Annotated in this window: 55 protein-coding genes, 4 tRNA genes and 2 pseudogenes (1 of these 61 running past the window's edge); 43 read left to right on the plus strand and 18 right to left on the minus strand. The window is 43.8% G+C overall.

What is annotated here, in order from left to right:
- The 16 genes from rplE to FTT73_RS10160 form a co-directional block, all read left to right on the plus strand.
- Positions 1–346, plus strand: partial view of a 50S ribosomal protein L5 gene (gene rplE, locus FTT73_RS10085; RefSeq protein WP_005094146.1) — the 3' portion only. It extends 191 nt beyond the left edge of the window; the window shows 346 of its 537 coding nt (coding positions 192–537); its start codon lies beyond the left edge, outside the window; it ends in the stop codon at positions 344–346.
- Between the two features lie 9 nt (positions 347–355).
- Entirely contained in the window at positions 356–661 is a 306-nt protein-coding gene (rpsN, locus tag FTT73_RS10090) for a 30S ribosomal protein S14 (RefSeq protein ID WP_004732275.1), read from the plus strand.
- Between the two features lie 12 nt (positions 662–673).
- Positions 674–1,069, plus strand: coding sequence for a 30S ribosomal protein S8 (rpsH, locus tag FTT73_RS10095; protein WP_005094144.1), 396 nt, complete (start codon positions 674–676; stop codon positions 1,067–1,069).
- 13 nt (positions 1,070–1,082) lie between these two features.
- The gene (gene rplF, locus FTT73_RS10100) at positions 1,083–1,616 is read left to right on the plus strand and encodes a 50S ribosomal protein L6 (RefSeq protein ID WP_005094142.1); all 534 of its coding nucleotides are present in this window, start codon (positions 1,083–1,085) and stop codon (positions 1,614–1,616) included.
- Between the two features lie 14 nt (positions 1,617–1,630).
- Positions 1,631–1,981, plus strand: coding sequence for a 50S ribosomal protein L18 (gene rplR / locus FTT73_RS10105; protein WP_004281497.1), 351 nt, complete (start codon positions 1,631–1,633; stop codon positions 1,979–1,981).
- Between the two features lie 2 nt (positions 1,982–1,983).
- Entirely contained in the window at positions 1,984–2,481 is a 498-nt protein-coding gene (rpsE, locus tag FTT73_RS10110; RefSeq protein ID WP_004281496.1) for a 30S ribosomal protein S5, read from the plus strand.
- A 6-nt stretch (positions 2,482–2,487) separates the two neighbouring features.
- Positions 2,488–2,664 carry a 50S ribosomal protein L30 gene (gene rpmD, locus FTT73_RS10115; protein WP_005094139.1) on the plus strand — a complete coding sequence of 59 codons (177 nt, stop codon included), beginning with the start codon at positions 2,488–2,490 and terminating at the stop codon, positions 2,662–2,664.
- A gap of 3 nt (positions 2,665–2,667) precedes the next feature.
- Positions 2,668–3,108, plus strand: a complete 441-nt coding sequence (gene rplO, locus FTT73_RS10120) for a 50S ribosomal protein L15 (RefSeq protein WP_005094137.1) — start codon at positions 2,668–2,670, stop codon at positions 3,106–3,108.
- A 45-nt stretch (positions 3,109–3,153) separates the two neighbouring features.
- A complete protein-coding gene (gene secY / locus FTT73_RS10125) occupies positions 3,154–4,473 on the plus strand; it encodes a preprotein translocase subunit SecY (RefSeq protein ID WP_171063316.1) in 1,320 nt (439 codons plus the stop codon).
- A gap of 20 nt (positions 4,474–4,493) precedes the next feature.
- Positions 4,494–4,610, plus strand: coding sequence for a 50S ribosomal protein L36 (gene rpmJ / locus FTT73_RS10130; protein ID WP_000867907.1), 117 nt, complete (start codon positions 4,494–4,496; stop codon positions 4,608–4,610).
- A gap of 105 nt (positions 4,611–4,715) precedes the next feature.
- A complete protein-coding gene (rpsM, locus tag FTT73_RS10135; protein ID WP_004281492.1) occupies positions 4,716–5,072 on the plus strand; it encodes a 30S ribosomal protein S13 in 357 nt (118 codons plus the stop codon).
- A 19-nt stretch (positions 5,073–5,091) separates the two neighbouring features.
- On the plus strand, positions 5,092–5,478 hold the full coding sequence (gene rpsK, locus FTT73_RS10140) for a 30S ribosomal protein S11 (protein WP_004281491.1): 387 nt from the start codon (positions 5,092–5,094) through the stop codon (positions 5,476–5,478).
- A gap of 12 nt (positions 5,479–5,490) precedes the next feature.
- Positions 5,491–6,117 (plus strand): 30S ribosomal protein S4, encoded by a 627-nt coding sequence (gene rpsD, locus FTT73_RS10145; RefSeq protein WP_005094132.1) that lies wholly within the window; start codon positions 5,491–5,493, stop codon positions 6,115–6,117.
- 16 nt (positions 6,118–6,133) lie between these two features.
- On the plus strand, positions 6,134–7,141 hold the full coding sequence (locus tag FTT73_RS10150; protein ID WP_005094131.1) for a DNA-directed RNA polymerase subunit alpha: 1,008 nt from the start codon (positions 6,134–6,136) through the stop codon (positions 7,139–7,141).
- Between the two features lie 18 nt (positions 7,142–7,159).
- A complete protein-coding gene (rplQ, locus tag FTT73_RS10155) occupies positions 7,160–7,525 on the plus strand; it encodes a 50S ribosomal protein L17 (protein WP_004281488.1) in 366 nt (121 codons plus the stop codon).
- A gap of 221 nt (positions 7,526–7,746) precedes the next feature.
- On the plus strand, positions 7,747–9,237 hold the full coding sequence (locus FTT73_RS10160) for an NAD(P)/FAD-dependent oxidoreductase (RefSeq protein WP_180077506.1): 1,491 nt from the start codon (positions 7,747–7,749) through the stop codon (positions 9,235–9,237).
- Positions 9,238–9,297: 60 nt separating this feature from the next.
- On the opposite strand, the gene FTT73_RS10165 is transcribed toward FTT73_RS10160, so the two are convergent.
- On the minus strand, positions 9,298–10,470 hold the full coding sequence (locus FTT73_RS10165; protein ID WP_180077504.1) for an acyl-CoA dehydrogenase family protein: 1,173 nt from the start codon (positions 10,468–10,470) through the stop codon (positions 9,298–9,300).
- A gap of 183 nt (positions 10,471–10,653) precedes the next feature.
- On the opposite strand from FTT73_RS10165, the gene FTT73_RS10170 reads away from it, so the two are divergent.
- From FTT73_RS10170 to FTT73_RS10190, 5 genes are all read left to right on the plus strand, one after another.
- On the plus strand, positions 10,654–10,911 hold the full coding sequence (locus FTT73_RS10170) for a succinate dehydrogenase assembly factor 2 (protein WP_005094125.1): 258 nt from the start codon (positions 10,654–10,656) through the stop codon (positions 10,909–10,911).
- A complete protein-coding gene (locus FTT73_RS10175) occupies positions 10,904–11,290 on the plus strand; it encodes a hypothetical protein (RefSeq protein ID WP_180077502.1) in 387 nt (128 codons plus the stop codon). The genes FTT73_RS10170 and FTT73_RS10175 overlap by 8 nt, the downstream gene beginning before the upstream one ends.
- A gap of 536 nt (positions 11,291–11,826) precedes the next feature.
- Positions 11,827–12,867 (plus strand): hypothetical protein, encoded by a 1,041-nt coding sequence (locus FTT73_RS10180; RefSeq protein ID WP_180077500.1) that lies wholly within the window; start codon positions 11,827–11,829, stop codon positions 12,865–12,867.
- A gap of 67 nt (positions 12,868–12,934) precedes the next feature.
- Positions 12,935–13,507, plus strand: a complete 573-nt coding sequence (gene rrtA, locus FTT73_RS10185; RefSeq protein ID WP_005094122.1) for a rhombosortase — start codon at positions 12,935–12,937, stop codon at positions 13,505–13,507.
- Between the two features lie 197 nt (positions 13,508–13,704).
- Positions 13,705–15,987 carry a TRAP transporter large permease subunit gene (locus FTT73_RS10190; protein ID WP_159516279.1) on the plus strand — a complete coding sequence of 761 codons (2,283 nt, stop codon included), beginning with the start codon at positions 13,705–13,707 and terminating at the stop codon, positions 15,985–15,987.
- Positions 15,988–16,048: 61 nt separating this feature from the next.
- On the opposite strand, the pseudogene FTT73_RS10195 reads toward FTT73_RS10190, so the two are convergent.
- From FTT73_RS10195 to rnr, 6 genes and pseudogenes are all read right to left on the minus strand, one after another.
- Positions 16,049–16,694 (minus strand): annotated as a pseudogene (locus FTT73_RS10195) (DMT family transporter).
- Positions 16,695–16,749: 55 nt separating this feature from the next.
- Complete coding sequence (locus FTT73_RS10200) at positions 16,750–17,184, minus strand: hypothetical protein (RefSeq protein WP_005168705.1); 435 nt, start codon at positions 17,182–17,184, stop codon at positions 16,750–16,752.
- 17 nt (positions 17,185–17,201) lie between these two features.
- The gene (locus FTT73_RS10205; RefSeq protein WP_171054337.1) at positions 17,202–17,411 is read right to left on the minus strand and encodes a YheV family putative zinc ribbon protein; all 210 of its coding nucleotides are present in this window, start codon (positions 17,409–17,411) and stop codon (positions 17,202–17,204) included.
- A 40-nt stretch (positions 17,412–17,451) separates the two neighbouring features.
- On the minus strand, positions 17,452–19,506 hold the full coding sequence (locus tag FTT73_RS10210) for a M3 family metallopeptidase (RefSeq protein WP_171255758.1): 2,055 nt from the start codon (positions 19,504–19,506) through the stop codon (positions 17,452–17,454).
- A 55-nt stretch (positions 19,507–19,561) separates the two neighbouring features.
- A complete protein-coding gene (locus FTT73_RS10215; protein ID WP_180077495.1) occupies positions 19,562–20,116 on the minus strand; it encodes a hypothetical protein in 555 nt (184 codons plus the stop codon).
- Between the two features lie 79 nt (positions 20,117–20,195).
- Entirely contained in the window at positions 20,196–22,643 is a 2,448-nt protein-coding gene (gene rnr, locus FTT73_RS10220) for a ribonuclease R (protein ID WP_005168700.1), read from the minus strand.
- Positions 22,644–22,906: 263 nt separating this feature from the next.
- Between rnr and FTT73_RS10225 the strand changes: the two genes are divergently transcribed.
- From FTT73_RS10225 to FTT73_RS10240, 4 genes are all read left to right on the plus strand, one after another.
- Positions 22,907–22,996 (plus strand) — tRNA-Ser (locus FTT73_RS10225).
- A gap of 16 nt (positions 22,997–23,012) precedes the next feature.
- Positions 23,013–23,089, plus strand: a tRNA-Arg gene (locus FTT73_RS10230).
- Positions 23,090–23,137: 48 nt separating this feature from the next.
- A tRNA-Arg gene (locus tag FTT73_RS10235) sits at positions 23,138–23,214 on the plus strand.
- A gap of 295 nt (positions 23,215–23,509) precedes the next feature.
- Positions 23,510–23,586 (plus strand) — tRNA-Arg (locus FTT73_RS10240).
- A gap of 105 nt (positions 23,587–23,691) precedes the next feature.
- On the opposite strand, the pseudogene FTT73_RS10245 reads toward FTT73_RS10240, so the two are convergent.
- Positions 23,692–24,990, minus strand: a pseudogene (locus tag FTT73_RS10245) (SRPBCC family protein).
- A gap of 160 nt (positions 24,991–25,150) precedes the next feature.
- Here FTT73_RS10245 and FTT73_RS10250 point away from each other — a divergent pair.
- From FTT73_RS10250 to yddG, 4 genes are all read left to right on the plus strand, one after another.
- The gene (locus FTT73_RS10250) at positions 25,151–25,648 is read left to right on the plus strand and encodes a YcxB family protein (protein WP_005168696.1); all 498 of its coding nucleotides are present in this window, start codon (positions 25,151–25,153) and stop codon (positions 25,646–25,648) included.
- 42 nt (positions 25,649–25,690) lie between these two features.
- Complete coding sequence (locus FTT73_RS10255) at positions 25,691–26,332, plus strand: fumarylacetoacetate hydrolase family protein (RefSeq protein ID WP_074383570.1); 642 nt, start codon at positions 25,691–25,693, stop codon at positions 26,330–26,332.
- A gap of 155 nt (positions 26,333–26,487) precedes the next feature.
- A complete protein-coding gene (locus FTT73_RS10260; protein ID WP_180077493.1) occupies positions 26,488–27,426 on the plus strand; it encodes a DMT family transporter in 939 nt (312 codons plus the stop codon).
- 30 nt (positions 27,427–27,456) lie between these two features.
- Positions 27,457–28,320: an aromatic amino acid DMT transporter YddG gene (gene yddG / locus FTT73_RS10265; protein WP_180191375.1), complete on the plus strand. Its 864-nt coding sequence runs from the start codon at positions 27,457–27,459 to the stop codon at positions 28,318–28,320.
- 30 nt (positions 28,321–28,350) lie between these two features.
- On the opposite strand, the gene FTT73_RS10270 is transcribed toward yddG, so the two are convergent.
- Complete coding sequence (locus FTT73_RS10270) at positions 28,351–29,598, minus strand: YihY family inner membrane protein (protein WP_005168686.1); 1,248 nt, start codon at positions 29,596–29,598, stop codon at positions 28,351–28,353.
- Positions 29,599–29,712: 114 nt separating this feature from the next.
- On the opposite strand from FTT73_RS10270, the gene wrbA reads away from it, so the two are divergent.
- Positions 29,713–30,309: an NAD(P)H:quinone oxidoreductase gene (gene wrbA, locus FTT73_RS10275; RefSeq protein ID WP_180191376.1), complete on the plus strand. Its 597-nt coding sequence runs from the start codon at positions 29,713–29,715 to the stop codon at positions 30,307–30,309.
- A 53-nt stretch (positions 30,310–30,362) separates the two neighbouring features.
- Here wrbA and FTT73_RS10280 read toward each other — a convergent pair whose 3' ends face one another.
- A complete protein-coding gene (locus FTT73_RS10280) occupies positions 30,363–30,740 on the minus strand; it encodes a hypothetical protein (RefSeq protein WP_180191377.1) in 378 nt (125 codons plus the stop codon).
- Positions 30,741–31,605: 865 nt separating this feature from the next.
- Here FTT73_RS10280 and FTT73_RS10285 point away from each other — a divergent pair.
- The 3 genes from FTT73_RS10285 (at position 31,606) to FTT73_RS10295 (ending at position 33,928) form a co-directional block, all read left to right on the plus strand.
- Positions 31,606–31,983, plus strand: a complete 378-nt coding sequence (locus tag FTT73_RS10285) for a hypothetical protein (protein WP_005094089.1) — start codon at positions 31,606–31,608, stop codon at positions 31,981–31,983.
- The gene (locus FTT73_RS10290) at positions 31,977–33,182 is read left to right on the plus strand and encodes a CsgG/HfaB family protein (RefSeq protein ID WP_180077484.1); all 1,206 of its coding nucleotides are present in this window, start codon (positions 31,977–31,979) and stop codon (positions 33,180–33,182) included. Before FTT73_RS10285 ends, FTT73_RS10290 begins: the two co-directional genes overlap by 7 nt.
- An 83-nt stretch (positions 33,183–33,265) precedes the next feature.
- Positions 33,266–33,928: a hypothetical protein gene (locus FTT73_RS10295; RefSeq protein ID WP_034608358.1), complete on the plus strand. Its 663-nt coding sequence runs from the start codon at positions 33,266–33,268 to the stop codon at positions 33,926–33,928.
- A 310-nt stretch (positions 33,929–34,238) separates the two neighbouring features.
- Here FTT73_RS10295 and FTT73_RS10300 read toward each other — a convergent pair whose 3' ends face one another.
- The 3 genes from FTT73_RS10300 to FTT73_RS10310 all read right to left on the minus strand — a co-directional run bounded on the left by FTT73_RS10300 (position 34,239) and on the right by FTT73_RS10310 (position 36,463).
- Positions 34,239–34,814, minus strand: coding sequence for a xanthine phosphoribosyltransferase (locus tag FTT73_RS10300; protein WP_005094083.1), 576 nt, complete (start codon positions 34,812–34,814; stop codon positions 34,239–34,241).
- A gap of 88 nt (positions 34,815–34,902) precedes the next feature.
- Positions 34,903–35,586, minus strand: a complete 684-nt coding sequence (locus FTT73_RS10305) for a DUF3108 domain-containing protein (protein WP_373686443.1) — start codon at positions 35,584–35,586, stop codon at positions 34,903–34,905.
- A 190-nt stretch (positions 35,587–35,776) separates the two neighbouring features.
- Positions 35,777–36,463: a hypothetical protein gene (locus FTT73_RS10310; RefSeq protein WP_005094079.1), complete on the minus strand. Its 687-nt coding sequence runs from the start codon at positions 36,461–36,463 to the stop codon at positions 35,777–35,779.
- 261 nt (positions 36,464–36,724) lie between these two features.
- Between FTT73_RS10310 and FTT73_RS10315 the strand changes: the two genes are divergently transcribed.
- Entirely contained in the window at positions 36,725–37,582 is an 858-nt protein-coding gene (locus tag FTT73_RS10315; RefSeq protein WP_005094077.1) for an energy transducer TonB, read from the plus strand.
- 180 nt (positions 37,583–37,762) lie between these two features.
- On the opposite strand, the gene ybeY is transcribed toward FTT73_RS10315, so the two are convergent.
- The 3 genes from ybeY to miaB are packed head-to-tail and all read right to left on the minus strand — an operon-like array spanning position 37,763 to position 40,840.
- Positions 37,763–38,245, minus strand: coding sequence for an rRNA maturation RNase YbeY (gene ybeY, locus FTT73_RS10320; RefSeq protein ID WP_005094076.1), 483 nt, complete (start codon positions 38,243–38,245; stop codon positions 37,763–37,765).
- Positions 38,246–38,267: 22 nt separating this feature from the next.
- Entirely contained in the window at positions 38,268–39,344 is a 1,077-nt protein-coding gene (locus FTT73_RS10325; protein WP_005094064.1) for a PhoH family protein, read from the minus strand.
- A 38-nt stretch (positions 39,345–39,382) separates the two neighbouring features.
- Positions 39,383–40,840: a tRNA (N6-isopentenyl adenosine(37)-C2)-methylthiotransferase MiaB gene (gene miaB, locus FTT73_RS10330; protein WP_005094063.1), complete on the minus strand. Its 1,458-nt coding sequence runs from the start codon at positions 40,838–40,840 to the stop codon at positions 39,383–39,385.
- 334 nt (positions 40,841–41,174) lie between these two features.
- Here miaB and FTT73_RS10335 point away from each other — a divergent pair, with 334 nt between their 5' ends.
- From FTT73_RS10335 to FTT73_RS10360, 6 genes are all read left to right on the plus strand, one after another.
- Positions 41,175–43,109: a lytic transglycosylase domain-containing protein gene (locus tag FTT73_RS10335; RefSeq protein ID WP_180191380.1), complete on the plus strand. Its 1,935-nt coding sequence runs from the start codon at positions 41,175–41,177 to the stop codon at positions 43,107–43,109.
- Between the two features lie 32 nt (positions 43,110–43,141).
- A complete protein-coding gene (locus FTT73_RS10340) occupies positions 43,142–43,780 on the plus strand; it encodes a ribonuclease I (protein WP_035337455.1) in 639 nt (212 codons plus the stop codon).
- Positions 43,781–43,947: 167 nt separating this feature from the next.
- Positions 43,948–44,934, plus strand: coding sequence for a malate dehydrogenase (locus FTT73_RS10345; protein WP_005168672.1), 987 nt, complete (start codon positions 43,948–43,950; stop codon positions 44,932–44,934).
- A gap of 174 nt (positions 44,935–45,108) precedes the next feature.
- Positions 45,109–45,369: a DUF2789 family protein gene (locus tag FTT73_RS10350; RefSeq protein WP_005094053.1), complete on the plus strand. Its 261-nt coding sequence runs from the start codon at positions 45,109–45,111 to the stop codon at positions 45,367–45,369.
- A gap of 88 nt (positions 45,370–45,457) precedes the next feature.
- Complete coding sequence (locus tag FTT73_RS10355) at positions 45,458–45,712, plus strand: DUF2789 family protein (RefSeq protein WP_034608346.1); 255 nt, start codon at positions 45,458–45,460, stop codon at positions 45,710–45,712.
- Between the two features lie 115 nt (positions 45,713–45,827).
- Entirely contained in the window at positions 45,828–46,085 is a 258-nt protein-coding gene (locus tag FTT73_RS10360; RefSeq protein WP_005094049.1) for a DUF2789 family protein, read from the plus strand.
- Between the two features lie 90 nt (positions 46,086–46,175).
- Here the strand turns inward: FTT73_RS10360 and FTT73_RS10365 are convergent, their stop codons facing one another.
- Both FTT73_RS10365 and FTT73_RS10370 read right to left on the minus strand, forming a co-directional pair.
- Positions 46,176–46,703 carry a hypothetical protein gene (locus FTT73_RS10365; protein WP_180040637.1) on the minus strand — a complete coding sequence of 176 codons (528 nt, stop codon included), beginning with the start codon at positions 46,701–46,703 and terminating at the stop codon, positions 46,176–46,178.
- 70 nt (positions 46,704–46,773) lie between these two features.
- Positions 46,774–47,376, minus strand: a complete 603-nt coding sequence (locus FTT73_RS10370) for a 2OG-Fe(II) oxygenase (protein WP_180001736.1) — start codon at positions 47,374–47,376, stop codon at positions 46,774–46,776.
- A 117-nt stretch (positions 47,377–47,493) separates the two neighbouring features.
- Between FTT73_RS10370 and FTT73_RS10375 the strand changes: the two genes are divergently transcribed.
- The 3 genes from FTT73_RS10375 to FTT73_RS10385 are packed head-to-tail and all read left to right on the plus strand — an operon-like array spanning position 47,494 to position 50,306.
- On the plus strand, positions 47,494–48,351 hold the full coding sequence (locus FTT73_RS10375) for a 23S rRNA (adenine(2030)-N(6))-methyltransferase RlmJ (protein ID WP_005094045.1): 858 nt from the start codon (positions 47,494–47,496) through the stop codon (positions 48,349–48,351).
- Between the two features lie 38 nt (positions 48,352–48,389).
- The gene (gene pssA, locus FTT73_RS10380; RefSeq protein WP_005094042.1) at positions 48,390–49,211 is read left to right on the plus strand and encodes a CDP-diacylglycerol--serine O-phosphatidyltransferase; all 822 of its coding nucleotides are present in this window, start codon (positions 48,390–48,392) and stop codon (positions 49,209–49,211) included.
- Between the two features lie 18 nt (positions 49,212–49,229).
- Entirely contained in the window at positions 49,230–50,306 is a 1,077-nt protein-coding gene (locus FTT73_RS10385) for a DUF6670 family protein (protein WP_180191378.1), read from the plus strand.
- Positions 50,307–50,720: the final 414 nt, after the last annotated feature.

A 50,720-nucleotide genomic window follows, 5' to 3' on the forward strand; every position in this document is an offset into this window, starting at 1 on the left:
ACCAGTACTTACGTTAGCTCGTAAATCAATCGCTGGTTTTAAAATCCGTGATGGTTGGCCGATCGGTTGTAAAGTTACTTTACGCGGCGAACGTATGTACGAATTCTTAGACCGTTTGATCTCGATTGCGATCCCTCGTATCCGTGACTTCCGTGGTTTCTCTGCGAAATCATTCGACGGTCGTGGTAACTACTCAATGGGTCTTAAGGAACAGATCATGTTCCCTGAAATCGATTTTGACAAGATTGATCGTATTCGTGGTATGGACATTACCATTACTACGACTGCTCGCACCGATGACGAAGGCCGTGCGCTTATGCGTGCATTCGGCTTCCCGTTCAAATAAGAGGTCGATATGGCTAAGAAAGGTATGATTAATCGCGAATTGAAACGCGAAGCTACTGTTGCTAAATACGCTGCAAAACGTGCTGAATTAAAAGCTGTTATTGCAAACGTAAATGCATCAGACGAAGAACGTTTCGAAGCGATGATGAAATTGCAAGCATTACCACGTAATGCATCTCCAGTACGTCTACGTAACCGTTGTGGTTTAACTGGTCGTCCGCATGGCTATTTCCGTAAGTTCGGCTTAAGCCGTAACAAATTACGTGAAACAGTAATGCAAGGTGATGTACCTGGCGTTGTTAAGGCAAGCTGGTAAGGAGCACTATAAATGAGTATGCAAGATACCGTTGCCGACATGCTAACACGTGTTCGTAACGCACAAATGGCGAAGAAACAAACTGTTTCTATGCCTAATTCTAAGTTGAAAGTTGCAATTGCTAACTTACTTCAACAAGAAGGTTACATTTCTAACGTAGAAGTTGCAGAAGCTGAAGGCAAACCAACTTTAACAATTACGTTAAAATATTTTGAAGGCAAGCCAGTGATTGACACTGTGAAACGCGTAAGCCGTCCAGGTCTACGTCAGTATCGCGGTAAAGATGCACTTCCAAGCGTTAAGCAAGGTTTAGGTATTGCAATTGTTTCTACAAGCAAAGGCATCATGACTGATCGCGCTGCACGTGCTGCAGGCGTTGGTGGTGAAGTTATTGCTTTTGTTTCTTAATAGGTGATTCCTCATGTCTCGTGTGGCTAAAGCCCCAGTAACTGTACCGAATGGTGTAACAGTTACTCAGAACGGCCGGCAGGTCGAAGTGAAAGGCACTAAAGGTACATTGTCTTTCAACCTGCATGCGCTGGTCGAGCTTAAACAGGAAGACGGTACTCTGGCTATTGCTCCAGTACAAGAGTCGAAAGACGCTTGGATGCAAGCTGGTACTGCTCGCGCTGTGCTTAACAACCTTGTAAAAGGTGTTAGCGAAGGTTTCGAACGTAAGTTACAGCTTATCGGTGTTGGTTATAAAGCTGCGGTTAAAGGTGATGTTGTTCATCTTAACCTTGGTTTCTCTCACCCGATCGATTATGCACTTCCTGCAGGTGTAACTGCTGAAACTCCAACTGCAACTGAAATCGTACTTAAATCTGCTGACAAAGCAGCTTTAGGTCAGGTTGCTGCAGATATCCGTGGTTACCGTCCACCAGAGCCGTATAAAGGCAAAGGTGTTCGTTATTCTGACGAAGTTGTACTTCGTAAAGAAGCTAAGAAGAAATAAGGCGCGAGGTTCTTATGAACGAAAAGAAACAATCCCGTTTGCGTCGTGCGAAAAGCACACGCTTGCACATCCGTGCATTGGGTGCGACTCGTTTGTGTGTAAACCGCACTCCGCGTCACATCTATGCTCAAGTTATCTCTGCAGATGGTGGCAAAGTATTAGCGCAAGCTTCTACTTTAGACGCTACTCTACGTGCAGGTACAACTGGTAACGTTGAAGCAGCTCAAAAAGTAGGTGCTTTAATCGCAGAACGCGCTAAAGCAGCTGGTGTTACTAAAGTTGCATTTGACCGTTCTGGTTTTAAATATCATGGTCGTATCAAAGCCTTGGCTGATGCTGCTCGTGAAAACGGCTTGGAGTTCTAATCATGGCTAAAGTTGAACAAAACGAAGGTCTTGTTGAAAAGCTGGTTGCCGTTGATCGTGTAGCCAAAGTTGTTAAGGGTGGTCGTATCTTCTCTTTCACAGCATTAACTGTTGTGGGTGATGGTAATGGTCGCGTAGGTTTTGGTCGTGGTAAAGCACGTGAAGTTCCAGCTGCTATCTCTAAAGCACTTGAAGCTGCTCGTCGCAACATGATTACTGTTGACCTTGTTGATGGTACGTTACAGCACCCAATTCATGCACGTCATGGCGCTAGTCGCGTATTCATGCAGCCTGCCTCTGAAGGTACAGGCGTAATTGCTGGTGGCGCTATGCGTGCAGTTCTAGAAGCTGTAGGTGTACGTAACGTTTTGACTAAATGCCGTGGTTCTACTAACGCTGCTAACGTAGTTAACGCAACTTTCAACGGTTTGCGTGATATGACTACTCCTGAGAAGGTTGCTGCGAAACGTGGTCTTTCAGTAGAACAAATTCAAGGGTAATCAATCATGAAAACGATTAAAGTTACCCAGACTAAATCTGCATCGCACCGCTTGAAAAATCATAAGCTGAGCCTGCAAGGTTTAGGTCTGCGTCGTATTGGTCATACTGTAGAAGTGCAAGATACGCCTTCTAACCGTGGTATGATCAACCAAGTCTACTATATGGTTAGTGTAGAGGAATAAGCCATGACTCTGCGTTTAAATACAATTGCACCTGCAGAAGGTGCTAAACGTGACAACCTTCGTGTAGGCCGTGGTATCGGTTCTGGCGTTGGTAAGACCGGTGGCCGTGGTGTCAAGGGTCAAAACTCACGTAAGAGCGGTGGTACTCGTCCAGGTTTCGAAGGCGGTCAAACAGCACTTTATCGTCGTTTGCCTAAATTCGGCTTCACTAGCCAATTGGCTTTGAAAACTGCTGAAGTACGTTTATCTGAGCTTGCTAAAGTGGAAGGCGACATCGTGTCTCTAGAAACTTTAAAAGCGGCGAACGTTGTACGTAAAGACATGATCCGTGCTCGTATCGTACTTTCTGGTGAAATTACTCGTGCATTCACTGTTCAAGGTGTTGCATTGACTAAAGGCGCTAAAGCTGCTGTTGAAGCTGCTGGCGGCAAAGTCGAGGAGTAATCCCCAGTGTCTATGACTCCTAGTTCTTCAGGTCATGTCAACATGATGAAAGGCCAACCATTTCATGTGAAATACCGTGAAATTATTCGTCGAATGATGTTTCTCATTGGTGCGTTGTTGGTGTTTCGGCTAGGAGCGCATATTCCAGTACCGGGCATCAATAATGCGGCCCTAGAAAACCTGTTTAATGCAAACCAAGGTACTATCCTTGGTTTGTTTAACATGTTTTCCGGTGGTGCATTAGAACGAATGTCTATTCTTGCTCTTGGGATCATGCCCTACATTTCTGCATCGATTATCGTGCAGCTGATGTCGACAGTGGTTCCTTCGCTGGAAGCTTTGAAAAAAGAAGGCGAGCAAGGCAAACGTAAAATAAATCAATACACACGACAAGGCACATTATTTCTGGCGCTTGTACAAGCGATCGGGATGTGTGCAGGCTTGATCAGTCAGGGGATTACCCTGAATACTGGTTTGGCTTTTTATATTCCTGCAGTAACCTCATTGGTTGCGGGAACCATGTTCTTGATGTGGTTGGGTGAGCAGATTACCGAACGTGGGGTGGGGAATGGTATTTCCATGATCATCTTCGCGGGTATTGTTGCCGGATTGCCTAATTTAATTATGCAATCTTTGTCATCTGTAGATAATGGCCAGACCAGCCTGATTGGCTTGGTAATTTTTGGTCTGTTGTCTCTGGGTGTTTTGGCAGCCATCGTGTTTATCGAGAAAGCGCAGCGTCGTATTCCGGTCAACTATGCTCAAAAACAACAAGGTCGTCGTGTATTTACTGCACAGCAGACACATTTGCCATTGAAAATTAATATGGCGGGTGTGATTCCGGCAATTTTTGCCAGCTCATTGCTGTTGTTCCCTGCGAGCTTAGGCCAGTGGGTGGGTAGTGCAGATCCGAATGCCGGATTTATTCAGCGTAGCCTGCAAGATGTAGCATTGGTATTGTCGCCTGGTCAGCCGTTGTATTTGGTGCTCTTTGGTGCGTTAATTATCTTTTTCTGTTACTTCTATACAGCACTGGTATTTAGTCCTAAAGAAGTGTCAGAGAACTTGAAACGCAGCGGAGCTTATGTGCCTGGTATACGTCCAGGTGAGCAAACTGCTCGTTACTTAGATCATATTCTCAGTCGTTTGACATTTATTGGCGCGATTTACATCACCGTCATTTGTTTGATGCCGATGGTGTTGCAAAGTTCATTTGGTATTCCATTCTATTTGGGTGGTACTTCTTTGCTGATTGTTGTGGTAGTAGTGATGGACTTTATGGCTCAGCTGCAGTCACACCTCACCTCGCACCAGTACGATAATCAAACGTTAATGAGAAAAACGACAGCTCATCCTAAGGGATAAGCGCACTTAGAGGTTTCATCATGAAAGTACAAGCTTCTGTTAAGAAAATTTGTGGTAGCTGTAAAGTTATCCGTCGTAATGGGGTTATCCGCGTAATTTGTAGCGCAGAACCTCGTCATAAGCAGCGTCAAGGTTAATCTGATTAAGACCTGTTGATTTCTGTAGGCGAATTGGGTTATTATCCGCCCCTCAAGATTTTTGTGGGGCGGTTGATTATCTACTGCCTTTTTGGAGAAAATTGAATGGCTCGTATTGCCGGTGTAAACATTCCGGATAACAAGCACGCTGTTATCTCTCTAACGTATATCTTTGGTATTGGTCGCCATACTTCAAAAGCTATTTTAGCTGCTGCGGGTATTGCTCCAACGACTAAGATCCGTGAATTAGATGACGCTCAGCTTGATGCGATTCGTGCAGAAGTTGCTAAGGTTCCGACCGAAGGTGATTTACGTCGCGAAATTTCCATGAACATTAAACGTTTAATGGATTTAGGCTGCTATCGCGGTCTTCGTCATCGTCGCAGCTTGCCTGTCCGCGGTCAACGCACCAAAACTAACGCTCGTACCCGTAAAGGTCCGCGCAAACCTATTAAGAAATAAGATTTCTGGAAGCTAAAAGATGGCTAAAGATACTCGCGCACGCAAGAAGGTCACTCGTACCGTCTCTGAAGGTGTCGCACACATTCACGCTTCTTTTAATAACACCATTGTGACTATTACCGATCGTCAAGGTAATGCACTGGCTTGGGCCACTTCAGGTGGACAAGGCTTCCGTGGATCACGTAAATCAACTCCGTTCGCTGCTCAGGTAGCTGCTGAAGTTGCTGGTAAAGCTGCTTTAGACTACGGTTTGAAAAACTTGGACGTCCTTGTAAAAGGTCCTGGTCCTGGTCGTGAATCTGCGGTTCGTGCTTTAGGTGCAGTGGGTTATAAAATTAACAGCATTACCGATGTGACGCCAATCCCGCACAACGGTTGCCGTCCACCTAAAAAACGTCGCGTGTAAGGAGAAACATTCATGGCTCGTTATATTGGTCCAAAATGCAAACTCTCTCGCCGCGAAGGGACAGACCTGCAACTTAAATCAGGCGTTAAACCGTTTGATGTAAAAACTAAAAAACACGCTAAAGCTCCTGGCCAACATGGTGGAGCTCGTGGCGGTAAACAGTCTGAGTACTCACTACAATTACGTGAAAAACAAAAAGTACGTCGTATGTACGGTGTTTTAGAGCGTCAATTTAGTAACTACTACAAAGAAGCTGCTCGTGTTAAAGGCGCAACTGGTGAAAACTTGTTGAAGCTACTTGAAAGCCGTCTTGATAACGTTGTTTATCGTATGGGTTTCGGTTCTACTCGCGCAGAAGCTCGTCAGTTAGTATCTCACCGCAGCATCACTTTGAATGGCCGTCGTGTTAACATTGCGTCTATCCAAGTTAAAGCGGGTGATGTGATCGCAGTTCACGAAGGCGCTAAACAACAATTACGTATCAAAAACGCAATTGAATTAGCAACTCAACGTGGCATGCCTTCTTGGATGGAAATCGACCATTCTAAATTAGAAGGTACGTTCAAAGCTGCACCGGATCGTTCTGATTTACCTGCTGAAATCAACGAAAGCTTGATTGTAGAATTGTATTCTAAATAATCCTTGAGGAAGCAATATGACGCGTACTGCAAATGAGTTTCTAACTCCGCAAGCGATCAAGGTCGAAGCGGCAAGCGGGACCTCGGCAAAAGTTATTCTAGAACCTTTAGAGCGTGGCTTTGGTCATACTCTGGGTAATGCTTTACGTCGCATCCTTCTTTCTTCTCTACCTGGCGCAGCTGTGGTAGAAGTTGAGATTGAAGGGGTCGAGCACGAGTACAGTACTTTGGAAGGCTTGCAGCAGGACATCGTCGAGCTCTTGCTGAACCTAAAAGGATTGTCGATTAAGCTGTTCGATCAAAATGAAGCATACTTAACATTAGAGAAACAAGGTGCAGGCGACGTAACTGCGGCTGACCTTCGTTTACCTCATAATGTTGAAGTGGTTAACCCTGAACATTTGATCGGTACTTTAAGTGCCTCAGGCTCATTGAAAATGCGTCTGAAAGTTGCTCAAGGTCGTGGCTACGAGACTTCTGATTCACGCTTCCCAGAAGGCGAAACTCGCCCAGTGGGTCGCTTGCAGTTAGATGCTTCTTATAGCCCAATCAAACGTGTGTCTTATACAGTGGAAAACGCTCGTGTAGAACAACGTACTGACCTTGACAAATTGGTCATTGATCTTGAAACCAATGGTACTGTAGATCCTGAAGAAGCAATCCGTAAAGCGGCAACAATCTTGCAACAACAAATTGCAATCTTTGTTGACCTTCAGAAAGATCAAGCACCTGTGGCTCAAGAGCCGCGTGAAGAAGTTGACCCAATCTTGCTTCGCCCAGTAGATGATCTAGAGCTAACTGTTCGTTCTGCTAACTGTTTGAAAGCAGAAAACATTTACTACATTGGTGATCTTGTACAGCGTACTGAAGTTGAGTTGCTTAAAACTCCTAACTTGGGTAAAAAATCGCTTACTGAGATCAAAGATGTTCTGGCTTCTAAAGGCTTACAACTCGGCATGCGTTTAGAGAACTGGCCACCGGCTAGTCTCCGTATGGACGATCGTTTCGCCTATCGTAGCCGTTAATTAAGTAGGACTATCACCATGCGTCATCGTAATAGTGGTGTGAAATTAGGCCGTACAAGCAGCCATCGTAAAGCGATGTTCCAAAACATGGCTAACTCTTTGTTCGAGCACGAGTTGATCAAAACAACTGTGCCTAAAGCGAAAGAGTTACGTCGTGTAGCTGAGCCTTTAATCACTTTAGCTAAAAACGATACAGTAGCAAACCGTCGTTTGGCGTTTGCTCGTACTCGTTCAGCAGCAACTGTTGGTAAATTATTTACCGTTCTTGGCCCTCGTTACAAAGAGCGTAACGGCGGTTATCTACGTGTTCTTAAAGCGGGCTTCCGTGCAGGTGATGCTGCACCGATGGCTTACGTTGAGCTAGTAGATCGCGAAGTTAACTAATTTCGTGAAGAATAACGCGAGTTGTTCGAAAAGGTCGGTTGAATAAACCGGCCTTTTTTAATGTCTGAAATTTATTTTCAGGTATTTGCATCATGCAGAACTAATCTGAATCTGGCCTGAAAAGATAAAAAAATAATGGCTTTTTATCAAACTTGACATTGTGTATTGTCAATTTTGTGATTTAATAAAAACAGATAGTATCGCTTAGGTAAAAGAACAATATGGAAAAGCAAATCGATATTTTAATTGTGGGTGCGGGGATCTCGGGAATTGGTCTGGCAGCGCATCTTTCTAAACATTGTCCGCAGCGCTCATTTGAAATTATTGAGCGACGTGCCAGCATTGGCGGAACTTGGGATTTATTTAAATATCCGGGAATTCGTTCTGATTCGGATATGTCGACCTTTGGTTTTAATTTTAAACCCTGGAAAAAAGCCAGTGTACTTGCCGATGGCGCTTCGATTAAGGGCTATCTGGCCGAAGTAGTAGATGAATTTAATCTGGAATCGAAAATTCATTATCAACACCGTGTGTTAACCGCCAACTATGATTCTATGGCCTGCAAATGGTCAGTAGAGATTGAGGATGAACACGGCAAGAAGCAGATTTGGATTGCGAATTTCGTACTGAGTTGTACCGGTTATTACAATTATGACCAAGGTTTTCAGCCTGAGTTTCCAAATCAGGAGGCTTTTAAAGGTCAATTCATTCATCCGCAGCATTGGCCGGAAAATTTAGATTATCAGGGCAAAAAAGTGGTGATCATTGGTAGTGGTGCCACCGCGATTACTTTAGTTCCGGCGATGGTCAAAGGCGGCGCCGGGCATGTGACCATGTTACAGCGTTCCCCGACCTATATCGCTTCAGTGCCCTCCATTGATATGATTTATGCAAAGATGCGGCAGTATCTACCAGAAGATGTGGCTTATAAAATTACCCGTACCCGGAATATTGGCATGCAGCGCGGAATTTATGCCTTGGCACAAAAACAGCCAAAACTGTTAAAAACGCTGTTACTTAAATCCGTGCAGTTTCAGCTCAAAGGTAAAGTGGATATGAAACACTTTACCCCGAATTATGAGCCGTGGGATCAGCGCCTATGCGTGGTGCCGGATGGTGATCTGTTTAAAATTTTACGTGAAGGGCAGGCATCAGTTGTAACGGATCAGATCGAAAGCTTGACTGAAACTGGCATTCAGCTGAAATCGGGTCAACATCTGGAGGCAGATATTATCGTTTCAGCCACAGGCTTAAATATCCAGATTCTTGGTGGAATTCAGGCGACGATTGATGGTCAACCTGTCGATACCTCACAACATATGCTGTATAGAGGCATCATGGTTAGTGATGTGCCGAATATGGCGCTAATTATTGGTTATATCAATGCCTCTTGGACTTTAAAAGTGGATATTGCCGCTGAGTACATTTGCCGTTTGCTGAACTATATGGATCAGCAGGGCTATGCTGAAGTCATCGCTCAGGGTGATCAGACTGAATTGCTAGAGGATACTGTGATGGGTAGTCTCAGTTCGGGCTATATTGCCCGTGCTGCAGATGTGATGCCAAAACAAGGTAAACATGCACCGTGGAAAGTCAGCAACAATTATCTTGCAGATCGTAAGGAACTTAAACAGGCTTCGTTTGAAGATAGGGTGCTGAAATTTAAAAAAAACAGCAAGGCTCTCAAACATAAACCGCGTCTGGTCTCTTAAAGTCGGATATTGAACTAAAGAAAAAGGAGTCCTGAGTGACTCCTTTTTTATGCGTCCAGTTTACAGTGAACGTGCAATCAGTTCTTTCATAATTTCGTTGGTACCGGCATAAATCCGGTTGGCACGGTTGTCGATATAGGCCCGGGCAATTGGATATTCCAGCATATAGCCATAACCACCATGCAATTGCAGGCATTCATCTACCACCTTGCTATACATTTCTGAAATCTTATATTTGGCCGCAGCAGCGGCATCGATGCCTAATTCTTGCTTGAGTTGCAGCTCCATGCAGCGATCCAGATAAGCGCGACAAAACTCGATTTCGGTATGCATTTCTGCCAGTTTAAAGCGGGTATTCTGAAAATGGCTAATACTCTTGCCAAAGGCCTGACGTTCCTTAGTGTATTTCACTGTATGTGCGAAAGCAGCTTCAGCGCCAGCCTGACACATAATTGCCACAATCAGGCGTTCCCAGGCCAGTTCTTTCATCAACATCATAAAGCCCATGCCTTCCAGACCGAGCAAATTTTCTTGTGGTACGCGTACATCGTCAAAGAACAGCTCGCAAGTATCCTGGCCTTTCATGCCGATTTTATTCAGCGGTTTAGCTTTGCTAAATCCGGCCCGGTCGGCTTCGACCATAATCAATGAGAGATTGGCCGAGCCTTTGTCACTATGACCGGTCTTGCAGACCACAATCGCCATATCACAGAGATAGCCATTGGTAATAAAGATCTTGGATCCATTAATCACATAGTCATCGCCATCCAGTATTGCAGAGGTACGTACTGCTTGCAGGTCAGAGCCGGTTCCCGGTTCGGTCATGGCAATCGCGGTGACGATTTCCCCGGAAGCCATTTTGGGTAACCACTGCTGTTTTTGAGCATCATTGCCAAAGTTCAGCAGGTAATTGGCGACAATATCTGAATGTAATGAAAACCCCGTGGCTGAATCACCAGCATAAGCCTGTTCTTCAATCAGAATCATGCTATACAGCCGGTCTACCCCAGAGCCGCCATATTGTTCTGGCATGGTGGTGCAGAGTAGCCCCAGTTCACCCGCTTTAGTCCAGAGCTCTCGATCCACATGCTGTTGCTTTTCATAGCGCTCGCTATGCGGAATAACTTCCTTTTCATAAAACTTGCGTACGGTTTCACGAAATGCTTCATGTTCGGTAGTAAAAAGCTGGCGGGGTAGCATCGGGGCAAGCGGGCGAATGGCTGCGGATTGCATCTTGTTATTCCTTATTCTGATCTGTTTGCTTTAAAGTAGGTCAAGCATAGATCGGCAACAATGAGCGGAATGTTCAAATAACTTAAATATGCTGATGCTTTTGGTCATTTGTATGAAATCCCTCGAAATTCAGCGATGGCTTCAGGTAAACTATTCCGGTTTATAACGAATTGGGGAAATTCGATGACTGATGACATCACCTTAGAAGAGCGCAAAGTGATTTATCGCGCGCGTCGTGGTCTAAAAGAGCTGGATGTGTATTTTGATCCCTACGTAAAAAACTACTACTTAACTGCTGATCCTTTTGAAAAGCAGATGTTTGCTGAGTTGGTCGATCAGGAAGATCCAGATCTGCTGGACTGGTTTATGGAAGTCTCTGAGCCGCCGCGTCCTGAATTAAAAGATTTGATCAAGAAGCTTAAATTTTACGTTCATGGATAATCGCTGTTTCAAGCTGAAACGCAGTTATTGTGCACTGGCGTTTCAGCTTTTTATTTTTGCACTGTTGATGTACCTGCTATACCAGCTATTGCCGATTGCGATTTGGCTGCTGTGTGCTGCGATTGGACTGGTGATTTATCAGCTGTTTTATCGCAAGACGCCCCAGATTGAACAGTTTGAATATCTGGATGGACGTGAATGGTCATTGACGGCCAAATCTCGGCCCACCTGTCGGGTATGTGTTAGTCATGTGGTTGATCATCAAGCTTATATTGTGGTGTATTTTCAGCACGCCAAAGCTCAGCCTTTATTGATCTGGTGTGACCAATTGCCGCTAAAACAATGGAAATCCCTGAAAGTTCTGACCAAACTTATCTAGTTGTCAGACAACGCTATTTTAATCACTTGATTGAAATTTCAATAAAACAGATACTTAGATCATTAACGCGCTTTCATTGTCAGACAAAAAATAATAATGACTTATCAGTAAGATAAATTGTATGACAATTTCCCGCCTATGTTTTATTTTTAGCCTGTACATTGAACGCACCAACAGCAAATACGGGAGAACTCAATAGAATCTCCAGTGTGGATGTTCTTGATCGTAGTGATTGTTTCAGCTTTGGGGGTTGGACAATTCGCGACGGTGCTGAAGGATAAATTTTCATCTTAATCAAGCAGAGTTATTACCGGCTCTCTGTTTGTACAGTTAATAAGTAGCATGTGCTGAACCGTCGCAATGCTACTTTTTTTTGCCCAAAATTTGGTAATTCAACAGATCAAGTCAATTGCAGTCGGCCAGTTTGATGGCACAGTGTCTGGTCTAAATTAGAGTAAATACTCTTTTATTCACAAAATGCTTCTGATATCTTTAGCAGAAAGATGGACATAATCACAATTATAGAGGACAGGAAAATGTCAGGCGTCCGTAAAATATGCCAAGGTATGGCGACCATTGCAATAACAACAACAGTATTAACGGGGTGTTCCCATGTCATTAAAACCGGTGCCAATGTCGCACTGGGTTTTACCGAAAACCATATTGTCCCGCCAATTTTAGCCATGGATGATGCCGAGATGGTCTGTAATTCAGGCAATTCTCTAACTCCGGCCATCATGGCAACCAAAGAAATGGGAGCGGATCCGACGCGAGTAGCCGTATTGATGTATTCGGCTGCCGGCATTTGTGCCGAGCAAAAGGCGCTGGAAGCTGAGTTACGCTATTTACGTGCTTCAAAATCCAACCAGGTAGCGGAAGCCCAAGATGCGCGAATCGAGCAGAAGCGCTGGGCGGCTCTAGCGGCACAGCGTCAATATACCGGTTATCAATTGTTCCAGAGCCGTTATGAAAAAAAATATCAAAAAGCCTTGGGTGAAGAATGCCCGCGCATGAACAGCGATATAGAGCAAACGGTTTATCTGCTGGGCATGTTGAGTGGTTTACAAGCCATGACCAATGATATTAATTCCGGCGGCGCAGTGCATGTGCCCAAAGATATCGCTGCCGTGGTGGAACGTGGTATGACCTGTCTGGATAATGCCAAATTCTGGGGAGCACCTAATGCTACGCGTGCTGTGATCTGGACTTTATTACCAGGTGCAAGCGATGGTAAACCTGATCCTTACCAAACATTAAAACAATCTACACAAATTGGTGAGCAAAAAGGTGTACGTTTATCGCATGCTTTATATGCTGTAGCAGCACAGGCCAGCGGTGACGATGCCAAAATCCGCGATGCTTTAAAAACCTTTGCGCAGGCCCGTACCGAGGAAAAGCCGGTAAATCCACAATTCAAACTGATCGACAGTATGGCAGCGATTATGGTTGGTGGAATTTCAGACCGTTACTGGACAGAAAATACTGGTGTGCGCAGCGCCGATGATGGCATGCAACGTTTCTGGGATGAATCAGACAGCTCTTCGGAACTCGATGACCTGTTCAGTTCAGACCTGTAACCCAGATAGCCTGCATAGAATTTTAAGGATGAAATTAAACTAGATGGTTAGGGAGAAGCATAAGCTGATGCTAGATCAACATGTTCGACGAAAAATTATTTTTCTAGCGGCTTTTGTCTCTCTCTGTGCATGTCTGCAAATTTTCAAGGATAGTTTCATCTACTGGCAAGAGAGTTTGCTCAGTGAGTTTTGGCGACTGTGGACGGCACATTGGGTACATGTGGGGTGGACCCATTATTTCCTGAATATTCTCGCTTTTATCTGTCTGCCTTTTATTTTTCCACGCGCTATTCTATGGCACTTTTCTGCCATTTTACTGATCTTGCCACCTTTGATCAGTTTAAGTTTTTATTTTTTCTTACCCAATATTGAAGCCTACGCTGGCTTGTCGGGTGTGCTGCATGGTGCCTATGTTGCCGTTGCCTGTGTACATTTGCTGTATAAGCGGGAACGCAGTTTTGCTGCACTGGTGTTATTTTTGATCTTTGGCAAACTGGTCTGGGAAAATACCATTGGCAATGTCGGGACTGCACAGCTGATTGGCAGTCCGGTCTTGGTCGAAGCACATTTGCTCGGGGTAATTTGGGGAGTGATGTTGGCGCTGGCCTATATTGTCAGCAACTATTTTCGGGATAGCTAAAGTGAAGCAATGAATAAAGCACTTGGCAAAAAAAACAAAAAGAAAATATAAATTGTCATTTTTATTGTGCTGATTTTGATGCAGAGTCAAAACATAGAATAAAAATCCTGACCTTTGAAAAGGAATTTTCGGGGCAGAAGGGAAGATCGGCGTCCTAGACCAAGCATTAGGCCGCTAAAATAAAAATAGGAATACACATGCAAAATGATGATCAAAACAGATCAGGATTAGGTCTGTTGCGTTATATATGGACAGAGTGGATCTCGACCTTCGTCGTGCTGGTTTTACTTTTGCTCACTTTGATTATTGGCACCGGGGAAATGATTCACGGCCAGTTGCTGCGTATGGGCGAGCGTATTTACGGTGATCCGGCAACCGGAATGCAATATTCATTTCTAAGGGCTGAACCGACGCGGCCACAATGTGAACGCAATATCAATGTTGATCAGCGTGTTCAGCAGCAGATGAAAGCCGATGCAGCCGATGAATACGCCGATTTCTTTGGGGTGCGTTCGGAAGCGGATGTCCGTGCTGCGGTGTTACAGGCACAGCAGGTCTGTGAAGAATCCTACCTGTTTTACGATAAAGCCATTCAGCATGTGGAAGCCCATCCAAGTATTCGGGCTTATCGGACATTTGAAACCTCTTTCTTTGGAATCTTCAAGTTTGGTACGGAAAACCGGGCTTTGCTTCTGGTCATCATGGTGGTCTTTGCTGCGATCAGTGCCACCCTAAAAACCCATCATATTGGCTTACGTAGCCCGAGTACGCGTATCGACTTTAAAGTTTATTCGGTCGCCATGCTGGTTGCTAATGCTTTCCTGGCATTTTCATCCTATAGCCAATATCAGTCCGTATTGAACTCGGGCGTGCCGATGGGGGAAATGAAATACATCTACTGGTTGTGGATGATTCTGTTCAGCACACTCACCTTGATCAGCCTGTATCAGGTGATCAAACAACCAAAACCAACGCGAGAGGGCGGCAGTTTTGGTCTGGCCTTTCTGAGTGTACCGTTGTATGCCTATATGGCCATTACGACCGGAATAAATTTCACTTTCTTTATGGACTATCCAATGGGACAGGGGATTTACCTCGGTCAATTGGTAGAGTTTTCTAGTATCTTCCTGAACTTGGCCTTATTTATCTGGGCCGGTATGTTGCTGAAACAGACCCGTGTCGTGGACATGTTCCTGAATATTCTGCGTCCTTGGAATCTGGCACCTGAAACCCTGACCTGGCTAATCTTGCTGGCAGCGGCATTACCGACCGCCTATACTGGAGCATCAGGAATTTTCGTGATTGCCGCAGGTGCGATTATTTATAAGGAAGTCTGGAATGCGGGTGGACGCCGTCAGTTTGCACTGGCCGCCACTGCAATGTCCGGCTCAATGGGCGTAGTCTTACGTCCTTGCTTGCTGATTGTTGTTGTGGCATCACTCAATAAAGAAGTGACCACCGACTTACTGTATCACTACGGGATTTATGTCTTCCTGCTCAGCTCGACTTTATTCCTGGTAATTTCCCTGTTCTTTGCAGAAAACAAATTCCGCATTGCTGCGCCTACTATAGCTGCTCCTCAATCTGGTCGTGCCTTCATTGCGATTATTCCATATATCGTGATTTTTATTCTGATCTGGTTATTCTATAAATATGCCTTGTCGACTGACCTGAATGAATTTACCGCACCAGTGATGATGCCAGTCATTCTGCTGATGATTGTTCTGTTCGATAAGTTACGTCATGAACCTGCGCCGTTGCCGGCAGTGGGGCATTGGGATGAAACCTTGACCGCAACTTTAAACTCAAGATCGACACCTGAACTGGTGACAGCCGGTGCCGCGGCCAATGCAGAATATCGTGAAGCTGAACATAGCGAACAACTAGGCAAAGAACTGGCTGTTGATCATACTGTACAGCGTTCGAAAGCGACTGAAATTTTGCGTCATGTCGGTTTCTGGAAGTCCATGCATATTTCGACCAGTGAGACCGTGGGACATATTGGTGCGCTGGTCATCCTGATGGCACTCTCGGTGAGTGTGGGTGGCTTGCTGGAACGTATGGAAATTATGGAAGCCTTCCCGACCGATATCAGTAGTACCATTCTGGTGATTTCACTGATTGTCGGCTTGATGATTTTTGTCGGGATGATCATGGATCCATTTGGCGCGGTGATTCTGATTTCTGCAACCGTTGCTCCAGTGGCTTACCAATACGGCATTCATCCGGTTCATTTCTGGATGATTACCCTGATTGGTTTTGAGCTGGGTTACGTGACGCCACCAGTTGCGCTGAATCATCTGTTGGCCAGACAGTCGATTGGTGATGCTGAAGTGGCCGAAGCGGATGCCGAAGTACGACACCTGTCTTTCTACTACCGTTATGAACGCTGGATTTTGCCGGTGATAGTATTGCTGCCTGCGATGTTGATCATTGCCTATGTGCCTTATATCTTTAAGCTGTTCGGCTGGTATCAATAAAAGAAAAGCAATAAAACAGCACCTACGGGTGCTTTTTTATTGCTTTGATTTCGAATCTTGATCAAATCTTCGATGAATTCAGGCGCTTCTGCAGTATCGGGCTACACAGTAGAATCGCACAGAAAATCAGCCCCAGCCCGATTAGGCTATAGAGGTCCGGAACTTCCTGCCAGAACAGAAATCCCCACATACCAGCAAAGAAAATTGCCACATAGTTGACCGGTCCAATTTGTCCTGCCGGAGCCAGCTTATATGCATTGGACATAAACAGTTGGCTAAAATTGGCCAGGATGCCGGCAGTAATCAGATAGCTGAGTTCTGTCAGAGTATAAGGCCGCCATAGCCAGAACATCGGAATCACTGAAATCAGGGTGCCAATCAAACAGAAATAAAATACAATTTTTTCCGGAGACTCGGTTTTAGTCAGTGCTCGAACTGCAACAAAAGCCATATATGGTAATCAGACCGACCACCGCACGCCAGGTGTGCATCCATAGTTTTTCAGTTTTGAAAAAACCAATGCCTTTATTGAAAATGAAGGGCAGGAAAATAAACAGCCCGACAAAATTGCGAAAGAAGACCACGGTGGCGTTATCAACCGTTGCCGAGGCATAACGGATACACACGCCCATGACTGAAAAGAGAAAAGCAGAGCAGGTCAGTAACAGAATGGCTTTAAGCAGATGCGGAGCGGTTGGGGCAGACATGGAAACAACTGAGCTAGAAGATCTGACGATATTCTAGCTGAAATACTGTCGAGATTTACTGGCTTTGAGCAAGTTGTGCTTCAAGTAACTTGATCTGTTCCTCTTTCAGTTGAATCAACTGGTCGGCATCGCTATGCTGCGCATCCAGTGTGGCTTTTTGTTCATTGAGCTGAACTTGGATGTCATCTAATTTAGCCACTTCTTCTTTGGCCAAACTGGCATTCTCCGGCACCGGTGCATCTAACAGCTGATCTGATACCAGTGCTTTAGCTTCGATCGCCTCAGCTGCTTTCGCTGCCGCTGTATCTTCTTCAGTTTTCGCCGCAGGTTTTGCTGCCGGAACAGCTGCGATATCTTCCTGATGTATGCGTTCCGCTTCACCGGAAGAGGCATTCAACCACTGATATAGCAATACCAATGCAACGACAGTAACTAAAGCCCCCATAATCCCCATTAAAAGTTTGGGGTTATTTCTTTGTTCTACTGACATAGCTTGAACCTTGATTTTTATTTTACTGAACGAGGTTTAAACTGAATCACGCCAACTTCATCTGGAACAGCTGGTGTTTCTGGTTGGTCAACATGTGTGGGACGATTTTCTTCATAACCACATTCAATACATTCGATCCATTCATCTTCACCAGAGGTCAGCATGACGACGCGATCTAACGCCTGACATTTTGGACATTTTGCGCCTGCAATGAAACGACGTTTAATGGTCATCATACTCACCTTGTGATCAACTTAAAAAGCTAGTTTAAGCGTTTTTAGAGCGGTTCGTCCAACCTTGATGACGTAGCAATGCATCTATTTTTGGCTCGCGTCCGCGGAAATTGATAAATGCGTCAAGTGCTTGATCTTTTCCGCCAACTGCGAGGATATTTTCCCGAAACTGTTTTCCAGTGGTGGTATTAAAAATCCCTTCATTTTCGAAACGGTCGAAGGCATCACTGGCCAAAACTTCGGCCCATTTATAGGAATAATATCCCGCTGCATAACCACCGGCAAAGATATGACTAAAGCTGTGCTGGAAACGGTTATAGTCGGTGGTGGGCAGAACTGCATATTTTTCACGAATTTCATTCAGTGTGGTCTGAACCTGTTCAGCATTTGAAGCCGGATTGGCACGGTGAATACTCAAGTCAAACAAGGCAAATTCAAGCTGACGCAGGGTTTGCATGCCGGATTGGAAGAAACGTGCATCGAGCAGGGCTTTGAGCAGGTCGGCCGGCAAAGATTCCTTGGTTTCAATATGTTCACTGAGCAGATTCAGACTGTCCTGATCCCAGGCCCAGAATTCCATAAACTGGCTTGGCAGCTCCACGGCATCCCAAGCCACGCCATGCGTACCTGCCACCGCGATATTGTCCACTTCAGTCAGCATGTGATGCAGGCCGTGACCAAATTCATGGAACAGGGTAATTACTTCATCATGCGTGAGCAGTGCAGGTCGGTTGCCAACAGGTGGAGTAAAGTTACCCACCATATAGCAGATCGGTTTTTGCAGGCCATCACGGGTCTGCATGCGCGAACGGAAACCGCTCATCCAGGCACCACCACGTTTGCCTTGGCGCGCATACAGGTCAAAATAGAAACCGCCAATCACCTGACCTTGATCTTCCAGTTCGAAATAACGCGCCTCTGGATGCCAAACCGGCGCTTCACGTTCAATCACCTGAATGTCATACAGGCGATTGACAATACTGAACAGGCCTTGCAGGATTTTTGGTGCAGGGAAATAAGGTTTCAGCGCCTCCTGTGACAGGTTAAACTGCTGCATTTTCAGCTTCTCTGAATAATAGCTGCTGTCCCAAGGTTTCAGTTCATCAATACCATCTTCAGCGGCAATGGCTTTTAGTTCTGCAATTTCCTTGGTTGCCGGCGCACGGGCATGCTCTGCCAGATCACGCAAGAATTCATCTACTGCCTCTACACTTGGCGCCATTTTGCTGGCCAGAGACAATTCTGCATAATTGTTGAAGCCGAGCAGCTTGGCCATTTCCTGACGTAAGCTGAGGATTTCTTCAATTAAGGCGGTATTGTCAAATTCAGTCTGCTCGGACTGATCTGAAGCGCGCGTGGTATAGGCTTTATACAGCTCTTCACGCAGTTCACGATGTTCCGCATGGGTCATGATTGCCAGATAAGACGGGAAATCTAGCGTAGCCACCGGCTGATCCAGCTCGCGTTGCTGGCCATATTGTTTTAACAGCTCAATATTACTTTCAGAGAGACCCGCTAACTCATCTTCAGCTAATGGTCTGAAATAAGCCTGAGTTGCATCCAGCACATGGTTGGAGAAGTCCGAAGACAGTTGTGAGAGACGTGCAGAAATTTCCGCATAACGTTTCTTCGCTTCGCCTTCTAAGGCCACACCAGACAGTTTGAAGTCACGTAAGGCCAGTTTGATGGCACTTTGCTGGGCTGCAGGTAATTCATTAAAAATTGATGCATCATGAACATGCTGATAAGTTTGATACAGCGCCGTATGTTGACCTAGTTGTGTATAGTATTCGCTCAGACCCGGTAATAAGGCTTGATAGACGTCACGGGTTTCGGCATTGTTCATCACGGCATTCAGATGCGATAACACGCCCCAGGATTCACTCATATTATTTTCGAGGGTATCGACCTGTTCCAGAATCTCAAGTTGGGCCTGAACCGAGTCTGGCGTGTCAGTCAGTTCATTTAAAAACTTTTGTCCGGCTTGAATGGTTGTTTCAATTTTTTCTTTGAGATCGGCCAGGGTAATCTGATCAAATTGTGGAACAGGCAAAGTTGCCTTTTCTAAAGTCATGTCGGTCTGCCAAATTAATTTTCTATATTCAGTCTAGATGTAGGGCCTTTGGTGGGGGAAATCAAGGGAGTTAAAGTTTTTTCTCTAGCTTTGTATTTAATATTTTCAATTCTTTATTAATATTTTGAAGCTGTTCAATAAATCCACCATCAGATGAAGGTAAGGCTTCTAGTTCATTTATATCGATGATGGAAATATCAGTGATTTGAGTTTTCCATAAGTTTAAAGGGTGCTGATACCAATACGTGACTTTCATGGTGATAGGATTATTATCTAAAGCCTCTCTGAGGCCGCCGTATTGTCCCCAATCGTATATATAGCTCTGATTGGGTGTAAATACTTTGACTCCATGTTTGAAAATACCGCTATCAAAATAATCTTTTGAAGTATTTAATTTTTTAATTCCGAAGGCCCGTTTAGGAATGGGTTGATCACTCGATATTTGTACATTATAGGCAATGGATTTTCCTATATTCTTTATCTGTAGTTGAATGAAAGATTGCTTACCGTAATGCGGAAGAGCAAAAACTATAATTTGTGGTTGCTGATCAGATTTAAATACGGCATAAGTCACAAGCAAAGCCATTAAAGAAATGATCAAAGTAAAAATAGTTATGGTATCCATTCTTATAATTTTTCCTATTTTAATATTTTGATTATAAATAAAAAAGAGCGCCTTAGCGCTCTTTTTATACCGTCAAAAATTATTCAGTCTTGGCTTTTGCATTCGACTTTTTCTTTTTCACTTTGGTCTTTTTCTTTACTTTATCTTTAGCCTTTGCTTCAGGCTTTGCTGCAGATTTTTTAGCAGACTTGCTGTTGTAAGAGCTGGGTTTTCCTTTGGCTTTTTTGCGTCGTATGGGCTGTTCTCCATCGGCATTCAGGCTGGATTTAGACTCGCGCTCATTCTTGCTAAAAACCTCTTCTGTTGCTGCTGGACGTACTGCCGGTTTTTTCTCGCTCACGCGCGGCGCACGAGCACGGATCGCACGGCCGGCATGACTGAGTTGCTGTACCAGTTCAAAGTCGATCTTGCGCTCTTCCAGATTGACGCCAGCCACCTTGATCTTGACTTCATCGCCCAGACCAAAGACCTGACCACGATTCTGGCCGACCAGATTCTGACTGACTTGATCAAAGACAAAGAAGTCATCGCCCAACTGGCTGACATGCACCATACCATCCACATACAGGTCTTTTAGCGTCACAAACAGGCCAAACTCTGCTGTGGCACTAATGATGCCAACAAATTCTTCGCCTAAATGCTGTTGCATATAATGACATTTCAACCAGGTCGTCACCGAGCGAGAGGCTTCATCGGCACGGCGTTCAGTGGCAGAGAAATGTGTTCCTGCTTCATCTAAAGCTCCACCTGAAAGCGGAGATGGCTTTTTATTTAAATGCGCTTTAATGGCACGATGCAATAACAGGTCTGGATAACGTCGAATTGGCGAAGTGAAATGTGTGTACGCCTCATAAGCCAGACCGTAGTGCCCCGCATTGTTAGGGCCGTAATAAGCCTGCATCATGGAGCGTAATAACACCGCATGAATGCTTGGTGCATCTATGCGGTCTTTGGTCGCTTCAATCACCGCCTGATAATCTGCTTGGGTCGGTTGCTCCGGGAATTTCAAACCAAGCAGCTTGACGAAATCACGGACTTTTTGAATACGCGAGAATTCAGGTGGCTCATGTACGCGGTACAACATCGGAATTTCATTTTTCAATGCATATTCTGCGGCTGCCACGTTGGCCAGCAACATACATTCTTCAATCAGCTTATGCGCATCATTACGACTACGCGGCAAAATCTCTTTAATTCCGCCCAGCTCATCAAAAGTCATATACGTTTCAACGGTTTCAAATTCCATGGCATGACGTTCAGCACGTAAACCTTTCAGAACCTGATAGAGTTGGAACAGGGTGTTGATCGACTTGCGAACTTCGCGATCTTCGGTAATGGCCTGACTGTCGCCTTCCAGATATTGGGCGACCTGATCATAAGTCAAACGTGCTTTAGAGTGCATCACGGATGGATAGAACTCAAAACCGGTAACACGACCGGCACGTGACAGTTTTAAATCACAGACCATACAGAGACGATCAACAGCCGGATTTAAAGAACACAAGCCATTCGACAATGCTTCAGGCAGCATTGGTAAAACAAAGTGCGGGAAGTAGACAGAAGTTCCGCGTTCCTGAGCTTCATCGTCCAGTGGTTTGCCTGTACGTACATAATGACTGACATCGGCAATCGCTACGACCACGCGATAGCCACCGCCCGGACGTTTTTCAGCATATACTGCATCATCAAAGTCACGTGCATCTTCACCATCAATGGTGACCAAAGCTAAATCACGCAGATCCACACGACCTTCACGGTCTTTTTCTGTTGGTTCTTTAAAGCTTTCTGCATCCTGAATCACTTCTTCCGGGAATTCATACGGTAAACCATATTCTAAAATGGTTTGTGGAATGATGATTTCGGTATCGGCTTTATCTGCCATGGACTGGACAATATGACCGGTCGCAAATTCTTCACGGGTCGGATAAGTATCAATCGCCACGCGAATCGAATCACCCAGATTGACTTGCGCATGTTCAATCAGTTCTTTTTCAAGAGTAATGGGCTGATGCGCATTTGGGCTGGCAGGTTGAACAAAGTATTCACCTTCATATAGGGAAACTTTACCAATGATCTGCTTAACGCGGTGCTGCACAACTTCAGTCACATAACCCCAGGCTTTACCTTTACGGTCTACTGAAGTTTGACGTACTTTGACACGGTCGCCATTAAAGACCAGCCGTAGTTCACGCTCAGCCAGTAAGAGATCGTCCTGGCCAGAAATGTTGGCAGTTCCCATCCCGCGGGAATTGATATAAACCGTCGCTTCGGATTCAGGCTGCTCGACGGCAATCTGGAATTTATAACCATCTTTCATCAATTGCCCGTCACGCACCATCGCAATTAAACGATGGCTGAGAGCATCAATACTTTTTTGATCTGCGATTTCGAAATGTTCTACCAGGTCGGCATGAGACTGGGCATTATTTTTTTCTATGGTTTCTAAAATTAGCGTACGGCTTGGGATAGGGTTGTCATAACGTTCGGCTTCAGCTTTTGCTTCAGGATCGACCCAGTTTTTCATCATGTCTTTAAATTTATCTTAGGAGATAGGTTTAGCATAAAACATGTGTGCGCAGACTGCACGTAAATGATTGCAATAATCCATTTAAGTTTTCAATTTTCTGTTCATTTTAGATAACTGGAAATTTATTCGGTTTTTTGAGCAGGAAAATGTACGAAAAATCGCTGAATTGCTTAAAAAGTATTTAAACGAGCAAAAATATGCACTTTTTTTCGATGCTGCGCTTGCAGTGCCATGCCGAAATTTGTATTATGGCCGCACGTTACGGTGAGATGGGTGAGTGGCTGAAACCACGTCCCTGCTAAGGACGCATACGGGTAACTGTATCGAGGGTTCGAATCCCTCTCTCACCGCCACGCTTACTTATGTCGCGCGCTCATAGCTCAGCTGGATAGAGCACTTGGCTACGAACTAAGGGGTCGGGAGTTCGAATCTCTCTGAGCGCACCAAGTAAGTTAAGCAAAAAAACGTATTGCCAACCTAGGCACACAAGTTACGCGCTCATAGCTCAGCTGGATAGAGCACTTGGCTACGAACTAAGGGGTCGGGAGTTCGAATCTCTCTGAGCGCACCAACTTGAACAATCAACCGCTTTCATAGCGGTTTTTTTGTGCCTGAAATTTGGGAACATCTTTCTTGGTATTTGCTGTGTACTTTTCATCAGGATGAAATGGAGCTTGTCGCCACATTGAATACAGCGTCAAAGTCCGGATGGTATTAATTGTTTTTAGCTCTAAATGTGCAGAAATTCTCACAGAAAACTGTAAATACTGCTGTATCGTTTAATTACTATACATTCAGTTGTGCTTTTATTAAAAAACACTTAACAAGCCTTAAAAAAGCCGTATAATGCACCCCATCAAGACGTCGCGCTCATAGCTCAGCTGGATAGAGCACTTGGCTACGAACTAAGGGGTCGGGAGTTCGAATCTCTCTGAGCGCACCAATCTTGATAAGAATTCTGAAAAAACCGCACATTGATGCGGTTTTTTTACGTCTGTGATATTTAACGATTTTTCATATAAAAAACCAATAACTACCGATTCGTTGATTATCTTAATTTTTGCTGCACCTTGAGTGCATAGACGGTATTGCCACCCACCGCAGGTAATACATCGTGATAGGGCAGACTGCGCATGGCCCTTAATAAAAACGGTGCCTGATCATGAATCTTCATGCTGCTGGTGATTTGGAACAGATTACCTTGTGATTGCGGCAATAGCTTCATGCCGCCTTTGACAAACTTTAAGTCGCCACTATTGGCATTGAACTGATTCTGCAAGGGATCGGGCTGGTAAAAACGCATCTTGAAGTTAAATGGAATCTGAATCACGCCTAAGCCCACTGAAACTTTATAGTTGGCATCTACACTTTGGGTATTGATCGGGTTAAGTTCGACTTTCTTGATCTGGCGTGGGAAAAGCTGTTGACTGGCTTGTGCAGCCAACCACGGTCGTAGCTTGTCTACCGAATGCGGAAAGTATTGATAGGTGCTGCTAAATCTCAAATTTTCTGAGGCTTTTCCTTCTTTAATCTGATAGCTGGGCAAAATAAAACTGACCGGTTGGCCGGATTTTTGACTAAGCTGGGCAATCTTCTGTAGCTGTTGTGAATTAAATTTCAGTTGTGGAGTCGGGGCGGTGAGTGTTGTGGCATGACTGGTTTTAAAGCGCTGTTGCAGTGCTTCGAGTAGAAATGCGTTGGTACTGGGAGGAATGCCAAGTTTGGCTTCAGGCAGGGCATTGAGAATTTTACTGAATAGAAAACCTTTGGGCTGGTTCAGGTCGCCCTACTGGGTCACTGTCACCAGAGTTCTGTGCGGATCAAGCGCGAACCATTCCAGTTTTCCAGCGCCATAAGGAATGGGTGCATCAATAATTAAAGTGCTGATGCTGTTATTGCCCAGATGATGCTGCATCACCACGGTTTCTTTGAAGTTCAATATCGGAATTGGTGTGGGGATATGCACCTGATATTTGACCTGCTGAATCGAGCCTTGCTGTTCTAGAATTTTGGCTGACTTTAAAGTCGGAAACAGGCCAACATAATCCGGATAATGCTGTAGCAATTTCTCGACCTGTGTTTCAGCCACAGGCAAAACCACGGCGGCACTATAAAATTGTGCCTTGCTGGTGGCCTTACTGTTTAAGGTAGGAAGCTGGGTTTTAGTCACCGGATGCGCATAAATCAGAATCTTTTCGCCTGTCAATTCTGCCAATTGTTGGGCATTGCCCGGATAAGCACTCAGGCTACTGGGTAATTCTGCATCCCAGGGAATAATCTTGGCCAGTGATAGAGTAGACAGACCCGAACAGATACCGATCGCAATGCATTGCTTGAATCCTTTCATTCAACATCCTGTTGCATATTTTTTGTTTTAATTGCTGTTTATTTAAAACTAAATACACGTTTTTCCAAAGCAAAGTTATGTAATTGATGCGTCAGGCCATAAGCATTGTGCATATTTTGCTATAGTATTGGGCAAGATTTTATTTTTTTGATGTGATGCTATGACTGAGTCAGCACCGACTTTATCGACCCGTTATTTTCTGACTTTAGAAGAATCTCAGGATGGTTTTGCCTTGGCGACTTTTGGCAAAAAGCAGATTTCACGTTTTCTGACGCCTCTGGTCAGTATCGGGATTATCCTTTGGGGCTTTTCGATGGGCTTTGACGGGGTAGGACGCTATTACGTGGCTTTGGGGGCATTCTTCCTGATCCTGCAAGGCATCATGCGTTACTGGTTTCTGCCGATGATGTTTAAACGCCAGTTCGTCAAATATCAGTTTGGTAAGAGTGAACAAGGCCTTGATCTGTATCAGGACTATGCGGAGATTTTTAATAATGAGCGTAGCAAGCTGGTAGCGTATAGTGAAGTGCAGAATTTTGCTGCCGGCAAACTGACCTATATGCTGGAACTGAAAAACCGTACCGTCATCATTGTGCCAAAACGTGCCTTTAAAGATGCGACTGAGCAAAACATTTTTGAGAATGCATTTAAAAAATAATCCAGAGATCGATATAAAGACAAATAAAGGAAAGTTTTGATCATGAGTACACGCCCATCCAAAATTGTCTGCGTTGGTCGCAGTTATGCCGATCATGCCAAAGAACTCGGAAATGCGATCCCTGATCGTCCGGTCTTATTTATTAAGCCACCGAGTGCCTTAGGCTCGCTCGATGCAGGGATTGAATGGAATCCGGAGTGGGGCAACTGCCACTATGAATGTGAACTCAGTTTGCGTATTGACCGGACTTTAAGCAAAGAAAATGATCCTGTAAAAGCACTGCAAGCGGTGGGTGCGGTGACTTTAGGTCTGGACTTGACCCTGCGTGACTTGCAGGATGAACTCAAGAAAAAAGGCCAGCCTTGGGAACGTGCCAAAGCCTTTGATGGTTCGTGTCTGTTGTCAGACTGGATTCCTGTGAATGATGTGGTCGCGGACTGGCAAGATGTGCATTACACTTTGGAGGTGAATGAAGAACTGCGTCAAAAAGGCGATACCGCTTTATTGATTTTTGATATCGCGACTTTACTGGCAGATATCAGCCAGGTATTCACTTTAGAAGAAGGTGATGTGGTGATGACGGGTACACCCGCAGGTGTGGCGGCATTGCATGCAGGCGATCAGTTAAAAATGACCCTGAAAGGCCAGTCTCAGGATTATATCTGGACGACTTGGGTTAAATAAGCTGAACGGTTTATTTTTTGATTGAAAGGACTGCGAACGCAGTCCTTTTTTATCGAGTTTTAAAATATTTACAGCGCTGGCAAAATAATAGAAAAGTATTGTTTTACCGCAGAGAAGATTATAGTGGGCACTTTAAAGCGGTCACAGGAGTAGGGGTGAAGCAACGTCAGGCGCTAGATACCAAAGCATCTGCCATCATGTTTGTATTATGTATGTTGTGGGGGCTACAACAGGTCGTGCTGAAATGGGCGGCCAGTGATATTTCAGCCTTGATGCAAATTGCCTTGCGTTCAGCCTTGTCTGCGATCATGGTGTATCCCCTGATTCAGCAGAGCGTGCGCCGTCAGCTTTTGAGCACCCGCTATTTGCCTGCAGGATTGCTGGTCGGAATACTGTTCGCAACCGAATTTCATCTGATTGGGGAAGCACTACGCTATACCTCAGCTTCGCATACCATTGTTTTGCTTTATACTGCGCCGATTTTTGTCGCATTGGGTCTGCACTGGAAATTGCCGGCAGAGCGTTTGTCGCGTGTGCAATGGGGCGGTATCTTCGTGGCATTTAGCGGGATTGTGGTCAGTTTTTTACTCAGACCACAGACAAGCTCTACTTTACAAACCGATGCTTTGTGGGGAGATTTTCTGGCCTTACTCGGAGGTATATTCTGGGCAGCCACCACTGTCAGTGTACGTCTGAGCCGACTGGCTGAAGCACCTGCCACCCAGACCTTATTCTATCAATTATTGATGGGCGGCATATTATTGCTACCTTTGGCTTTTTTTAGTGGGCAAGCGACCATTCAATGGACGACCCTGTCTATTTCCAGTCTGATCTTTCATACCGTGCTGATTTCCTTTGCCAGTTATTTGATCTGGTTCTGGATGCTGAAACATTATCTGGCTTCACGTTTGGGCGTATTTTCTTTTTTAACGCCTGTATTTGGCATGCTGTTTGGGGTGTTGATTCTGGATGAACAGATCGAACTGAATTTTATTATTGGAACCTGTATGGTCATGCTGGGCGTGATTCTGGTGAGCTTGCAGGGATGGCTGAAAAAACCGAATACAACGAATAATCCTCAAGAGCAAACATGAACGTCTGGTCGATGAAACTGGCCACCTGGATTGGCCTGGATTGGCCTGTCTTCCATTCTGATCTGGGCCAGTCTGGTGGCTGTGGTCAAATTGATTACCGAATCTACCAGTCCGGTGCAGGGGATTGCCCTGATTTACACTTTTAGTAGTCTGGCGATTCTGGCATTGATTGGATTTCCTAAAATCAGGCAAATGTCCAAGCGCTATCTATTGGGTTGTGGGGCTTTGTTCGTTGCTTATGAAATTCTATTTCTTGTTGCAGTTGCCTGGTCGGATCACCGTGAACAGGTGATGCTGATTGCGATGATCAATTATCTCTGGCCACCCTTGATGATTGTCTTTTCGATATTTGCCCGGCAATTGCAGGCGCGTCTTTGGGGCATTCCAGGATTTTTGCTTGCTGTAGTCGGTCTGATGTTGGTGGTCAATCCTGAAATTACCAATCTATCGAAACTTATGCAGGTTTTAGCTGAAAATCCTTGGGCTTATGGCTTTGCTTTTATCGGTGCCTTGTTATGGCCATGTTATTGCATTCTGACCAGAAAATATGGTCGTGGACAAAATGGCGTACCGATTTTTTTTGTGGTCGCCGTCATTGCGTTATGGGGCTTACATCTGGGCTTGGATGAGCCTTTCAGGATGCCTTCATTGAAGCTCTGGCTGGGAATCGCCATAGTAGGCAGTCTGATCGGAATTGCTTATAGTAACTGGAATCAGAGCATGCAGTACGGCAATATCAAGGTACTGATTTTGGCCACCTATTTTATGCCAATTCTGTCTTCAGTTATGTCGATGCTGATTCTGGATATTCGGCCCGAGCTGAGTTTTTGGATCGGCACTGCTTTGGTGACCGCAGGTGCGATCGTCTGCTGGAAGTCTACGCAAACAACTTAAAAAAATCCTCTCAAGCGAGAGGATTTAGGATTATTTATTCCGGAACAATTCAGAAAGTGGAAAACTCAACTTTTCTTCCAGATATTGATCGGTTTCCTGTAGCTTAGGGGAGAATTTCTGCATCCAGATTTCCTCGGTATGTGCCTCGGTGAAGTGATGCTTACGTGGCAATGGATAAGGAAGTTGCAGATAAAAGTCCCAAAAACTCACCTGATCCAGATCACGTACCAAGACATATTCATTGTCATCGGTACGTTTGATCAGATTTTGTTTTTCAAACATGCTCACATAGTTTGGCCAGCGACCAATTTCATCACGACCCAAAGCATCTAATGCTTCTGCTTCACTAATGCTCTCACCAGTTTTTTGCTTTTTATGAAACAGCTCTAATAGATCCAGCAGCATGATGATTGGGTGACGTTTATGATCCTGACCAGATTCAAAGGCCGTCAGGGCATAACTGATCTCAACGCCGAGTAAGACAATATTCCAGGATAAATAAATCCACAGTAGAAAGATCGGCACAGCGGCGAATGCACCATAGACAATCTCATAACTGGTAAAGTTTGACATCACAAAACCGAACAGGTTTTTAAGCAGCTCAAACACCACTGCACTAAACAGGCCGGCAATAAATGCAGACTTGAGTGGCACACTGCGATTGGGGATGGTCCAGTTGAGAATGAAAAATCCGAGTACGGTCAGAGAAAAGGAAATGGCCCAGAGGACAAAAGCACCATTAAGTTCATACCCGGCAAAGTTATTGCTGAGGACACTCATGGAAGCCACGGTTGATGAAATGACGAAGGCACTACCCAGTAAAATCGGTCCCAGCGAAATGATAGTCCAGTAGCGCATAAACCCGATAATTCCACCTCGGGTCTGAGTCACTCGCCAAATTCGGTTAAAGGCCGTTTCGATACTGGTGAGCATCAATACGGTCGTAATGAATAAAAACAGGATACCAATCACGGTTAAATTACTGGATTTATCGGTAAAGGCATTCAGCGCTTTATCAAAGGCAATCGTGGTTTTGGGTAGAAAGTTACTGTAGATCAGCTGTTGCAATTGTTGTCGTGCAGGCTCTAAGGCTTTAATCGATGAAATAATGACCAAGAAAACCGTCAACATCGGCACGACTGCGAAAAGCGTAGTATAGGTCAGGGAACCGGCTTGCTCACGACAACGGTCTGCTTCAAAGCGTCGGAGTACGAATAAAATAAACTGAAACCAGTGTTTCTCATAAAAGGGTAACTTTTTTAAATACTCAACAATCATGTGCATCCAATCTCAATTTTTTTAATCATCATGAATTTTCATCCATTAGCTTAACCAAAAAAGTTACAGAATATCGTATAGTTTTATTTTTTTAAGTAATGAATAAGAAGCCTCATGCAACCTTATGTTCTTGTTTTATATTACAGCAAATATGGCTCAACGAAAGAAATGGCACATCTGATAGCCAATGGCGTTGAATCGACAGGAATGGCGGTAAAAATTCGGACTGTCCCGAATATTTCTAGCGTCGTAACCGTAGCCGAGCCGAGTATTCCGGCAGAAGGAGATATTTATTGCAGTTTAGAGGATTTGGCCCAGTGTTCTGGCTTGGCCTTAGGTTCACCGACCCGTTTTGGCAATATGGCCTCAGAAATGAAATACTTTTGGGATCAGACCACCAGTCTATGGCTGAATGGTGCGCTGCACGGTAAGCCGGCCTGTGTCTTTACCGCATCGGGTTCCATGCATGGCGGACAGGAAAGTACCTTGTTGACTATGCTGCCACCATTATTCCACCACGGTATGATGATTATGGGACTCAGTAATGCTACAGCTGCCTTGTCCAATACCAAGACTGGCGGTACGCCGTACGGTGCCAGTCATGTCAGTGGCCCACGGCATGATCAGGGTTTAAGCCCAGATGAAAAAGTTTTGTGCGAAGTACAGGGCAAACGACTGGCTGACGTGGCTTTCAAACTCAATCAGTCTTAAGTATTAACTCACAAGGAAATGAAGAACTCACTCACTTCATTTCCTTCATGATATTAATCTTCTTTTTGATCTTTTTGATCTTTTTGATCTTTTTGAATAAATCTATGTTTGCATTTTAAACATTGATAATCCAAGAATAAATTACGGTCGACGGAAATCCCGGCTTTTTTGCCGAGGAAATTCCCTATTACGCCACCGGTAATGCCAACACTGATTGCCCCGACAAAAGTACCCACTGTCCCACCTAAAATTACACCTAAGGGGCCAGCAACAGTACCAATCGCTGCGCCAACGGATGCGCCAGAAGCAGCACCACCGACTGTACCCGCAGTAGCACCTGCCGAGCTCATGAGAATGCCACCAATTTTCTTTAAATTCTGTTCGTGATCACGCTGTTCGATGTCAGTGGAACCACATTTAGGACATTGCATAGGTTTTTCCATCAAGGATTGGTATTCACTTGTTTTAAGTTTATGGAGGAGATGCAATTTTCTCTAGATCAGCAGCTCTTCATAATATGCTGCAACAGCATATATACATGCTGAATCCTGAGGTCAGGAGCATTTCCTACCTTCCTGATTCTAGTTGAATTAACGCTCAAACATTGTATTTCAGCTGTAAATATATTTATTTTTATCTGCGTGAGTCATTTTTGAATTATTTCGATCATGCAGGACACTATAAGATTTTGGAGGTTTTTCTTCCTCAGTACTCTATCTATACACAGGCCTGATTGGCCATTTCTTTATATTCAAAGCAGCTGATGGTTTGCTGGCTGCTCTCAAAAGCTTGCAAACAGAAAGGAATCATTAAAGCTATTTGGCATTTTTTATCAAAAAAACAGCTTAAAATCGGCATTTTTTTATAAGTGGTTTTCATTCTCATTGATTAATTGTATTTTTAATAAAGTGTGATATTTATTATTAATGAGAAGTTCTAATAAAATAAAAATTTACAGATTTTTAAAATTAAAATAAATAATAATTTGGGTCGTGATTAGATAATTTATTTATTATTAATAAGATAAAAAATATATTATTTTAATCAAGTTTTTTAGGTGATTATTATATTCATATATTTTCGATATAATGATTTCTTACAAATCACAAATTATAATAAAAATAATTATTATAAATAAAAACAAATATATGGGTTTTTAATCAATATAAATAAATATGTGAATAATGCTGGATTCTACTTTTTATTTTTTTATGTGATTTAATATTTTTCAGATAAATTTAATCTTACTCAACTCAAGAATTAAATAAATATCTTAGATCAGAGGATATTAAGATTATGAGAATATTAGTCATCAATCTGGGTTTATTATGTTTTTGTTTTTTAAACAATGCTTATGCCACATCTGATGAGTGGACGCAGCGTTGGAAATCATCAAGTGCCCGCTCCAATGAAAATCTAGTTCAAGCCAATCTGATCGAGCTCAAGGAGTCCGATTATTATTCTGGATTAGGTAGAACCACTATTTACAGTACCTCAACCACCTCTATAGGTACCGTAAATACACCCACCAACAATATCAATGTCGAAGGTTCAGACAACAACATCGATATTTCGAGTGAATTACTCAATGAAGCACCTGTCAATTCAAATACCAATCAAAACGCTCAGCGCTGTCCTAATTTAAGTACTCAATCAGGAGAGTCGCTATGCTGAATTTCTCCTTAACCCGAAAATATATATTTTCTCTGAGTATTCCTGTTTTTTTTAGCTCGTTTCTAACAGGTTGTACAGGTTTAGCTCCCTCAAACAAGAAAGCAGTTAGTCTGGTGCAAGGACCACCCATTACCGATATTTTTACCCCTTTTGATATGGCGCTCTCCTGCCTCAAAGGGCAACTACGTAGTGATGTGAGTTTTTCTGTTGGCGCGATTCTGGATCAAACCGGTAAAGATGTAGTCACCAATGGCGGAAGTGGCAAAATGGTGACCCAGGGTGCGGGAGATATGGTGCAGTCTGCCTTGTTTCAGGCAGGCGTCAGTTTAATGAACCGACGTGACCCCCGTATTATCGAAAGTGAAGCCAAATGGGGGATTCGTGATCCAAGGCAAATTCAGGCCTCCGATTATTATGTCACCGGCAGTATTAACAGTCTGGATTTTATTCCGGGCGGAGGTTTTGACATGCAAATTGCCGGAGTGGGCCCAAATTACAGTCAAACCCGTATTATGGTCGGTTTGGATTTATCTCTGACCGATACCCGCAGCAGTAAAGTGGTGGGTAATGTTTCCTTGCAAAAGCAGATTGCTGCACAGGATTATGGTCTGAGTGCAGGCAGGTTCGCGGGTCGTACACTGTTAAATATTCAAATTGGCAAGGGAGAACGAGAGGCGACTAATTTTGCCTTACGCCAAATGTTGAACCTGGCCACTTTTGAATTACTCAGTCAGGTCGTGCCACCGGCAGTGTTTGCAAGTTGCCGTGCGGAAATTCCACCTGAATTTGGTCGCTTAGATCTCACTCGCAGTTCTGTTGCCTTGCATAAATATAAGAAAAATCAGCAACAAATCAGTACCGATTCCAGCAACCCTGTTCAGGAATCGGCCTCACGTCAGGCAGATTCATCCAATGAAAAAAACAAGTCGACCAATTCACCCAGCAAAGATACCAAGCCGCCTAAGCAGAAAGAATCTGAGGTGATTCAGAATCCTGAAGCCGAGCCTGAAATGAGCAAACAGGAACTGATTAAATATATTAGTAAGACTAAGCGCCCATCCCCTACAAGCAAAATAAATGACAAAAAAGATAGTCAAGAAAAAGCTGACAAAGAACAAGCTGAGGAGAAGTCATCCAGTTTATGGGATGCCAATCCAGAGGTAGTAGAGAATTACTGGTCAAATATTCAACGTGATTAAAAGATTTGAAAATGGGCTCGCTCCCATTGTCAGAAGAAGTACTTAGCGAGAGGTACTTCAAAATAACAGTAGGAAGAACAATGATGAAAAACACGATCAAAACAGTCGCATTATCCGTCGCCTTTCTGTCTAGTGCGGGGATGGCATATGCTCAAGAAACCAATGTGGAAGTAGATACCGGTTTACAAGCTACTCTGGATTCTATTTCTCAGCAGGTTGAAAATGGTTCTGCGCTGAATCTGGCAGTGAATACAGGTGATGTTGATGCAAGCGTCGATTTAGAAGCACTTGCAGGAGCAGTAAGAGAAGTACCAGATGCGATTAGTTCAATTGAAGGAACAATTGAAACTACTGCAATTGGTGCAGCGAACACAGGTAGTATCACGATTGAGCAAGGCAGCTTCAATCAGGTGATATCAGACGTATCAGATGAAACATATGACTATGATTTCAGTCAAGTCACTAGTGCAACGAATAATTCTGAAACCTTAGAAGAGTTATCCGAGGTTGCGGATAGTTCAGATCTATCGGAAGTTGTAAGTTCATCACTGTCTACCAACTATAGTGAGCAGATCAATGAAACTTTAAGCAATTATAGTGTAGCGAACATTGCCTATAATGCGGGTACCATTGATGCCTCTGTCAATGCAATTGCAGAAGGAACTCAAACTGCTATTAATAATAGCATCACAACTACCGCTATCGGTGCTGTAAATAGCGGCAGTATTACTGTGACGGTTAAATAAACTCTTGTTTAAGGTGAACAGAGGTCTAATTATTTGCAGATAGTTAGACCTCTTTATCTTATAATAAAATTGCTATAACTGGTTGTTTATTCATCGGATAGAAAAATTATTTATTTTATGACACGATCTATTTTAGAGGTTTAATCACTTCGAATTTAAAAGTAAGCCATTCATCTAGGATCAAGTCAGGAATCATGAATAACACATTAGATTGAACTAGAGTCGAGCTTTGAATATTTTTAATTTATTTCATCAGATAGACAAAATAAAAAAGAGCGCATAAGCGCTCTTTTAAAATTGATTGTCGAGCTTAGTCGCGAACAAATTCAACTGTGCCATTTGCCAAAGATTTTACGCGTGCCAGTGACTCCACACGGTAGCCTTTTTCAAGCAGCAAGTCGCGACCAGGCTGGAATGATTTTTCAATCACAATACCAATACCGACCACTTCTGCGTTTGCCTGATGAATCAGATCGGCCAGACCCAGCGCCGCCTGACCATTCGCCAGGAAGTCATCAATCACTAAAACCTTGTCGGTTGAGCTGATGTGTTTATTTGAAATCGCGATGGTGCTTTCAGTCTGTTTGGTAAATGAAAACACTTTAGAGCGGTATAAATCATCTTTCAGGGTCAAAGACTGGTATTTACGTGCAAAGATGACAGGTACACCAAGTTCTAAACCTGCCATCACTGCAGGTGCAATACCTGATGCTTCAATCGTAATAATTTTGGTGATACCAGCATCCTTAAACAGACGCGCAAATTCTTGACCAATTAATTGCATCATGACTGGGTCAATCTGGTGGTTTAAGAAAGAATCCACTTTCAAAACTTCTTCAGAGAGAACGATGCCTTCGGCCAAGATTTTCTGTTCTAGTGCATGCACGGGAGAATCCTCAAGAGCAGGTGCTTTTTCAAGCAAAAGCGTATTGTAAAAAGCACCCGGAAAAAATCAAGTGAAATTCACCAAAATCTTAGTTGCTTGCACCTTTATAGTCAGTTAATAGCAAACCATAAGAGGTTTTCTTGTCTACATGCGAAACCTTGACTGGCAGATAGTCAAGGTTCGGTGCCAGCCAGAAGATGGTTTCACGACCCGGCTTGCTATGCTTCATCACCACCTTGATGGTATTAAAAGAACCATATTTGGTACTGACCGTTTCTGAACCTTGTCGAACAAACTTACGGCCTTCGACCTCTTTAGCATCAGCAAGATAATAATTCGATTTTAAGCCACCATTTTTTAGATCTTCACGAATTTGTAATTCCGCATTCAGTTCATCCAGAACATCGGCTCTCCAGGCAAAAGAACGCTTTTCATCATCTTTTCTGGTATTGATGGTTTTGCTGGAAGGATTAAAGTTAATACTCATGGTGTTGTTATGCACCAGGATTTTACTGCTACGACTGAAACTGCTGGAGCCAATCTTGCCGTTATTAAAGGTGAAACGGCTGGTTTCAGTTGCTGAAGCAATACCACCGGCTTTTGCAGCAAAGACGTAAGTCCAGTTATTGCCAGATTTACTCAGAGTACGGGTGGCAGAACCCATATTCTTGCCATTATAGCTAAATTGATAATTGGCTTGGAAAGGCGTCATGGCAAAAGCCTGGCTAGAAATACCAGTCAACAGTATTGCACCGCTTAGACCTGTGGTCATCGCTAAAGTCTTAAATACAGTCTTCACCATTAGTCATTTTCCTATATTGGTTAAACGGGCAAAACATCTTACTTGTTGTAGCTTTTATTCTTTAGGCAAAATATGGAAATTTAAGGGATATTTCTAGCAAAAATGTATCTTTCATGTAGTTTTTTTCAACAAAAGTTCAAAAAACGAGATTGAATAGTATTCAAGACGGATCTTTCTGTTTGATCGGGGTCACCAGGTTATCGTCCATTTCGTCTTCATCCCAATTTTCCTCTCTGTCTTGAGAAAGTTTCCTAAACAGGGCTGCCAGATTCACATTACCAATCACCACCAGTTCAGCTTCGCGAAGCACTGCATGATTCACATGAACTTTTCCTAGAGTATCAATAATCGAACGGTTTTTGCCTAACCAGCGGTTCAAGTCCAGATACAGCAAGTCATCAATGACTTTAATAACGCCAAGTTTTTCCAGAATCATGCCCAATGGATCTTTGTTCAAGATGCGTTGATAGAAGAACAGGGCAAAACGCACCCCAAGCTTATACAACAGATTTGGATATTTGGCGTCAATAAGCTGTGTATCACTGATTTGCTCGAATACAATCAGCTGGGTGGTCTTATTCAGTTCCATCTGAACCAGCTTCAAGTCTACCGACAAAGTGATATTCAGGCCTTTATAGTCTAGTGTCGCGTAGAGACGCAGCCAGTCTTCATGCAGGTCTGCGTGTAAGTCTTTCAGTGCATCGACATTGTCGGTGACAAAGCGTTGAAAAGTTGCATTTAAGAAGACTTGCGATAAAGGGAATTCACGCTCATCCTCAATAAATCCTTCCGCCCTCTGATACACTTGGCGGATTCGGTTGGAAATATTGGAAATTAGCGTTTGCATATTGAAGCATCCTAGCAACTTTATTTTTGACTCGAAGTGTATCTTGTCGAATTGTATGAAAAATACAAGTATTCAAGCTTGAAGTTTAGCAAAATAAATAGCACCATTTTTATAGTTTTAGTTATGTAACGTTGAAGATTTGATGGATTTGGCATTTTTAAAATAGAAATGCCCAATTTGTTTATTTTTAATCTTTAAAATACTTTTTTGGGGAACTGAACTCAGGACTGAGTTTGGGTAATGTGATAAACAATGATATTAATGCCTCTGGTCAGAACCTGGTGGAAAGATCCAGTGTTTAGCAGTGCCGTGCTCACCGCAGGCATTCTGCATTTGATCGTATTGACACTGGAATTTGGTATGCCGCAAGATCGGGAGACCAGCACCAAAGAAATTGCAGTCAGCTTGCGACAGACAGATGAAAAAATTGAACACGCTGATTTTCTGGCCCAGACAGACCAGCAAGGTTCTGGCAAGTTTCGAGAAGCGCACCGGATGTCGAGTGATATGCCATCTCCTTTGTTAGAGCAGAAGGCAGGGGAAGAACAACAAGAAAGTCCGGATCTGCTGCAACAGAAACAGGAACTCAGTTTTGAAGAAAAAGTGCTGATGACCACCTTGAGCTGGCAAAAACAGGCAGAAGAAAATCAGCGTAAAAAAATGCAGGAGCAGTTACAAAGCCAGTTTCAGGCCAAAGCAGCCATGGTGGCCAGTCTGGAAGCGCAATATTTACAGCGTCAGCAAAATTTTAGTCGTCAGCAAAAAATTAAAACTGTGGATGGCATTCAATCCAAGCAGGATGTCTCTGCAGCCTATCTGGAAAAGTTCCGTCAGAAAGTAGAGTTTTATGGCAATCAGTATTATCCGGAAGCTGCCAAGCAGCAGAATCTGGCAGGTGAAGTTCGTCTGATGGTGATCCTGAATCAGAATGGCGGGATTCGTGCCATCCGATTAATTGACAGTTCAGGACATGCCATGCTGGATGAGGCTGCGAAATCTTCTGTACGTAAAGCGGCGCCATTTGGTGCGTTTGATGCCAAAATGAAGGAAATTTCTGAATTGCGGATTATCCGAACCTGGCGTTTTGATCCGGCTGAAGCAGAGTTTGAAGTGCGTTAATTCATTCTAGTTCTCTCTCCCTTTGGGAGAGAGTTAGAGAGAGGGGTTTTAACAGGTATTAGAACCTCTCCCTTGCGAACTCAGAATATATTCTGAGGCTTCTCATCTCCTAGAAGAAGAGCGAATATAAAGCATTAAAAAAGCGAGCCTCAGCTCGCTTCCTTCATTTTCTTTTAAATCTTAATCTCGTTCCAGATAAGGATTTTCAAAACCCAGTTTGGCCAGAATTTCAATTTCAATGCCTTCCATTTCTTCCGCATCTTCATCTGATGTTTCATGATCATAACCCATTAAATGCAAGGTGCCATGCACCAGCATATGGGTGAAATGCGTCAACGGCGCTTTTTGCTGCTCAAGCGCTTCAGCAAGTACCACAGGAATACAGATCACCAGATCGCCAATCGGAAAGGCATCCAGAAATTGCGCCATTTCATCTGGAAGATCGCTCGGAAAAGACAGGACATTGGTCGATTTGTCTTTGCCGCGATATTCCAGATTCAGTTTATGACTTTCATCATGATCGACACAGGCAATTCCGATTTCGCAATTACTTTGCGTACCGATATGACCTAAAGTGGTTTCGACTACTTTTTTAATAGAGGCACGTTTTAGTACCAGTTCAGGTGACTGAAAATCCTGCTGTAAGGAAAGACTAAGTTTCAACACAAATCCTTAAATTGAAAGCTTAATGCTGTGCATCTGCGGCAGCATTATTTTCAGCGATCAAGGCGTCCTGACGTGCTTTACGTTCGGCACGTGCTTCTGCACTTAAACGCTGCTGATCACTGTCCCAGCCTTCATAGGCTTCAACAATTTTCTGTACCAGTTGATGACGAACCACATCACGCGAATGAAAACGGGTGATATGAATTTCAGGGATTTTATCAATCACACGCAGGGCATGTGAAAGACCAGACTGTTGGCCGCGCGGTAAATCCACCTGCGTCACGTCACCAGTAATGACCGCTCGTGAACCAAAACCTAAACGGGTCAGGAACATTTTCATCTGTTCTGGGGTGGTGTTCTGTGCCTCATCCAGAATGACGAAAGAATGATTCAAGGTACGGCCACGCATATAAGCGAGTGGCGCCACCTCAATCACTTGACGTTCAATCAGCTTGGCCACTTTTTCAAAGCCGAGCATTTCATACAAAGCATCATACAATGGACGCAAATAAGGATCGATTTTCTGGCTTAAATCCCCTGGCAAGAAACCCAGTTTTTCACCGGCTTCGACCGCAGGACGCACCAGTAGAATGCGCTGGATTTCATTGCGTTCCAGCATGTCCACAGCAGCAGCGACAGCCAGATAGGTTTTACCGGTTCCGGCAGGACCTATACCAAAAGAAATATCACTTTGCAGAATACGCTGTACATAACGTTTCTGGTTGGCACCACGCGGATTGATCCGGCCTTTACGGGTTTGTAACCAGACATTGTCCAGGCCGGTATGTTCTTGGTCTTCTAGATCTTGCTGGAGTTCACGGTCAGTCTGACTGCCCTGAATCATTAGGTGCAGGGTATCTGCGCTGATCTGCTGGCTCTGTTCAGATTCTTCGTGTAGACGTTGCAAGAGCATTTCGGCTCTTTCAACGGCATCGATTCCACCATCCACAATAAAACTCTCTCCGCGATGGGAGATTTTGACATCTAAACGTTGTTCAATTTGCTTCAAATGACCGTTATAAGCACCTAACATCGCTTGGATACGGTCCATTGAAATCCCAGGAAAAGCTACTGTACGTCGAATCGCTGCAGTCAAAGAGTATTCCTTATGAAGTGTACGTTATATGCTCTACATTACGCCACGTCAGGCTCAAGATTCAAGAGTTCACCATAAACTAAATTCAAAGTTTTAATTTCGGTCACTTCGATCTCGGCAAAGCGACCTACCCAGGCAGGATCACCAATAAAGTTGACATAACGGGTGTTGTCCGCCGTACCCACCAGAATATTCGGATCTTTATCAGAGACTTTCTCGATCAGTACCCGCTGGATGCTACCGAGCATGGCATCCGTTTTGTCAATACTCGAGCGTTTAATCCATTGCTGAACTTTGGCCAGACGTTCTTTTTTGACATCTTCCGGAATGGTATCTTCCAGTTCTGCCGCAGGCGTACCCGGACGTTTTGAATAGATAAAACTATAAGAATGATCGAAATCCAGATCTTTAATAAATTGATAGGTCTCTGCAAAGTTCTCATCAGTTTCACCCGGGAAGCCAATGATAAAGTCTGAAGATAAATGCATATCGGGACGAACTGAGCGTAACTTTTTAATTTTCTCGATATAGACATCGATGGTATGATTACGTTTCATGGCCTGAAGCACATCATTCGAGCCACTTTGTACCGGCAAATGCAGATGCGAAACCATTTGTGGCAGGTCGCGATAACACTGAATCAGGTCATCATTAAATTCGAGTGGATGCGAAGTGGTATAACGAATCCGGCCAATGCCCGGAATATCCGCGACTAAACGCAACAGATCGGCAAAAGTACAGATATTGCCTTCAAAGGTTTCACCACGATAGCCATTGACGTTTTGACCCAACAGGGAAATTTCACGTACGCCTTTTTCAGCCAGACCAGCAATTTCAGCCAGCACATCATCCAGTGGGCGAGACACTTCTTCACCACGGGTATAAGGCACCACGCAGAATGAACAATATTTTGAACAGCCTTCCATGATCGAAACAAAGGCTTTATAGCCCTCAACACGCGGTTCAGGCAGAAAGTCGAATTTTTCGATATCCGGGAAGGAGATATCTACCAGTTTGATTTTTTCTTTTTTCGGTTTTTCGATCTGGTCAAAATGCTGATCCAGCATTTGTGGCAAGCGGTGCAGGGTTTGCGGGCCAAAAATCATGTCGACATAATTGGCACGTTTCTGGATGTTGTCGCCTTCCTGAGACGCCACACAGCCGCCAACCCCGATAATCAGATCCGGATTCTTGTCTTTCAGTTTGCGCCAGCGCCCCAGCTCGGAAAACACTTTTTCTTGGGCTTTTTCACGGATCGAGCAGGTATTCATCAGCAGAATATCGGCATCTTTAGGATCGTTGGTCAGCACATAGCCATGAGAATCGCCTAACAGGTCTGCCATACGGTGACTGTCGTACTCATTCATCTGACACCCTTGCGTTTCGATATACAGTTTTTTTACTGCAATCTCATGGACAGGGGTGTGCGCTGGCTGGGTAACAGTGTTTTCTGAGGCAGCTGGGGCACCATTCGGAATGAAGGTTTGAACCGTCATGTAGGCTCCTACAAGGTAATACGTTGAAAGAGTGAACGAACAGCCTGATTGACGCATCAAACAGGTGAATAACAATTCAATTCACGGACTGAAATATGGGAAGGCGCATATTTTAGCAGGAAAGTCGCTTAAACTTATAGCTTAAATTAAACGTGGAAAAATATTGATTTATGGGTAAAAATTGTCTGTAGATTAATATTGCTTAATCATAAGGTTACATAACTGAACAATACAGTTGCTTATAATATTTCAACAAAGCTCTTATGATAAGCAACATAGGCTAGGCACAGAATCGATGAGAGAAGGCAAAGGGATGTTGAAACACACTGAAAATATGTATAAATATTATAAATTAATTACGTTAAGTGTGGCGTGTATCTGTTCAGCAAGTACATATGCAGCTGAAGAGCAATTTAACGATGCCTTACGTGCGGCCAATGCAGGTAATACTGAATTATTACAACAATATCGCCTGTCCATGCAGAATGATGCTTTAGGCTATTATCCGGAATACTGGATTTTAAACCAGAATCTTGCCTTGCAACCTGCCAGCCAAATTGTCAGTTTTGCTCAGCGCTACCCGCAATCTGCGATGGCTGAAAAGCTGGCAGCGGACTATGTCGAAGAAAAAGTCAAAATGGCAGATTTCACCACGGCTCAACCGGTATTGCCTTATGTAACCAATGCCGATCCAGCTGAAGCCTGTGCCGTAGCACAAGTTCGTGCCAAAGCCGGTGATGAGCTGGTTTATGCCGAGTTTAAAGAGGTCTGGCTAACCACCAATAGCCAACCGGATTCTTGTACTGGACTTGGTCGAATGATGCTTTCTAGTCCTTTAATGACGGCAGAAGACCGCCAACAGCGACTTTGGGTACAATTGCGTGCCGGCCAGTCAGGTCAGGCTATTGCCACTGCGCAAGGAATCGGTCTGAATCTGTCTTTAGCACAACTCAATTCGATTCAGGCCAATCCAACCAATTATTTATGGTCTGCACCGAAAAACAGTGCGGCAGAACATGCTTATCTGATTTATGCACTGGGACGTCTGGCAGATAGTGATCTGGACTCGGCGTTATCCATTGTGAAACGGACTGCTGAAGGCACACCGGTACAAGTACAACGTGCCTTATACCGAGCTGTGGGGTATGTCGGTGGAACCACAGTCATGAAGAACAACTTTAACCGGGAAGTGTTAAATGCCTTTGATGCCAGTTATGGTCTGCCATTTAGTCCGGAAGAAGCTGAGATTTATGCGCGTCAGGCCATCCGTTTTAGTGCGTGGGAAAGCCTAATCCGTGCGATTGATGCCATGAGCGTCAATCAGAAACAGGAAGATCGCTGGCAATATTGGCTGGCCCGTGCCAGTGAGCAGCGTGCAGATCGTAGTTCAAAGAAAACTGCAGAGAGTATTTATCGTACATTGGCCGCCGGGGATGATTATCACAATCTTCTGGCACGCGACAAGTTGGGACAGCTGACTGCGAGCACACCCAATCCAATTCAGCCATCGAATCAGGCCATGCAACGTTTGAATCAGGATATTCATTTCCGTCGTGCGTTCACGCTACGTAATATCAGTGCACCGAATAACTACATTAACCGTGAATGGAACTGGGCAGTACGTCAGGCTTATCTAAAGAAAGATGATGAGCTGTTGCTGGCTGCGGCAAAGCGTGCCATGGACATGGGTTGGCATGATCGGGCCATTTATGCTGCCGACCGTACCGCGAACAAACATAACTACAATTATCGTTTTCCAATGCCACATCAGAATTACGTGGTCAGCCATAGTCGTAATGCCGGCATAGATCCAGCCTGGGCCTACGGGTTGATGCGTCAGGAAAGCCGTTTCAATACTGTGGCACGTTCACATGTAGGTGCGGGTGGTCTGATGCAAATCATGCCAGATACTGCCAAGCTGGTGGCGCGTCAAATGGGTGAAGCTTATAACCCGGCGGCACTCACCGATATGAATACCAATATTCGCTATGGAACATTCTATTTATCTACGATTCAGCGTCAGCTTAGCGATAGTCCGGTGCTGGCAACCGCAGGCTATAATGCCGGTCCAAACCGTGCCCGCCGCTGGCAGCCGGAATTTCAGGGCATGGCCGCAGATCAATATACTGAAAGTATTCCTTTACTTGAAACCCGAGATTATGTGAAACATGTCATGACCAATGCCACGCATTACGGTATTTTATTAGGACAGGGGGCACAGTCCGTGGGTAAACGCATGCAACTGATACCATTACGAAATACACAATAAAATTAAAATTATTGGGGAATGGTGACTTATTCATGAAAATAATGAAGGATCGTCGAGTCTGGGCTGGATCGGTTGCGCTTGTAGTATTGACCAGCAGTCAGGCAGCATTTGCTGCACCAACAGACTATGTCATGGATGTACAAATGGTCCCGGCCTTATGTAGCTTGTACCCGGAATATGCCAAGAAGCGAAAATGTCTGGAAGGCTATTCCTTGAATATTTCCGGCTTATATCCTCAGACTACATCACAAAATTGTACGACCAATAGCTCCGCGAAACTGTCACCACTGCAGTCCAAGGTGGTGGCCAGGATCATGCCGGATGACAATACCCGGACAATTTTATGGCGCAATATCGGTGGCTGCGTGCCGATGAATGCCAGTCAGTATTTCCGGACGATTATCAATTATGCAGATCGTCTTAAAGTGCCTGCGGAACTGACGGAACAGGAAAATATTACGATTTCTGTCGATACGCTGCGGGCCAAATTTCTGAAAATTAATCCGCAATTACCGGGTAATGCCTTGAGATTTAACTGCCAGCAGACACAGTCAGCCAGCGTACTTACCTCGATCAAGGTCTGTTATCGCCCCAATGGCAATTACAAATCCTGTCCTGCCAACATTATTAATACATGCCCAAAAACTATCACAATAAAAGGAACATACTGAGCTTTTTTGCCGATTTAATTTATATTTCCTATCAGACTTTAGGTGAAATCCGTCCTCTTTTATATGCATCTGGCAAAGGATTGGAGTACAATCTTTCGCGTTTACGATTATTAGATTAAATACTAACTATTTAATCGCATTGAATATCCTCAATTGGAGATAATTAGATGAAGCAAGCAGTTCGTGTTGCCGTTACTGGCGCTGCAGGTCAAATTGGTTACAGCCTATTATTCCGTATCGCAAGCGGCGAAATGCTAGGTAAAGATCAACCAGTGATTTTGCAATTGCTCGAAGTTCCTTTTGAGAAAGCTCAGCAAGCGCTTAAAGGCGTAATGATGGAGCTTCAAGATTGTGCATTCCCATTACTAGAAGACATGATCGGTACTGATGATCCTAAAGTTGCATTCAAAGATGCTGACTACGCGTTATTAGTTGGTTCACGTCCACGTGGTCCAGGTATGGAACGTGCTGATCTGCTTAAAGTGAACGGCGAAATCTTTATCGGTCAAGGCCAGGCACTTAACGAAGTTGCGAGCCGTGACGTTAAAGTTCTTGTTGTAGGTAACCCTGCGAACACGAATGCTTACATCGCGATGAAATCTGCTCCAGATCTTCCAGCGAAAAACTTCACTGCAATGTTACGTCTTGACCACAACCGTGCTGCATCTCAAATTGCTGCTAAAACCGGTAAAGCGGTTAAAGACATCAAAAATCTTACAGTTTGGGGCAACCACTCTCCAACAATGTATGCTGACTACCGTTTCGCTACAATTAATGGCGAAAGCGTTAAAGACATGATTAACGACCAAGATTGGAATGCAAATACATTCCTTCCGACTGTTGGTAAGCGTGGCGCTGCCATCATTGAAGCGCGTGGTTTGTCTTCTGCTGCTTCTGCTGCAAACGCTGCAATCGATCATATGCGCGATTGGGCTCTTGGCACAAATGGCGAATGGGTAACCATGGGTATTCCTTCTGACGGTTCTTACGGTATTCCTGAAGGCGTTATGTTCGGTTTCCCTGTAACGACTGAGAACGGTGAATACAAAATCGTTCAAGGTTTAGAAATCGACGAGTTCAGCCGTGAGCGTATCAATGTTACATTGAACGAACTTGAAGAAGAGCGCGCAGCGATTGCTGACATGCTTAAATAATTTGATCGTTTAGATTAAGTTGAAAGAGCACTCCATTCGGGGTGCTTTTTTTATCTCTCTATTTTTTTGATGAACAAAAAATAACATGCTGTGATGCAGCAGCAACTGAATCTTGCTTAGGCTTGGACTAAGCTAAAAAACATAAATAATCCAATAAAAGGCGAGGTGAAGAAGATGTTTGATCAACACCCAACGTTAGAAATGTTTTTTCAGCAACTTGGATTGGACTCGAGTCCCGAGGCGATTGATGAGTTTATCAAGACCCATCAAATTGGCATGGACGTGCCTTTGCACAAGGCGCCGTTCTGGTCGAAATCCCAGCATGATTTCCTGATTGGTCAGTGGAAAAAAGATGATGAATGGGCAATTTTAGTTGATGTCCTGAATGAACAATTACATAGCGAAGCCCAAGGTTCTGGGTCATGTGATTTATAAATGAGTATTTAAGGATTTATGCCAGTTCTTATTTTAGGGATGGTAAAGGTCTTATTTTTAGTTTAGAGCATATAACAGGAGCAAGTGGATCATGTTCGAACAACAGCCAACTTTAGAATTATTATTTGAACAATTGGGTTTGCCTTCTGATGAAGCCGCAATTAATGAATTCACCCATACCCATCAGTTGCCATCTGAAGTCGCTTTACCGGATGCCGAATTCTGGAGTGAGGGCCAAAGTGCATTCTTACGCGAGCACTGGCATCAAGATGATGAATGGATTGTGATTATTGACAAACTGAACCAGCTGTTACATGTCGAAAGTGACAAGCAAGGTGTTTAAATTATAGTCTACAAAAAGAAACAACAAACCTAGTCAAATGACTAGGTTTTTTTTGTCTTATCTTATAAGTTAGATCTATAAATAATTACAATTTATCTGATATAAGGAGGGCGACATGCTCATGAAGAACCAACCATCCTTAGAAATGTTATTTTCTCAACTCGGTCTGGCCAATAGCGCTGCTGCCATTGAGTTGTATATCCGGACTCATCAACTTCCAGCAGGCCTGTCCTTGCATGAGGCACCATTCTGGAATAAATCCCAGCGTTCATTATTGATTAGTCATCTGGTACAGGATGATGATTGGGCAATCTGGGTGGATGAGCTGAACCAGCAATTACACATGGATGCCTACAGACGTCAGCCTGCTTAACTGTGTTATATCTTGGTATTACTTAAAAAATGAAAGTGATGCTCAAAAGAAAACGCCTCAAATGAGGCGTTTTCTTTGACGCTGTTAAGCTTAATGCATTTTACTTTTTAATATTTTGATAAACCATTCCTGCTGACGATAATCACTAAAGGCATGATGCTGCTGCAACAATTCCAGTTCACATTCAACCGTTTTGGTGTATTTACCTAACCAGTGACGTGTCAGGGCTGGCTCATTTTTACTGGCACTGGCATAAGCCAGGAAGAAATAAATATCGCCATGTTCATAACTGGCCATCGGCTTAAGAATTTGCTGGGTAATCAGGGCAAAATGCTGCTCTTTGGTCAGTTCAAAAAACATCATATAAGCCTTGGCCAGATGCAAGGATAAATTGATATACATGCGCAGCGGCATTTCTTCAAATTCCACCCGGCCTTGTTCAAGTAAGACAATCGCTTCTTGCAGGAAATGTCGCTGTTCCTGACGCAGCTCACTTAAAGTCACCAGCTGTAAACGAAGATCAGCACGTTCAAGCGTTAATTCTGGCGTATTGCCTTTTAAGTACAATTGGTCAGTTTCACCCAGTCGCTCAATAATCTGCTTGGTTGTTAATCGCATCAACGCAATCCTCATTTCTCAATAATGCCTATATGAGGTTAAAAAAATAAATTTAAAGCATGAGCGAGCATTAGATTAAGGCTGTATCGCTTCTTAACCAGGCCGTAATGGATAGACGTTGCTGTTTGGAAATTAAAACTTCATGTAACAAATCACTCTGGAACAGTACAATCCGGTTCGGCTGTGGCTGAATAATATGCCACTGGTCATTTTTATCTTGCAGACGCAATTCTCCCCCCCAATCTGCCTGCCATTGTTCATGCAGATAATACACACTGGAAATCATTCGGCCATTTTTAGCTTGAGGATTGTCACGATGCAGCGCATAAAACTCGCCAGCGTGATAGCAGGCAAAATGTGCTTCGATTTCTTTAATGCCTAAATAAAACGCGCGGTTTAAAGCTTGAGAAAACTGTTGCAGGGTTTGAGTGTGTAGGTGGGAAATTTGAAATTCAGGTCGTAACCAAAGAATATGATCACTACGGATGTTGCTGACGACGCCATTTTGAATGGCTGCATTACGAAATTCGTTTAAGTGGCTTAAGCATTCCTGACTTACCGCATGTTGATATTCACTAGAATAAGCATCGTCAACAATACTAAAGCCATGTTGATCTAAATCATCTAAGATTTGATCAACATTCCAATCCCCTGGGATGATAACAGCTTCCATTTTTTTCAATTCTCGATAGTGTGGCAAAACAGGTTCGCTATTTTAGTGTAAGAATCGTGCCTGAACGAAACTATTTTTCATGTTAAAATAGCTGTTGATATTAGGAATTAATGAAACATGAATTACCGTCACTCTTACCACGCAGGCAACTTTGCCGATGTCATGAAGCACGTTTTATTGCTTCAGTTGTTGACTCGACTGAATGCAAAAGACAAACCTTATCGCTATGTAGATACACATGGTGGTGCGGGTAAATATGATTTATCGACTGCTGAAGCGCAAAAATCTGGTGAGTTCTTAAACGGTATTCATCGTCTTGTTAAACTGGATGACTCGATCAAGCGTAATGCACCTGAAGGTGTACAACAATATTTGAAAGTTGTTGAGAAAATGCGTGAAAACTTTGGTAAGGGTGCTTATCCCGGTTCACCTTGGTTTGCCCTGGAAGGCATGCGCGAGATTGATAAAGCGACCATTTTTGAAATGCAACGTGATGTGTTTCAGCAGCTTCGTCATAATATTTTTGACAAGCGTGCCGGTTTGCATGAGCGTGATGCTTATGAAGGTCTTTTGGGGGTGATTCCGCCGAAAGAAAAACGTGGTCTGGTGATGATCGATCCACCTTATGAGCTTGAGCGTAAAGATTTTCCACAATTGGTAGAATTACTGGTTGCCGCTTATAAGAAATGGCCGACAGGTGTATTTGCTGTTTGGTATCCAATTAAAGACCGTGCCATGATTGAACGCTTCGAGAAAAAAATGTTCAAGACCGGCATCCGCCGTCAACTGGTGTGTGAAGTCTGTGTATGGCCGGATGACACCCCGGTCGGCTTGAATGGTTGTGGTTTGCTGGTGATTAATCCGCCTTGGAAATTCTCTGAAGATGCAGATGAAGCACTACAATGGTTATTCCCACATCTTCGCATGAGTGAAAATGGTGGTCACGCTGCAGTTCGCTGGTTAGTCGGCGAATAATTTTTTCAAAGCACAGGTCATAGCTAGGATCGACAAGAATGACAAATATAAGCAAACCGGAACGCGACTCTTCAAAAGACTTGCCTTTTGATGGCATCACCTTTGAGGTGGAAGAAGAGGAACATACCCAGGAAGGGCAGAAAGTTAAGCGTCGAGGCATCTATCTATGGCCGAACCTGATTACAACCGCTGCGTTGTTAGCGGGTTTCTACTCCATTATTGCCAGTATGAATGGCAATTTCCAGCAAGCGATCTATGCAATTTTTATTGCGGCTTTGCTGGATGGTTTGGATGGGCGTGTGGCGCGTGCGATTGGTGCGCAAAGTCCGTTTGGTGAACAGTTTGATTCGCTTTCCGATATGCTGGCTTTTGGTGTTGCTCCCGCGATCTTGATGTATAGCTGGGGTTTGAGTGATTTAGGCCGGATTGGTTTGGCCGCCTGTTTTGTCTATACCGCCTGTGCTGCTTTTCGTCTGGCCCGCTTTAACGTACAGATTGGCGTGGTAGACAAGCGTTATTTTATTGGTGTGGCCAGTCCATTGGCAGCTCTCATGATTGTTTCGCTGGTCTGGGTCGGTTTAGATTTTCCTGAAATTTTCGATATTCGTGAAGCATCCATTCAGATCATTAACGCCGTTGTCATTATTGCGGTGGGCTTGTTGATGATTTCTAATATCAAATATTATTCATTTAAGACTGTAGAGCGTAAACGCGTTCCGTTTTTTGTATTACCAATTGCCGTATTTGTCTTTGCTGCGATGACTTATAATATTCCTGTCGGCATTCTGGTAATTTCTATTCTCTATGCCTTATCTGGTTTTGTGACCACCTTTATGGCAAAAAGATCGAGTAGATTATAAAAATATAAGGAGTCTGAGATGCGGTTTCTTCAAGATTTTTTAGATCGTTCGAAACAGCTGAATCAGACTCCAACTGTTTCGCATTATCCTGCCTATCATGGCCCCAACTCAAAATATAAGATTATTCATCAAGGTTTGATGATTCCTGGACTTCCGGCGCCGCTGCACTATCTAAATTTTCTCAGCATTATCGGGCAGCCGAATGCACCGATGCTGGCCAATCCCAGTGCAATTCAAACCAACGCACTGGATACCGCTACGGTGATTTGCAGCACGAGTTCGCATATGGTCGGCCAACTGCATCGTTATTCAGTACAGCAGGACTGTAACTTTGATGCTGGCTTATTTCAGTTTTTAGATCGGGAGCAACTGAGTGGGGCCTTTCCTCATTTTCGTTTGCAGCGTTTTGACTCGGAACTCAGTTTCGATTTAAGCATTCATACCACTCAGCTCATTTCCCACTTTAGCCAGGTGAGGTTTTCACTTGCCGAGCACTGGTCTTTGCTGTGCTATTGCCAGGGCACATTAAAATATAAACAACAGACATATAATATTGATAGCCTCGGAAGTTTTGAATATGCACGAAGTTTCAATTTCCCTTATCTGCCTTTGGCCTTCCTGACTTATCAAATTATTAACCTGAGTGAAAACCGGCAGCTACTGTTGGCGCAAATTCGGGATGGAGTGAATAGTATTGTTCAGTCTCGGATGTATTTGCGTGATTTAAACAAGATGCAGACTCAGATGTTTGACCAAAAAGTGTATTTTAAAGTCCATCGTGTCTATCCGCGCGTCACTACGCCGAATGGGCAAAATATGTATTTGCCACGTGAATTTGAATGGTGTTACGAAGCTAAAGATGGCACCTGTATCTGGGTACAGGGACAAAGTCGTGGCGATTTTAAATTTGGCCTGGCTGCGGGCTATGTCGGCAGCTTCAGCTATCAGGTAAAAATAAATGAAGAGACTGAAAATGGTGAAGGGGGTTACTGTGAATACATTGATTGCCGTCCTTTGCGCTTTCAGGAGCAGGATAAAGCCGACAAACTTCTCACGCATTTAGCTAATTCTGTACCTTTAATGCTCAAAAAATAGTAAAAACTGCATTTTCTGTAGAATAAATAAACAGTCGTTGGGTTTTTGCTGAATTATTTAAAAAATGGGGTTGTGTTGGGTGTGAAATGCTGTAGAATGCACATCCATCGGCGGTGATGTTGATTAAAACTTGTTGAGAAACAAGGATTTAGCTCAAAGGGTTTAAATCTGGAAGTCTTGAAGAAGTTTGAAAATAATCGACTAAACCTGTTGACTCTTTCGAAATAAAGAGTAATATAGCCGACCTAGCTTGCTGCTGACGAAGTAGCAAGAAGATCATTAAGAGATTATGAAGAACAACTTGTGTGGATTTTTACTGGTTGATCGATCGAAATTATTTTCATTGATTGATGGTAGAAATGACTCGAAGTTTATTTGAGAAATATTTGTCAGAAAATTGATGAGCCAAGATTG

It is taken from the genome of Acinetobacter sp. YH01006, assembly GCF_013420445.1.
GTDB classification, from domain to species: domain Bacteria; phylum Pseudomonadota; class Gammaproteobacteria; order Pseudomonadales; family Moraxellaceae; genus Acinetobacter; species Acinetobacter pseudolwoffii.

What these genes read in the sequence shown, in the direction of transcription:
- rplF (WP_005094142.1), top strand. Translation starts at nt 1,083, where the DNA reads ATGTCTCGTGTGGCTAAAGCCCCAGTAACTGTACCGAATGGTGTAACA.
- FTT73_RS10175 (WP_180077502.1), top strand. Translation starts at nt 10,904, where the DNA reads ATGGATAATCGCTGTTTCAAGCTGAAACGCAGTTATTGTGCACTGGCG.
- FTT73_RS10340 (WP_035337455.1), top strand. Translation starts at nt 43,142, where the DNA reads ATGAAAATAATGAAGGATCGTCGAGTCTGGGCTGGATCGGTTGCGCTT.
- rpsK (WP_004281491.1), top strand. Translation starts at nt 5,092, where the DNA reads ATGGCTAAAGATACTCGCGCACGCAAGAAGGTCACTCGTACCGTCTCT.
- rplQ (WP_004281488.1), top strand. Translation starts at nt 7,160, where the DNA reads ATGCGTCATCGTAATAGTGGTGTGAAATTAGGCCGTACAAGCAGCCAT.
- wrbA (WP_180191376.1), top strand. Translation starts at nt 29,713, where the DNA reads ATGCAACCTTATGTTCTTGTTTTATATTACAGCAAATATGGCTCAACG.
- rpsH (WP_005094144.1), top strand. Translation starts at nt 674, where the DNA reads ATGAGTATGCAAGATACCGTTGCCGACATGCTAACACGTGTTCGTAAC.
- FTT73_RS10165 (WP_180077504.1), bottom strand. Translation starts at nt 10,470, where the DNA reads ATGCAATCCGCAGCCATTCGCCCGCTTGCCCCGATGCTACCCCGCCAG.
- FTT73_RS10305 (WP_373686443.1), bottom strand. Translation starts at nt 35,586, where the DNA reads ATGACCACAGGTCTAAGCGGTGCAATACTGTTGACTGGTATTTCTAGC.
- rnr (WP_005168700.1), bottom strand. Translation starts at nt 22,643, where the DNA reads ATGATGAAAAACTGGGTCGATCCTGAAGCAAAAGCTGAAGCCGAACGT.
- FTT73_RS10215 (WP_180077495.1), bottom strand. Translation starts at nt 20,116, where the DNA reads ATGGATACCATAACTATTTTTACTTTGATCATTTCTTTAATGGCTTTG.
- rpmD (WP_005094139.1), top strand. Translation starts at nt 2,488, where the DNA reads ATGAAAACGATTAAAGTTACCCAGACTAAATCTGCATCGCACCGCTTG.
- FTT73_RS10385 (WP_180191378.1), top strand. Translation starts at nt 49,230, where the DNA reads ATGCGGTTTCTTCAAGATTTTTTAGATCGTTCGAAACAGCTGAATCAG.
- FTT73_RS10170 (WP_005094125.1), top strand. Translation starts at nt 10,654, where the DNA reads ATGACTGATGACATCACCTTAGAAGAGCGCAAAGTGATTTATCGCGCG.
- FTT73_RS10365 (WP_180040637.1), bottom strand. Translation starts at nt 46,703, where the DNA reads ATGCGATTAACAACCAAGCAGATTATTGAGCGACTGGGTGAAACTGAC.
- FTT73_RS10315 (WP_005094077.1), top strand. Translation starts at nt 36,725, where the DNA reads ATGCCTCTGGTCAGAACCTGGTGGAAAGATCCAGTGTTTAGCAGTGCC.
- rrtA (WP_005094122.1), top strand. Translation starts at nt 12,935, where the DNA reads ATGCTAGATCAACATGTTCGACGAAAAATTATTTTTCTAGCGGCTTTT.
- miaB (WP_005094063.1), bottom strand. Translation starts at nt 40,840, where the DNA reads ATGACGGTTCAAACCTTCATTCCGAATGGTGCCCCAGCTGCCTCAGAA.
- secY (WP_171063316.1), top strand. Translation starts at nt 3,154, where the DNA reads ATGAAAGGCCAACCATTTCATGTGAAATACCGTGAAATTATTCGTCGA.
- rpsM (WP_004281492.1), top strand. Translation starts at nt 4,716, where the DNA reads ATGGCTCGTATTGCCGGTGTAAACATTCCGGATAACAAGCACGCTGTT.
- FTT73_RS10375 (WP_005094045.1), top strand. Translation starts at nt 47,494, where the DNA reads ATGAATTACCGTCACTCTTACCACGCAGGCAACTTTGCCGATGTCATG.
- FTT73_RS10290 (WP_180077484.1), top strand. Translation starts at nt 31,977, where the DNA reads ATGCTGAATTTCTCCTTAACCCGAAAATATATATTTTCTCTGAGTATT.
- rplO (WP_005094137.1), top strand. Translation starts at nt 2,668, where the DNA reads ATGACTCTGCGTTTAAATACAATTGCACCTGCAGAAGGTGCTAAACGT.
- rpsN (WP_004732275.1), top strand. Translation starts at nt 356, where the DNA reads ATGGCTAAGAAAGGTATGATTAATCGCGAATTGAAACGCGAAGCTACT.
- pssA (WP_005094042.1), top strand. Translation starts at nt 48,390, where the DNA reads ATGACAAATATAAGCAAACCGGAACGCGACTCTTCAAAAGACTTGCCT.
- FTT73_RS10360 (WP_005094049.1), top strand. Translation starts at nt 45,828, where the DNA reads ATGCTCATGAAGAACCAACCATCCTTAGAAATGTTATTTTCTCAACTC.
- FTT73_RS10190 (WP_159516279.1), top strand. Translation starts at nt 13,705, where the DNA reads ATGCAAAATGATGATCAAAACAGATCAGGATTAGGTCTGTTGCGTTAT.
- FTT73_RS10370 (WP_180001736.1), bottom strand. Translation starts at nt 47,376, where the DNA reads ATGGAAGCTGTTATCATCCCAGGGGATTGGAATGTTGATCAAATCTTA.
- FTT73_RS10250 (WP_005168696.1), top strand. Translation starts at nt 25,151, where the DNA reads ATGACTGAGTCAGCACCGACTTTATCGACCCGTTATTTTCTGACTTTA.
- FTT73_RS10180 (WP_180077500.1), top strand. Translation starts at nt 11,827, where the DNA reads ATGTCAGGCGTCCGTAAAATATGCCAAGGTATGGCGACCATTGCAATA.
- FTT73_RS10255 (WP_074383570.1), top strand. Translation starts at nt 25,691, where the DNA reads ATGAGTACACGCCCATCCAAAATTGTCTGCGTTGGTCGCAGTTATGCC.
- FTT73_RS10345 (WP_005168672.1), top strand. Translation starts at nt 43,948, where the DNA reads ATGAAGCAAGCAGTTCGTGTTGCCGTTACTGGCGCTGCAGGTCAAATT.
- FTT73_RS10295 (WP_034608358.1), top strand. Translation starts at nt 33,266, where the DNA reads ATGAAAAACACGATCAAAACAGTCGCATTATCCGTCGCCTTTCTGTCT.
- FTT73_RS10160 (WP_180077506.1), top strand. Translation starts at nt 7,747, where the DNA reads ATGGAAAAGCAAATCGATATTTTAATTGTGGGTGCGGGGATCTCGGGA.
- FTT73_RS10285 (WP_005094089.1), top strand. Translation starts at nt 31,606, where the DNA reads ATGAGAATATTAGTCATCAATCTGGGTTTATTATGTTTTTGTTTTTTA.
- rplR (WP_004281497.1), top strand. Translation starts at nt 1,631, where the DNA reads ATGAACGAAAAGAAACAATCCCGTTTGCGTCGTGCGAAAAGCACACGC.
- rpsD (WP_005094132.1), top strand. Translation starts at nt 5,491, where the DNA reads ATGGCTCGTTATATTGGTCCAAAATGCAAACTCTCTCGCCGCGAAGGG.
- FTT73_RS10200 (WP_005168705.1), bottom strand. Translation starts at nt 17,184, where the DNA reads ATGTCAGTAGAACAAAGAAATAACCCCAAACTTTTAATGGGGATTATG.
- FTT73_RS10270 (WP_005168686.1), bottom strand. Translation starts at nt 29,598, where the DNA reads ATGATTGTTGAGTATTTAAAAAAGTTACCCTTTTATGAGAAACACTGG.
- FTT73_RS10280 (WP_180191377.1), bottom strand. Translation starts at nt 30,740, where the DNA reads ATGCAATGTCCTAAATGTGGTTCCACTGACATCGAACAGCGTGATCAC.
- FTT73_RS10310 (WP_005094079.1), bottom strand. Translation starts at nt 36,463, where the DNA reads ATGCAAACGCTAATTTCCAATATTTCCAACCGAATCCGCCAAGTGTAT.
- FTT73_RS10335 (WP_180191380.1), top strand. Translation starts at nt 41,175, where the DNA reads ATGTATAAATATTATAAATTAATTACGTTAAGTGTGGCGTGTATCTGT.
- FTT73_RS10350 (WP_005094053.1), top strand. Translation starts at nt 45,109, where the DNA reads ATGTTTGATCAACACCCAACGTTAGAAATGTTTTTTCAGCAACTTGGA.
- rpsE (WP_004281496.1), top strand. Translation starts at nt 1,984, where the DNA reads ATGGCTAAAGTTGAACAAAACGAAGGTCTTGTTGAAAAGCTGGTTGCC.
- rpmJ (WP_000867907.1), top strand. Translation starts at nt 4,494, where the DNA reads ATGAAAGTACAAGCTTCTGTTAAGAAAATTTGTGGTAGCTGTAAAGTT.
- FTT73_RS10150 (WP_005094131.1), top strand. Translation starts at nt 6,134, where the DNA reads ATGACGCGTACTGCAAATGAGTTTCTAACTCCGCAAGCGATCAAGGTC.